Consider the following 55,121-nt stretch of genomic DNA (forward strand, 5'->3'; position numbering starts at 1 on the left):
CCACCGGCCTGCGCGCCTGGCGCCTGAACCGCCCGCGCAAGGCCACCCTCGCCGCCCTGCGCGCCCAGGATCCCGGCCGGCTGACCCCGGTGCAGCGCGCCGCCCCCGGCACGACGCTGCCCGCCCGCGTCGCCGAGATCGGCCAGGCCTTCGTGCTGGCCGACGGCGCCGGCTGCGTGCTGGGCGGCCCCCTGCTGGGCACCGCGACCGAAGGCCCGGCCCCCTCCGCGCTGCACGTCGACGACGCCGATTTCTGCGGCGCGCTGCGCGGCCATTTCGCCGATGCCTGGGCGGCGGCGATCGCCACCGGCAGCCGCAGCCTGGCCGCCCCGGCCGCCGCGCTCGACCTGCCCCGCCGCGCCCAGAGCCGCGCGGACCTGCGGCTGATCCGCACCCTGTCGCGCCCCTCTCGCGGTCTCGCCCCCGCGCCCCAGGTCACCGACCACGAAGCCGCGCTGGCCCGGATGGTCGACGCCGCCACCACCTACATCCTGATCCGGACCGAAGCGCTGCGCCACGACACGCTGGCCGACCGCCTGGCCAGCGCCGCGCGCCGGGCCGAGGCGCTGCAACTGGTGCTGCTGCTGCCGCCGCTGGCCCCGGCGGACCCCTGGGACGACGCCCGCGCCCGGCACCTGCAAGCCAGCGCGCTGGACCGGCTGCGCGCCGCCTTCGGCGACCGCATGGCGCTCTGCGCCGACCCCGCCCCCGGCGGCACGCTCTGCCTGGTGGATGACCGCGACTTCCTGGTCGGCTCGGCCGCGCTGACCCGCCGCGCCTGCCGCTGGAACACCGAAGCCTCGGCCCTGGTCCAGGACCCCTCGCTGGCCCGGCAGCTGATGGACAGTCTCGCCGCGGTGCTGCTGCCGGGACGCGGCCTGACCGCCGAGGCGCTGCGCAGCGCGGCGGTCTGGTCGGCCCGCCTGCCCGCCCCCGAGTCGGTCACCGCCAGCCGCCCCGCCCGGCGCCGCCTGCCCGACGACCTGTTCTGACCTGCGCTCAGCGCCGCCGGATCCGCTCCAGCACCCGCGCCATGCCGCCCGGCGCGCGCAGCAAGGCCACGGCAAAGCCCACGACAAAGCCGGCGATATCCGCCACCCAGTCGTTGCCGCCGCCGAACAGCACGCCAAAGACCAGCTGCACCAGCAACAGCAGCCCGATCAGGGTAAAGGCGCGGATCTGCGGCGCCCCCTCGACCCCCAGCCGCATCCACAGCAGCAGGGTAAAGCCACCGATCAGCCCGTAGACCGGGGGAAAGGCGCCGATCAGCCAGGGATCGTCGGTCAGCAGGCCAAAGGCCAGCGCCCCCACGATGGTGGACAGGAAGAAGATCAGCACAAAGGTCAGCGCGCCCATCGCCTCGGTCACGATCTTGCCCATGGCCAGCAGAATCACCATGGCGAACAGCCCGTGCGAAAAACTGGCGTGCAGGAACGGATAGCTGACGAACCGCACCAGGTGCTCGGTGGGCCACAGCCCGTTGTCCAGCATCCAGTCAAAGGCGACCCCGGAAAACCCGTAGGTCTCGATCGCGCCGGTGCGCCAGCCCACCGCGCCCGGCCCGCCCACCAGGCCCTGCGTGCCCAGCCAGAGCGTCAGTTCGATCCCCGCCAGGACAAGGAACAGCGCCACCACCACCGGCGGCAGCGGGTTCACCGGGGCTTCGTTGTGCGGATGCGTCATGCGGTCCTCTTTCTTGACGGTCACCGGTGGCATGGGTAAGCCAGCCGCGCAGGAATATCCACAGGGGACCCCCATGTCCGACGTTCAGCCGACCCAAGCCTTCACCCCGCGTGTCTTCTCGGGCATCCAGCCTTCGGGCGGGCTGACGCTGGGCAACTACCTCGGCGCGCTCAAGCGCTTTGCCGACAGCCAGGAAAAGGGCATCCAGTCGATCTACTGCATGGTCGACATGCATGCCATCACCAACGTCCTGAACGACCCCGAGGCGCTGCGCCGCAACACGCGCGAACTCTGCGCCGGCTTCATCGCCTCCGGGATCGATCCGGAACGCTCGATCCTGTTCAACCAGAGCCAGGTGCCCGAGCACGCCCAGCTGGCCTGGGTCTTCAACTGCGTGGCGCGCATGGGCTGGATGCAGCGCATGACCCAGTGGAAGGACAAGGCCGGCAAGAACGCGCAGAACGCCTCGCTGGGGCTGTTCGCCTACCCCGCGCTGATGGCCGCCGACATCCTGGTGTATCACGCCACCCACGTTCCCGTGGGCGAGGACCAGAAACAGCACCTCGAACTGACCCGCGACATCGCGATCAAGTTCAACAACGACTTCGGCGTCGACTTCTTCCCGATCACCGAGCCGGTGATCGAAGGCGCGGCCACCCGCGTCATGTCGCTGCGCGACGGGTCGAAAAAGATGTCGAAATCCGATCCCTCGGACATGAGCCGGATCAACCTCACCGACGATGCCGACGCCATCGCGCTGAAGATCCGCAAGGCCAAGACCGACCCCGAACCGCTGCCCGAGACCGTCGAAGGGCTGGAAGGCCGCCCCGAGGCGCGCAACCTGGTCAACATCTACGCCGCCCTGGCCGACCTCACGGTCGAGCAGGTGATCGCCGAACACGCCGGCCAGCCCTTCGGCAGCTTCAAGCCCTCGCTGGCGGACCTCGCGGTGGCCAAGCTGGCGCCGATCTCGACCGAGATGAAGCGCCTGACCCAGGAACCGCACGAGATCGACAGGATCCTCCGCCGCGGCTCCGAACGCGCGCGCGAGATCGCCGCGCCGATCCTGGCCAGGACCTACGAGATCGTCGGCATGGTGCGCTGACGCGGGGCAGGTCCGCGGTCGGACCGGATGCGCCAGGCGCGCTGACCCGAGTCACAACAAAAACGGGCGCCGGATGGCGCCCGCCCATGTCTTCATGTCGCAGATCAGGGGGCCGTGCGTCAGCCGGTCTTGCGACGCCGCGCCGCAAACCCGAGGCCACCAAGGGCCACCAGCAACAGCGGAAGCGCGGCAGGCAGCGGAACCGGTGACATGTAGTCGATCGTCACGGAATAGGCCCCCGAGTTGTCCGAGAAAATGCCGTCATTCTCGCCAAGGAACAGGTAGGCGCTGGCTGCGGTCGGCACGATCAACGTGGCCGATGTGCCGACAAAGAACGAATCGCCAATCGCGGTGATCGACGCCGAAGTCGAACTCCAGACCCCGATCATGGAGTAGACGCGCAGCCCGTTGAACAGGCCTGCAAAGCCATCTGCGTCCGTTGCCCCCGAACCGTTATCGACAACCGACCCTGTCGCGATGCTCATCACCGGGCCGAGGGCCGCGAAATTGATGGCCCCGGAGGAACCCGAGATCGCGGTTACATCATTTCCCCGGCCGGTCACATCGACACTGAGGCCGTTGTTGGACGATCCCCAGTTGGTGTAATAGATGTTGTCCGTGCCCTGCACCAAGGCGGTGACGGTGGCGCTCGAGGCGCTCTGCGCGACCAAGGCCCCACAAAGCGCAAGTGCTGCTGCAAGTAGCTTCATCAATCATCCCCCAATATCCACAGTGATGGAAAGGTCATCCGCCGAAGGCAGTCCCTTCGGGACGCGTGCTTTCCATGAACCCGCTTTTCAGGCATTCCGGATCCCCTCTGCGTGATCGGGACCGCCTAGATACCTCATGAGAAGTATACCCGCACCCTGGCACCCTGTATACGGGAAATTTCGCCACGTTCGGACAGGGCGCCTGGTGGCCTGAGACCGGCCTCGCGCAACCCAGGCGGATGCGACCCGTTTGGGCCGGGTTCCGCTGGTGAACGACGCAGGATTTCCGACACGCCCAAGATGCGGGCAAGGACGTCTTGGGACACGGCCCTCCCGTTTTGTACAAAAAGACATTTTTCGCGTACAAGACGTACAAAACGTACAAGTGCGCCGCCGCGCCAAGGGCTCAGGCCGGGGCCGGTCCGGCGGCGTCGTCGTCGGGGTCGGCACGCCGCACCCAGGCCCGCGCGGCGTCCAGGTCCTGCATCGCGAATGTCCGCATCCGGGTCGAGATCACCGCCCCCGCGGCCTTCACCACCGGGCTCATCCAGCCGATGTCCGACACGACGGCAACATGGCTGATGTGGCGCAGGTTGCGCAGGTCGAACTTCAACCCCGGCAGCAGGATCGACGGATCGAAGGTGGGAACGTTCTGCACCACCTCGATCATCCGCACCGTCCCGTGCCGGTCAATAAAGGCCTGCAATTGCTCCACAATCTGCAAGTAGTCGGCCTGGCTGATGTGCCCGGTGACGTGGAATTCGACCACACTGGCGGCGTCGTCCTCGTGGTATTCGATGCTCATGGTGCGCCCCTCCCGGCGTCCAGACTGGCCGCCAGGAGACCCGCAGGCAAGGCCGGGCTTCCGCCCGGCGGAAACCCGCCACGCCATGATCCGACCCGGGCGCATACGCCCAAACCCCTTGTTTCGTTGACGAATATCCGGCTCAGTGCGTCGCGCGCCCCGCCGCGATCCGCGCCGCAAGGCGCAGCGCATGGGTCGGGTCGGTCGCCGCCACCGGCAGCACCGGGTCATAGGCGGCGCGGATGACATCGGCGATGTCGGGCCGCAGGATCACCGCGCCGCCCGGCGCCTGCGCCAGCGGCGAACGGTCGGCAAAGGCGCGGTCCGACCACAGCAGGATCGACTGCACCACCTGGCTCAGCGCCAGCGTCTCGGCCGAAACCTGGCCCAGATCCGCGTCCATCCGCAGCAGGATGAAACAGGCGCGGATGCCGCCCTGCGGATCAAAGCGGAACACCCGGTACTGGTTTGCCCCCACCTGTTCGAGCCGCGCCACCAGCGGCTCCAGCCCGTCGATCAGCCGCCCCAGGTCGGGCACCGCCAGCAGCTCCTGCCACTCGCGGAAGAAAAAGACCATGACGTTGGCGCCCAGCTCCGGGTCGGTCTCGGCCATCTGGTGCCCCGCCAGCGCACAGACCGCCTCGAACGCCCCCTTGACCACCTTCAGCGTGTCGTCCTCGACCCCGAAGACGATCGGCGCCAACGGCCGCCCCCAGCGCGCGCAGAGGTAGCTGCCGTCCGACCGCGTGAACAGCGGCGCGATCTCTTCGGGGGGCAGGTCCTGCGGCATGGCGTTTCGTCTCTTGTCAGATGTCGTGTATCATCGGGTGGCGATCTGCCCGAAATCCCGCCGAAAGGCAAACAATTCAGACACATCGGCAAGGACGCCGCCCGCCACAGGAGGCCGCAATGCCCGCACCGACACGCCCCTGCATCCTGGCTATCGCGCTGGTCCTGGCACCGGCCTGCGGCTTTGCCGCCTGCGAAGACGACCCGGGCCGCGTCGCGCTCACCTCCGGAGAACGGAGCGAAACCATCGCCCTGGCCACGGCCGCGCCGGGGTTCGGGCGAACCGGGGATGCGGTTCTGGACGTGTCGCTTTGCGAGACCAGCGCCGCGGTCCTTGCCGAGATGACCGGCGCTGCAATTGGTCAGCAGATGTCGCTCGACATCGACGGCGCCCCGGTCTGGAGCGCCGTGGTGGTCGAGCCGATCCTGGGCGGCCGCCTGCAGATTTCCGGCGCGTTCACCGGGGAGGAGGTCGAGGAAAAGGCCCGCCTGCTGCGCGAGGCGGCACGCCTGGACGACTGAGGTCAGCCGTCAAAAAGGTCGGTCTGCCCGGGCAGCCGGGGTGCCGCCATGCCAAGGTGCGTCCAGGCCTTCTGCGCCAGCATCCGGCCGCGCGGTGTGCGCTGGATCAGCCCCTGTTGCAGCAGGAAGGGCTCCACCACCTCTTCCAGCGCGTCGCGGCTTTCCGACAGCGCGGCGGACAGCGTCTCGATCCCCACCGGACCGCCGGCGTAGTTCTCGGCGATCAGCCGCAGATAACGGCGGTCGGCGCCGTCCAGGCCCAGTTCGTCAACCCCCAGCCGGGTCAGCGCGTTGTCGGCCAGCGCGCGGGTGACCACGCCGTTGCCCTCGACCACGGCAAAATCCACCACCCGGCGCAGCAGCCGCCCGGCGATGCGCGGCGTGCCCCGCGCCCGCCGCGCGATCTCCAGCGCGCCGTCGCCCTCGACCCGCACGCCCAGCTTGACCGCGTTGCCGGCGACGATCGTCTCAAGCTCGGGGATGGTGTAGAAATTCAGCCGCGTCGGGATGCCGAAGCGGTCGCGCAGCGGCGTCGTCAGCAGGCCCAGCCGGGTGGTCGCCCCGACCAGCGTGAAGGGCTGCAACTCGATCCGCACGGTGCGCGCTGCCGGTCCTTCGCCGATCACGAGGTCCAGCTCGTAGTCCTCCATCGCCGGGTACAGGACCTCTTCCACCGCCGCGTTCAGGCGGTGGATCTCGTCGATGAACAGCACGTCGTTGCGTTCCAGGTTGGTCAGGATCGCGGCCAGGTCGCCGGCCTTGGCCAGCACCGGGCCCGAGGTCATGCGAAACCCGACCCCCAGCTCGCGCGCCATGATCTGCGCCAGCGTCGTCTTGCCCAGCCCCGGCGGGCCGTGGAACAGCGTGTGGTCCATCGCCTCGCCCCGCTGGCGGGCGCTGTCGATGAAGACCCGCAGGTTGGCGCGCGCCTCGGCCTGGCCGATGAAATCCATCAGCATCTGCGGTCGCAAGGCGCGGTCGCGGTCTTCCGGTTGGGGTTCGGGGCGCAGGGTGGGATCGGACGATGTCATGGGTGCCTCGGCGCCTGCTTTAGGGGGACGTGTCGAGGTCCCGGATGGCCCTGGCCCGCGACAGGCGCGCCGCAAGGCGCCAGCCGGAGGTGGAGCCGTCGAATACCCGGTCGTCATAGACCATCGCGTAGAGACGTTCCAGTTCGGGGCGTCGTGCACCCCCAAGCGGCACATCGAACAGGTCCGATCCGGCATAGGCCGCGCCGATGGCCCGCTTGTAGGCGCCGGGCGGCCAGAACGTGCCCTCGGTCGAGCGCGCGTCGTCCAGCCAGAGCGCGCCGATCAGCGTCGCGACCGCGCCGCTCAGGACACCGGACACCGCCTTGACCGTGTCGGCGTCGATGCCGGTGGCAAGACCCGCAACCCATCCCGGCACGACGCCCGACAGGGCGACGCCGCCATAGACGGCCGTGGCGCTGCTGAGAATAACCAGCGCGTAGCCGCTCAACCCCAGCCAGACCGCAAGGATCGGGCGGGACCGCACCAGGCCCGGCCAGACGCGCGACACGGCGAAAACCGCCACCAGCGGCAGACCCAGCCACCAGAGGGCGGACCACCACGGCAGGAACAGGGCCATCAGCGCCCCGAGCAGGACCGATGCGAAGACAAGGATCGCCTCGAACATCTCACTTCACCCGTTTGCGCCCATGCCATTCGTGGTAGGGGTCATGCCCGCAGCGCGTGACCAGGTCTCCGCCTTCGCCGGCACTGACTTCGAAGATCTGGCTGGGCGGCGCAGCGAGCCGGCAACCCGCCCCCATCGAACGCAAGGCCCGTCCAAGGACAAGAGTGGCAGCCAGATCTGCCGACACGGCGTCCCGCTTTGCAGGCGCCCCGCGATCCAGGGCGTGACGCAGACGCCGCAAATTCTCGTCGTCGGGTTTTGCGAATTCGATACCCTCGAACAGGTCGTTCTCGGCCATGACCTCACCTCGGCTCCGGTTGTCGCATGTTGCAACCATGCCGCCACCCGGCCGTTCTGGGAACCCCCGTCACTGCCGCGGCGCCAGCAGGCGCAACGCGGCGCGGATCAGATCGGCGGTCTCGGCCTCGGGAGCCGCACCCGCCGCCTCGGCCACGGCGCCCGCCGCGTCTGACGGAGCATAGCCCAGGTTGCCCAGCGCCGACAGCGCCTCGGCCTGCGCGTTGGAGCGTGCGGGCGCGGCCGGTTGCGACACCTTCGGCGCCGTGCCCGGCGCTGTCGGCTCGATCACCTCGCCCCCCGAGGGCGCCGTGACGCCCATGGCCATGACCATCGGCGCCTTGTCCTTCAACTCCATCACCACGCGCTGCGCCGTCTTGGGGCCGATCCCGCGCGCCGCCTTGATCGCCGACCAGTCGCCCAGCGCCAGCGCGCGGCTGACGCCGTCCGGCCCCAGCGCGCCCAGGATCGCCAGCGCCGCCTTGGCGCCGACCCCCTGTACCGACATCAGCAGGCGGAACCATTCCTTTTCCACCAGCGTGGGAAAGCCGAAGAGTTGCAGCAGGTCCTCGCGCACCAGCAGGTCGGTGTAGAGCGCCGTCGCCTCGCCCGGTCCGGGCAAGCCGGCGCGCACCCGGTCGCTGCAATGGACGACATAGCCGACGCCGTTGGTGTCGATCAGGACGTGATCCTCGCCATGGTAGACGATCCGCCCGGCGATGCGCCCGATCATGCCTGCACCTTGATCTTCATCCGGCGGCTGCCGATGTGGTGCGCGTGGCAAATCGCCACCGCAAGCGCGTCCGCCGCGTCCGGCCCGGCCGGGTTTGCGCCCGGCAGTTGCAGGCCGACCATGTGTTCGACCTGGTGTTTTTCCGCATGGCCCACGCCGACCACCGTTTTCTTGACGGAGTTTGGGGCGTATTCGCCGATCGGCAGGCCGAACTGCGCCGGCACCAGCAGGGCGATGGCCCGCGCCTGGCCCAGCTTCAGCGTGCCCGCCCCGTCGCGGTTGACGAAGGTATGTTCGACCGCGGCCTCGTCCGGCATCATCCGGTGGAACACCGCCGTCAGCAGGGTATGCAGGTTCAGCAGGCGTTCGGCCAGTTCGGTGCCGCCCGGCTTGCACAGCCCGTTGGCGACATGCCTGAGTCGGCTGCCCTCGACCTCGATCACCCCCCAACCTAGGGTCCGAAGGCCCGGATCGATGCCCAATATCCGCATGATGCCCGCTCTTGTTGTTTTTCAGACACGGCTAGCACGAAAGGCGAACAAAAGCCAAGGTTAATGCGCCGCGGCCGGTTTGCGACACGGCTTTCCCGACAGCGACACGCGCGGTCCGATAACGCCGCCCCGGGTTCCGAAAACGACCCCCGGAAAGGCGGATTTTCGCTGATTTTTCAGTAAGGTTAACGAGATTCGCTGCTATGCAGAAAACGCATGTGACCCTTGCAGAAATTTCGACTTGCCGCACCCCTGCGCCCAACCTATGTGCGGTTTCAGAACGAACGCACCCCCTGACTTCAAGGAGACCAGCGATGGCCGCTTATGACCTTCACCGCCCGCACGCTTCGGGCTCCGCCGCCCGCATCGGTGGCATTTTCACCACCGCTGTCAGCGCCTTTGCCGCGTGGAATGACGCGCGCCTGACCCGCAACAGCCTCGCGTCGCTGACGGACCGCGAACTGGACGATATCGGCCTGCACCGCGGCGACATCGACAACGTCACGTTCCGCTGACACGGCACCGCGACGGCGGACCGGGCACCCCGGCCGCCGACCGGCGGATGTGCGACACACGCAAAAAAACGACCGCGCCTCAGCCGAGACGCGGTCGTTTCATTTTCGGGCTTTCTCCAGGCGGAGTGTCAGCCGGGCGTCGGCGTCAGCAGAGCGGCCAGTTTCCGCGTGACGGGGTCGACCTGCATGACCCAGGCGCCTGCGCGTTCGTAGAGCGCGCCCTGCGACAGGACATCGACATGGGCCTGGTAGCGCGGCTCTCCCAGCCAGACCAGCGTCATCACCTTGATCACCATCAGGATCAGAACGGCGCGCAGCAGCAGGCCCAGCCCGAACCCGCCGATCTTGTTGTCGGGGACCTGCACGATCAGACCGTTGCGGTCCAGTTTCGTCACGTACCCCTGTGACATGCGAACATGCTTGCGGCGCAGCGCTTGCTCGCGCCTGTGAAAGCTCGTCTGAGCCTTGTCCATGGCAGCCTCGAATCAATCCGGCCCCCACCGGAACGGCTCAAGTTTTACGAAAACTTTGAGGCGGAATTAGGGCAATTCGCCTCAATTCTGTCTCGAAAGCGTGGTCAATGCTGCCATTAACCCTTTGTTTACTGGTTTTTCCGAAGCGTTAACGTGACCCAATCGCCGATCACATCGCGGCGCAATTGTGGCACGCCAAGGGCAGTGTAGACCTCGACCACCTCGTCGGCCTGCCGGGTCAGGATGCCGGAGAGGATCGCGTAGCCGCCCGGCGCCAGGTGCGCCTGCATGTCGGGCGCGAGGTCGATCAGCGGCTGTTTCAGGATGTTGGCAAAGATCAGGTCGTAGGGCGCGCGCGCGTGCAGGTCGGGGTGGTCGAACCCGGCTGCGACCACGCAGGCCACCTTGCCCGACAGGTCGTTGGCGCGCACGTTGGCCTCGGCCACCTCGACGGCGACATCGTCGATGTCCGAGGCGATCACCCCCTCCGGCCAGAGCTTGGCCGCGCCCATCGCCAGCACCGCGGTGCCACAGCCGATGTCGGCCACGCTGCGGCCGACAAAACCCTCGTTCGCCAGCCGGTCCAGCGCCTCGAGGCAGCCCTGCGTGGTGCCGTGATGCCCGGTGCCAAAGGCCATGGCGGCCTCGATCAGCAGCGGCACGGCACCTGCGGGGATCTTGTCCTCGTCATGGCTGCCGTAGACAAAGAAGCGCCCCGCCACCACCGGCGTCAGTTCGCGCCGCACCTTGTCGACCCAGTCGGTATCGGGCACCTCGCTGACCACGAAGGGCCGCGCGCCAAAGGCCGCAGCGAGCAGCGCCAGTTCCACCTCGTCCGGCGCTTCGGTGAAATAGCCGCCCACCTCGTAGGTGCCCGAGCCGTCCTCGATCTCGAACACGCCGATGCCGGTGGGCTCCGGCTCCATCTCTTCCATGGCAAGGCCGATGGCGTCGGCCTGGTCCTGCGAGGTGAGCCTGGTGAAGGCGGTAAAGGTGGCCATGGGCGGTCTCCGGGACTGCGGGAAAGGATCGCGTCCCGGTAGGCCCAGCGCCCGCTCAGGTCAAGCGGATCACTCCGCCGGGGCCGGCATCCCCAGGCTGAAGATCGTCTCGTGGCCCGGTTCGGGGTGGCGCGGGATCATCAGTGCCAGCAGCAGGCTGGTCATCGCCATGCCCGCCGCCAGCCCGAACACCGCCCCCGGCGCAACCAGCCAGAGATAGCCCAGCGTCGCCGGCAGGAACACCGCCGCGATGTGGTTGATGGTAAAGGCCACCGCCGCCGTGGGCGCGATGTCGCCCGGGTCGGCGATCTTCTGGAAATAGGTCTTGAGCGCCATCGCCATGGCAAAGAACAGGTGGTCGACGACATAGAGCGTCGCCGCCAGCAGCACACCCCAGCCGAACCAGTAGATGCCGCCGTACATCAGGAAGACCACCGTCAGCCCGGTATATTCCACCATCAGCGTGTTGCGCTCGCCGTAGCGGAACACGATGCGGCCCAGCAACGGGCCAAAGAACATGTTGGCCACCAGGTTGATCAGGAACAGCGCGGTGATCTCGTGCACGTCGAAACCGAACCGCTCGACCATCATGAAACCGGCGAAGACGACAAAGATCTGCCGCCGCGCGCCCGCCATGAACTGCAAGGCGTAGTACAGCCAGTAGCGGCGGCGCAGGACGAATTTCTTGAGCTGCGGATTGGGGCTTTCGAATTGCGGATAGGCCAGCGCGGCAAAGGCGACGATGGCCACCGTCAGCCCGCCCGACACCATGTAGACGAAATTGTAGGACAGGTCCCAGGCCTGCCAGGTCAGCACGATGGCGACATAGGCAACCAGGGTCGCACCCGATCCGGCGGCGATCAGCCAGCCCAGCATCTGCGGCGCGCGGTGTTTGGGCAGCCATTGCAGTTGCAGGCTTTGGTTCACCGTCTCGTAGTAGTGAAAGCCGATGGAACTGAGCAGCGTGATGAACAGCAGCCCGCCCAGGCTGGGAAACAGCGCCGTCATCGCCGTGGCCACGCCCAGCAACGTCAGCGACACCAGCGCCAGCACCTGTTCGCGCATCACCAGCAGCACGAGGATCACGCCGATGGCGAGAAAGCCGGGGATCTCGCGCACCGTGTGCAGCCAGCCGATGTCCTTGCCGTCGAAGTTCGCCGCCTCGATGACGAAGTTGTTCAGCAGCGCCGACCAGGTGGCAAAGGACAGCGGCATGGCGATGGCCATCAGCACCAGCAGCGCCTCGGGGCGGCGCCAGCGCGGCAGCGTATGCGCTTCGTGCAGGGGAACGGGTTTCATACTGCCGCTTTACGCCCGAATCCGGGGCTTGGCGAGAGGCCGGTATCTGCGCCGTTGCACAATCCTCAGGCCGACTGCGCAGCGCTGAAGTGGTATTCAACCTCGGCAAAGCGGTCGCGGGCAAAGACGTAGAGCAGGCGCAGCCCGTCCGGCCCGGCCACCGTGCCGTGTTCGGCGTTCTCCGGCACGAACAGCGCGACACCGGGGCTGAGCTCATGCGCGACGCCGTCGATGGTCACCACGCCCGAACCTTCGAGGCCAAAGTAGATCTCGGACGGCAAATGGCGGTGCGGCAGCAGCGTGCCACCGGGCCCGAACTCGGCAACGCCCATCACCATGCCCGAGGTCGCCGTCTTGTCAGCCGAAAACAGCGTGCGCCAGCGGACCGTGCCAAAGGCCGGATCCTCGCCGCCTTCCAGCGGGGCATGGTTGGCGTTGGCGACGACGGGCAGCGCGGCAAGCGCGGCGGCGGTGAGGTCGAATTGCAGCATGTCGGCCATGGCGGACTCCGGGATCAGAAGCTGTGCAGTCGTGTCCCGAATCGCCCCTGCCGCTCTGTTCCGGAAACGACCCGGCTGTCGTTTTCGCCAAAGCGGCGGGCGATCTTGACTGGCGGGGGTCGAAAAACGTCTTGTCCATGCATTTCAACGACATGACGCCGGACTCCCGGCTTGCACGAAAATCAGGCAGGGATGGCGCGGCCAAGGCTTGACGTTGCGCGCATCGCCTGCGCAATGGGCTTGCGCCCCAGCCCCGAGAGGCCCATGACCCTCAATCCCTACGACACCGCCGGTTTCCACGCGCAGGCCATCGCCGAAGGCCGTCACCGGGCCGTGGTGGGCGGCCGGTGGGAGGAGACCGGGCGCATTCAGATGGAGATCCTGCGCGATGCCGGTCTGCGGCCCGATCACCACCTGCTGGACATCGGCGCGGGCGCGCTGCGGCTGGGGTGCAAGGTCGTGCCCTACCTCGAGCCCGGCCACTACTGGGCCACCGACGCCTCGCGCGCACTGATGCTGACCGGGCGCGCCACCGAGCTGCCCGACCCCCAGCGCCTGCCCGAACGCCATCTGGTCGAGGATGCCGCCTTTGCCTTTCCCGGCGTGCCGCAAGTCATCACCCATGCCATCGCCTTTGCGGTCTTTCCGCATCTGCCGCTGGCCCACCTGCGCCGCGCGCTGACCGCGCTGACCCGGTTCGAGCGGCTGGAGGCGTTTTTCTTCACCGTCTTCCTGGCCCCCGACGCTGCCAGCGCCGCGCAGCCCTTTCGCCAGCCCGACGGTGTCGTGACCCACGACATCCGCCCGCCCTATCACCTGCTGGCCGAGGACGTCGCCCACATCGCCCACACCACCGGCTGGCGGGTCGCGCGCGACCCCCGTATGTTGCCGCGCGGACAGGCCCTGTTCACGGCACAGCCGACCCGCTGAGGCGCAAAACATTCCCGTCTTCTGATCTGTGTCAAGACGCAGAACCGCGAGCCGTGGCATATCCGCGCCAACCCGCGCGAGGAGGCCCCAATGGATATCGTCCCCCTGATCGACCGGATCGGCGAAAACCCGACGTCGGCGCTGTTCGGCCTGCTGACCGGCGTGATCTTTGGCGTGGCGGCGCAACGCTCGCGGTTCTGCCTGCGGGCGGCCACCGTCGAATTCGCCCGCGGCATGATGCAGGACAAGGTGGCGGTCTGGCTGCTGACCTTCTCCACCGCCGTGGTCTGGGTGCAGGGGGCGCAGATGATCGGCCTGATCGACGTCACCGAGGCGCGCATGATGGCGGTGCCGGGCAGCTGGTCCGGGGCGATCATCGGCGGGCTGCTGTTCGGCGCGGGCATGGTGCTGGCGCGCGGCTGCTCGGGTCGGCTCTTGGTGCTGGCGGCGACGGGCAACCTGCGCTCGGTCGTGTCGGGACTGATCTTTGCCGTGGTGGCGCAGATGTCGCTGACCGGCTGGCTGGCGCCCTTGCGCGACAGGCTGGCCGCGCTCTGGATCACCTCCGGCGGGCGCAACATGGACCTTCTGGCCGCGCTGCACCTGCCGCGCGAGGCGGGGCTGGTGATCGGCCTGGCCGTCGCGCTGCTGGCGCTGGAGCTGAGCCGCCGCAACCGCATCGGCTTTTCCCGGCTGGTGTTCGCCTCGGGCGTCGGGTTTGCCGCCGCCGTGGGCTATGCGCTCACCACCGCGCTGTCGCGCGTCGCCTTCGAGCCGGTGCAGATCGAGAGCCTGACCTTTACCGGGCCGTCGGCCAACACGCTGATGTTCTTTCTCGACCGCACCTCGGTGCTGGAATTCGACATCGGGCTGGTGCCCGGCGTGGTGCTGGGGTCCTTCGTCGCGGCCCTGCTGGCCAAGGAGCTGAAGTTCCAGGGCTTCGAAGGCCCGACGCCGATGCGCAACGCGATGATCGGCGCGGTGCTGATGGGCTTTGGCGGGATGCTGGCGGGCGGCTGCGCCATCGGTGCCGGCGTCTCGGGCGGGTCGATCTTTGCCGGCACCGCCTGGCTCGCGCTGTTCTGCATGTGGATCGGCGGGATGAGCATGGACGTGATCCTGGGCGGACGGGGGCAGCCGGCGCACGTGTGAGGATCCAGACGGGCGGAAGAGTTGCCGTTGACCAACGTCGACCGTTGCATGCCCCGCGCCACAACCCCTGGCGCGGGCGTCAGCCCGAGCCGCGCCCGACCCTCCCCCCGGGAGGGCGCACTGGCGATGTCACACTAGACATGGACACCAGTCAGGCTTGCAGGTGCAGCGATCTGAACCAGCCAGGCAAAGCGCCCTCCCAGGATCGGGCGCGGCCCTTTCCGCACCGGTCGACCCGGGCGAAAGGGACCACGGCACTCGACGTCAAGGACGTTCAGCCGACCGTTCCCCCCCCCCTCACGTCCGCAGTCTCCACCCCGTCCGGAATATCCACCAGATCACCGCCATGCAGAGCGCGGTGAACCCGGCGATGGCGAGCAGGCTCAGCCCCACCGGCACGTCCGCCATGCCGAAGAACGACCAGCGGAAACCGGACACCAGGTAGACCACCGGGTTGAACAGCGCGATGGTCTGCCAGCCGGCCGGCAGCATCGAGATCGAGTAGAACGACCCACCCAGGAACACCAGCGGCGTCACAACCAGCAGCGGGATCAGTTGCAGCTGTTCAAAGGTTTTCGCCCAGATGCCGATGATGAAGCCCAAGAGGGAAAAGCTGACGCAGGTCAGCACGAGAAAGGCCATCATCGCCACGGGGTGCTGGATCTGCAAATCGACGAACAGCGCCGAGGTGCCCAGGATCACCACGCCGATGAACAGCGCCTTGGTCGCCGCCGCCCCGGCATAGCCCAGCACGATCTCGATGAAGTTGACCGGGGCCGAGAGCAGCTCGAAGATGGTGCCGATGAACTTGGGGAAATAGATCCCGAAGGAGGCGTTGGAGATCGCCTGCGTCATCACCGACAGCATGATCAGCCCCGGCACGATGAAGGCGCCGTAGCTGACGCCCTCCACCTCGGCGATGCGCGAGCCGATGGCCGCGCCGAAGACCACGAAATAGAGCGAGGTCGAGATCACCGGCGAGACAAAGCTTTGCACCAGCGTGCGGAAAAAGCGCAGCATCTCGTTGCGGTAGATCGACCAGACCGCTTGCGTGTTCATGCCGCCTCTCCCTGATCCTGTTGCGCGACCAGCCCGACAAAGATGTCCTCGAGCGAGTCCTGCGCCGTGTGCACGTCGCGCACGTTGCAGCCCGATTGCGCCAGCAGCCCCATCAGGCGGCCGATCCCGGTGCGATCGGCCTGGGTGTCATAGCTGTAGACCAGCGACTGGCCGTCGTCCGACAGCGTCAGCGCGTAGTCCGAAAGTGCGGCGGGGATGGCGGCGATGGGTTCCATCAGGTCGATGGTCAGCGCCTTGCGGCCCATGCGGGTCATCAGGCTGGCCTTGTCCTCGACCAGCAGGATCTCGCCCTTGTTGATGACGCCCACGCGGTCGGCCATGGCCTCGGCCTCTTCGATGTAGTGGGTGGTCAGGATGATGGTCACGCCGTCGCGTTTCAGCTCGCGCACGGTGTCCCACATGTCGCGGCGCAGCTCCACGTCCACCCCGGCGGTGGGCTCGTCCAGGAACAGCACGCGCGGCTCATGCGCCAGCGCCTTGGCGATCAGCACCCGGCGTTTCATCCCGCCGGACAGTTCCATCACCTTGGCGTCGCGCTTGTCCCACAGCGACAGCCGCCGCAGGATACGTTCGATCAAGGCCTCGTCGCGCGGCTTGCCGAACAGCCCGCGCGAAAAGCGCGCGGCGTCGGCGACCTTCTGAAACGGCTCCAGGCTGATGTCCTGCGGCACGAGGCCTATCAGGCTGCGCGCGGCGCGGTAGTCGGTGACGATGTCGTGGCCGCCGACCGTGATCGACCCTCTGGTGATCCGGGTGATGCCGCAGACCGCCGAGATCAGCGTCGTCTTGCCGGCGCCGTTCGGGCCCAGAAGGGCGAGGATCTCGCCCTCCTCGATGGCCAGCGAGACGCCCTTGAGCGCCTCGAATCCCGTATCGTACCGCTTCCGCACGTCGCGGATGTCCACCATGGGCATGAGAGGCCCTCCTTTCCAATTTCCCCTGAACCTATGCCTGCGCGGGCGATGCGCAATTGGGCAGGAACGCATAAGTCCCATGCATGTCGCGAACAGACTGGCTTCCTGCGCCGGGGCGTCCTATGGCCGGGGCATGACCTCCAGATTGAACCGCCCCGGCCTTGGCATCCTGTTGATCTGCATCGGCACGCTGGTGATTTCCGTCAACGACCTGCTGATCAAGCTGCTGTCGGGCGGCTACCCGCTGCACCAGATGATCTTTTTCCGCTCGGCCATCGCGCTGATGTTCTCGGCGGGGTTTGTCATGGCCGAAGGTGGGCTGTCCATCCTGCGCACCGCGACGCCGGGGATCCACCTGTTTCGCGGGTTGCTGGTGGTCTTTGCCAACATGACCTTTTACGCCGCCGTCGCGGTGCTGCCGCTGGCGCAGGCGACGGCGCTGTTCTTTGTCGCGCCGCTGTTCATCACGCTGCTGTCGATCCCGCTGCTGGGCGAAAAGGTGGGGCCGCTGCGGATCGGCGCGGTGATCGTCGGCTTTGCCGGGGTGGTCCTGATGCAGGAGCCGTGGAAGACGTCGCTGGACGTGCCGCGCACCGTGCTGCTGTTGCCTGTGGCCTCGGCCGCGCTCTATGCGCTGATGCAGGTGCTGACGCGGCGGCTGGGCGTGACGACGCGCGCCTCGGCGATGGCGGTCTATATCCAGGTGACCTTTCTGCTGGTCTCGGCCGGGTTCTTCGTGGTGGCGGGAGACGGGCGCTATGCCGAGGGGGTGACCAACGAAAGCCTCATCTTCCTGCTGCGCGCATGGAGCTGGCCCGCGCCGGACGACTGGCTGGTGTTCATCGGGCTGGGCTGCTGCTCCGGGCTGATAGGCTACTGCCTCAGCGCGGCCTACCGCATGGCCGACGCGGCGACCGTCGCGCCCTTTGAATACATCGGCCTGCCGATGGCGATCCTGTGGGGCTGGGTGTTTTTCGGCGACTGGCCCGTCGCCGCCACCTGGGCCGGCTGCGTGTTGATCATCGGGGCGGGCCTGTTCGTGTTCCTGCGCGAACAGGCCAAGGCGCGGCCGCTGCCGGGCCGCCGCGCGCGCTGGGGCCGCCGCTAGAGACGCAGCTCGCGCCAGGTGCCGGGGGCGAGGCCGTCCAGCGTCCAGTCGCCGACCGACCAGCGCACCAGCCGCAGGCAGGGCAGGCCGACATGGGCGCACATCCGCCGCACCTGTCGGTTGCGCCCCTCGGTCAGCGTCACCCGCAGCCAGGCGTCCGGCACCGTCTTGCGAAAGCGTACCGGCGGGTCGCGCGGCCAGAGGTCCGGCGGGTCGATCTGCTCGGCCCCGGCCGGCCGGGTCGGCCCGTCCTTCAACGTCACCCCCTTGCGCAGCGCCGCCAACTGGTCCGGCAGCGGCTGCCCTTCGACCTGCACGAGGTAGGTCTTGGGCCGCTTGAACCGGGGCGAGGCGATGCGCGCCTGCAAGCGGCCGTCATCGGTCAGCACCAGCAGCCCTTCGCTGTCGCGGTCCAGCCGCCCGGCGGGGTAGACCCCCGGCACGTCGATGAAGCCCGACAGCGTGGCGCGCGGGCTGTCGGCGTTGCCCGTGTCGGTGAACTGCGACAGCACGCCGTAGGGCTTGTTGAACAGGATCACCCGGCTCATCGCCGCGCCTCGAAGAAACTGGTGAGCAAGGCCGAGGCTTCGTTCGCGGCGATGCCGTCATAGACCTCAGGTGCATGGTGACACTGCGGATGTGCGAAGACACGCGCGCCCTGCGCCACGCCGCCCGACTTCGGGTCCGACGCGCCGTAGTAGAGCCGCCGCAGCCGCGCGAAGGAGATCGCCGCGGCGCACATCGGGCAGGGCTCCAGCGTCACGTAGAGGTCATGGCCGGTCAGCCGTTCCGCGCCCAGCGCGGCACAGGCGGCACGGATGGCCAGCATCTCGGCATGGGCGGTCGGGTCGTTCAGCTCCCGGGTCCGGTTGCCCGCGCGGGCAACCACCGCGCCCGACGGCGAAACCACCACCGCCCCCACGGGCACCTCGCCGCGGGCGGCGGCGGCGCGGGCCTCGTCCAGGGCCATCTCCATGTGCGACCGAAAGCTCATGCCGTGTGGTAGCCCGGCCACGGGGCGGGGGAAAGGCGCTTGCAAGCGCCTTGAAGCGGCTTCCAAGCCGCTTGGAAGGGCCTTCGAAGGCCCTTTCGCCCGGCCCGCCCCGCGCGCTAAAGGGAACCATGAACATCGACACCCCCAAGGGCGAGCGAATCGCCAAGGTCATCGCCCGCGCCGGCCGCGCCAGCCGCCGCGAGGCCGAACGCCTGATCGAGGAAGGCCGCGTTGCCGTCAACGGCAAGGTGATCGACCGCGCCGCCTTGAACGTCACGCCCAAGGACAAGATCACCGTCGACGGCACGCCGCTGGACGCGCCCGAGGAAGCGCGGCTGTGGCTCTATCACAAGCCCGCAGGTCTCGTGACCACCACCAGGGACGAACAGGGCCGCCCGACGATCTACGACAAGCTGCCCGAAGACCTGCCCCGCGTGATCAGCGTCGGTCGGCTCGACCTCAACTCCGAGGGGCTCTTGCTGTTGACCAACGACGGCGGCATCAAGCGGCGGCTGGAACTGCCGTCCACGGGCTGGCTGCGCAAGTACCGCGTCCGCGTCAACGGCCGCCCCACCGACGAAACGCTGGCCCCGCTGCGCAACGGACTGGTGATCGACGGCCAGAAATTCCTGCCCATGCAGGTCACGCTGGATCGCCAGCAGGGCGCCAACGCCTGGCTGACCATCGGCCTGCGCGAGGGCAAGAACCGCGAGATCCGCCGCGCGATGATCGACATCGGCCTGACGGTGAACCGGCTGATCCGCGTGTCCTACGGTCCCTTCCAGCTGGGCCAGCTGAAACCCGGCGAGGTGCAGGAAGTCCGCCGCAAGATCCTGCGCGACCAGCTGGGCCTGGACGCCGAGAAACCCACCGAAGGCACCGCCACGAAAAAACGCCAGGTGCAGCGCCGCCGCCGCAACGACCAGGACGGGCCGCAGGGCGGCTGACAGGGGGGTTAACACATCCTTCACCGCCGCCGGCGCCGTTTACACACCGTTAACTTTTCTTTCTTTTTCCCGCCTGCTGCCCCCTTTTCGCCCGGATTCACCGGGATTCTGCCGGCATGGTGACAACTTTCATAGCCCTCGCGATTCTGACCGCCTCAGCGCTCCTGGTGCTGGGGAACCTGCGCATGGTCGTGCATGACACGTACGAGGCCCTCACCGACTACGCGCGCCGCGCCCGCAGGGACGGCCAGATAACACGGCACATCGCCTTTTTCGCGCTGTGGCTGATGATCTTTGTGATGAGCTACAACTGAGGATCCCGGACCATGGCGGACAGACGGCGGCAGAACCGGAAACGGGACGAAAACGAACCGGAGGGGATCGCGCTGGAGCGCGCGCAGCTCGACACCGGGCTGAACTTCATGTTCCTCTCGGCCTTTCCGCTGCTGCTCTGGGTCTTTCAGGATTCCTTTGCCGGCATCGCCACGGCGGTCGCGTTGCTCTGGGTCCTGTCGCTGGCGCTGCGGCTGGTCTCGGTCGGGCAGCAAATCCACTTCGACTATGACCAGGCCGAGATTGCCCGCGCCCCGCGCCTGCCGCGCAAGCTGGTCGGGTCGGTCCTGATCGCGCTCGTGGTCGTGGTGCTGGCCGGTCACAAGTACGACAGCCTCTGGCTGCCGGCGGTGGCGGGCGTCGTCGCGCTCGGGCTGAGTCTGGCGGCGTTCGGCCTGGACCCGCGGCATGACAAGGGCACCGACCGGGCCCAGGAACGCGCCTTCATGGAAACGATCGAAAGCGCGCTGTTCGGACTGGCCGACCGTGTCGCCGCCCTTGACGATGCGGTGCTGACACTGCGGGCAGAAGCCGCGCGCACCCTGATCCTGCGCCCGTTGCGCCAAAGCGCGGGCAACCCGGAACGGCTGGCGCGGCTGGACCGGCCCCTGCGCAAGATCGTGACCCTGCTGGACAGCGAGGTGACGCGCCTCGAGCTCGCCTGGAACGGACAAGGGCATGATTTCGCGCGCCGTCGTTTCCTGGCCAAGCTGGAGGTCCTGACCGAAAGCTACGAGGCCTTTGCCCGCCACAGCGGCATCCGCGGCGCGCGCGATGCCTTTGAACGGCAGGCCGACCTGCTGCTTGACCGCATGCCACGGGAATCCGCCGCCTGACGCCCCGCATGGGGACTTCCCCCTAGCAAGCCCGTGCATTTGCCCTTAGGTTTTGCCCTGAACCGCGCGGGACGCGCCGGGCCATGGGGGTCGAGATGTCGGGAACCGCCTTGCAAAAGGTCAGTTACATCCTTCTGATCGTGCTGCTTTTCGGAGTGGCGACCGGTTGGCTGGGGGGACTGTAGACCCGTGGCGCAACGTTATGGTGGAAAATTCAGCCCCGACGGATCGGCGCGGCCCGCCGACGCCAAGCCCGAGCGCCCGGCCTACAAGGGTGCGCGCGTCGCGCCGGCGGGTGCCCGGTCGAACGTGCTGTTCATTCCCGGCGTCGTGCTGGCCCTGCTGTCGATCAACGACGGCGCGATCGGCCTGGCGGTGGGCCTTGCCGGGGCGGGCGCGCTGATCCTCGGCGCCTGGCTGCTGCGCGAGGGGCTGATCGCCGAAGCGGCCTTTGACGAACGCAAGATCGCCCGCCGCCCCGCCGTCCCGCGCAAGATCTTTGCCGCCGTGTTGTGCGGCGTCGGCGCCGCGCTGGCGGCCTGGCGGGCGGAACCCGGCTTTCTCGCGCCGATCATCTACGGCAGCGCGGCCGGTGTGCTGCACCTTGGCGCCTTTGGCATCGACCCGATGAAGGACAAGGGCATGGAGGGCGTCGACACCTTCATGCAGGACCGCGTCGCCCGCGTGGTGGACGAGGCCGAAAGCTATCTCAGCGCCATGACCGACGCGGTGAAACGCGCCGGAGACCGGCAAGTCGAGGCGCGAGTAGACCGTTTCGTCGTCAAGGTGCGCGAAATGATCCGCACCGTCGAGGAAGACCCGCGCGACCTGACCGGCGCGCGGAAGTTCCTGGGCGTCTACCTGATGGGTGCCCGTGACGCGACGGTAAAGTTTTCCGACATTTACGCCCGGTCCAATGACCGCGACGTGCGCAGCGATTACATGATGCTCTTGACCGATCTCGAGGAAAGCTTTGACAAGAAGATCGCCAAGTTGATGACCGACAACAACGAAGACCTGAACGTTGAGATCGAGGTACTGCGCGATCGCTTGCAGCGTGAAGGCGTCCATCTCGAGTCCAAGTAGAATTTCCAACGGGGGATCCCATGTCCGAAAACATCCGTCAGAAGGCCGAGAAGGCCCTAGCCCTGGTCGACGAAGTCAACGCTGTCATCCTGCCCGAACCCGCCGCAGCCAACGCCGTGGTCCCGCTGAAGGACGCGCCGGCCGGGGTCAGCGACGAGATCCGTTCGCGCATGGATGAGCTGGACATGGGCGACACGAATTCCATCGTGTCCTTCGGCTCGGCCGCGCAGGCCGAATTGCAGGAGATCAGCCAAGCCATGCTGGCGGACGTGCGCAACAAGGACGTGGGCCCGGCCGGCGACTCCTTGCGCAACATCGTCACCACCATCCGCGGCTTTACCGTGTCCGAGATGGACATCCGCCGCGAACGCAGCTGGTGGGAAAAGCTGCTGGGCCGCGCCGCGCCCTTTGCCAAGTTCACCGCCCGTTTCGAGACGGTGCAGGGCCAGATCGACAAGATCACCGATGACCTGCTGAAACACGAGCACGTGCTGCTCAAGGACATCAAGTCGCTCGACCTGCTGTATGAAAAGACGCTCCAGTTCTACGACGAACTGGCGCTCTACATCGCCGCCGGCGAAGCCAAGCTCGAAGAGCTTGACAGCACCGTGATCCCCGCCAAGGAGGCCGAGGTGCAGGCCGCCCCCGAGAACGACCAGGTGATGAAGGCGCAGGAGCTGCGCGACATGCGCGCCGCCCGCGACGACCTGGAACGCCGCGTGCACGACCTCAAGCTGACGCGCCAGGTCACCATGCAGTCGCTGCCGTCGATCCGCCTGGTGCAGGAAAACGACAAGTCGCTGTTGACCAAGATCAACTCGACCCTGGTCAACACCGTGCCGCTCTGGGAAACCCAGCTGGCGCAGGCGCTGACGATCCAGCGCTCCAGGCAGGCTGCCGCCGCCGTGCGCGAGGCCAACGACCTGACCAACGAGTTGCTGACCGCCAACGCCGCCAACCTGCGCGACACCAACAAGGTGATCCGCGAGGAGATGGAGCGCGGCGTGTTCGACATCGAGGCCGTCAAGCAGGCCAATGCCGATCTTGTCGCCACGATCCAGGACAGCCTGCAGATCGCCGACGAAGGCAAGGCCCGCCGCGCCAAGGCCGAGGCAGAACTCAAGAAGATGGAACACGAACTGCGCGACACCCTGGCCGCGGCCAAGTCGCGCCGCGATGCCAGCGGTGCGGTTCCGTCCTGAAGGGAATGACGACGATGCGGGGCGGCCTTGGAACCCTTCTGGCCTTCGCGGCCGCCTTCGCGCTTTCGGGCTGCATCGGGTCGGATCTGGCCCCGCGCAAGACCTCCGTCACCCCCGAGGCGCGTCCTGCCACGCTGGCGCCGGCCGCCGTGGCACCGCGGGAACCCTCGGCCGCGAGCCGGGACCTGGCGCAGTACTACGCCCGCGTGCAGAATGACCTGCTGTCGCGCGGCCTGCTGCGCACCGACGGCGGCGGCCCTGACACGGTCTTTACCGACACCATGCTGGCGCGCAACTTCGCCGCCATCGCGTTGCAGGAAGAGTATGAGCGCGGAGGCGGGCTGCGGCCGTCCTCCGGCACGCCCAGCGCGATCAAGAAATGGACCGCCCCGGTGCGCATGACGGTCGAATTCGGCCCCGGCGTCCCCCCGGACCAGATCGACTCCGATCGGCGCGAGGTGGCGACCTATGCCGCCCGGCTGTCACGGATCACCGGCCACCCGATCACCATCACGGACAAGGACCCCAACTACTACGTCCTCTACATGTCCGAGGACGACGCCGCGCGGATCGCGCCGCGCATCCGCCAGATCGTGCCGGACGTGAACCCCTCGGCTCTGCGCATCTTCGACGCGCTGCCGCGCAGCATCCACTGCGTCGTGGTCGCCTTTTCCAGCTCGCAGGGCGGCTATGACTACGGCACCGCCATCGCGGTGATCCGCTCCGAACACCCGCCGCTCCTGCGCCGCTCCTGCGTGCACGAGGAACTGGCCCAGGGCATGGGGCTGAACAACGACTCGCCTCGGGCGCGGCCGTCGATCTTCAACGACGACGACGAATTCGCCCTGCTGACCACGCACGACGAACTGCTGCTCAAGATCCTGTACGACCCGCGCCTGACACCCGGCATGACGGCGGAACAGGCGATGCCCATCGTGCAGCAGAAGGCAGCGGAACTGATGGGCGGCGGTCCGACCTGAAACGCTCTAACCAAGCGGGAGGGGATGACCGCATGGCCCAAACCTTCCCCGTGAACCCCCCACCCTCTTCTATTAATCTGCGAATGACGTATCCTGCCGCCAGCCATGCGCCCCCGTGCGCTGGACACGGCGCAAGTCAGAGATTGGAGGCCAACCTACATGGGCATCTGGGATTTTCTTTCAGGTCAATTCATCGACGTCATCCACTGGACCGACGACACCCGCGACACCATGGTCTGGCGGTTCGAGCGCGAAGGCCACGAGATCAAGTACGGCGCCAAGCTGACGGTGCGCGAGGGACAGGCGGCGGTCTTTGTCCACGAAGGCCAGCTGGCCGATGTCTTCACCCCCGGTCTCTACATGCTCGAGACCAACAACATGCCGATCATGACGTCGCTGCAGCACTGGGACCACGCCTTCCAGTCGCCGTTCAAGTCCGAGATCTATTTCGTCTCGACCCAGCGCTTCACCGACCTGAAGTGGGGCACCAAGAACCCGATCATGCTGCGCGACCCGGAGTTCGGGCCGCTGCGCATCCGCGCCTTTGGCAGCTACGCGATCAAGGTCGCCGATCCGGCCGTCTTCATGCGCGAAATCGTCGGCACCGATGGCGAATTCACGATGGACGAGATCAGCTTTCAGATCCGCAACATCATCGTGCAGGAGTTCAGCCGCGCCATCGCGGCCTCGGGCATTCCTGCGCTGGACATGGCGGCCAACACCCGCGAGGTCAGCGAGCTGGTGCGCAAGGCGATCGACCCGGTGATCCACCAGTACGGGCTGGAGCTGCCCGAGCTCTACATCGAGAACATCTCGCTGCCCGAGGCGGTGGAAAAGGCGCTGGACGCGCGCACGTCTCGCGGGATCGCCGGCAACCTCGACGAGCACATGAAGTGGAAGGCGGCCGAGGCCATGGGCAAGGGTGGCGCGATGGACCAGTCCATGGGCATGGGTTTCGGCGCGGGCATGGGCATGCAGATGGCCAACCAGATGACCCAGGCCGGCCCCTGGGGCGCCGCGCCCGCCGCCGCGCAACCGCAGCCGCAGGCCGCGCCGATGGCCCCGCCGCCGCCGCCGGTGGAACACGTCTGGCACCTGGCCAAGAACGGCCAGACCACGGGGCCGTTTTCCCGCGCCGACCTGGGCAAGATGGTCGCCACGGGCGAGCTGACCCGCGAAACCCACGTCTGGACGCAGGGACAGGACGGCTGGAAACGCGCGGGCGAGGTTACAGAGTTGGTGCAGCTCTTCACCGTGATGCCGCCGCCCCCGCCGCCGGGCGCCTGACCCGGCCGAAGGATCAAAACGTTGCAGATCGCCCTGACAGACTTCGCGCGCCGGAACTGGCAGCCCGGCGCCAGCGGCACCCGCATCGAGGGTCTCTCGCCGGACGCGCTGGTGACACGCTGCAATGACGCCGTGGCATCGGGGGCGACGCTTGCCGATGGCTACGCCCCCTTCTGCAAGCACCTGTTCCTGCCGAACGACAGCCCGACGCGCTGCGGTTTCGCCCCGATCACCGAACAGAACGCCCCCCTGCTGCGCAGCGGCTACGTCGCGCGGCGCGAAGGGGAAATGGCGGTGCTGGAACGCTGGATCGAAGGCGAGGCGCCGGTCGCCCGCTGGCTGGATGTCATCCTCTACAGCCACGCGCAGCTGGTGCTCGAAGCCGCCGACTACCCCGAGGACCAGGCCGTGCCCGACTGCAACTGGGGCATCGTTTCGATCATCGGTACACTGGAGCCGAGCGAACTGCCGATGCCGCCGATCACCCAGTGGCGCAACGCCCTGGGCCGCGCGGCGGGTGGCTCCGGTCAGCCGATCGACCCGGCGACTTACGCGCAGGCCGTCGCGTTCTGGGACAGGCACGCCGCGGTCAGGCCGGCCGGCTAGGTCCGTTCACCGCAGCAGGCTCAGCAGCGCCGGCCCGGTGCAGGCATCCCCCGGAAAATCATACCGCGCGACGCGCACCGCCGGAAACGCCTGCGTCGGGAGGACCTGGCTGTCCACGACCAGACTGTTGTCCAGGCAGATATCCTGCGCCGCGTTGCCGATGTTGAAACCGAACCCGCCCGCGCCGCAGTCCGTCCCCTCGCCGTTCATGTTCCAGGCCTGGGGCATCCAGATGCCCTCGCCGTCGACGACGAAACTACCGCCCGCCGGGTCGAAATGCAGTCGCCAGCTGGTCTGTTCGTTCAACTGGCCCAGCGCCCAGCGCCCCACCGCAGCGCCGTCTTTGGTGCCCTCGATGACAAAGCAGGTCACGTCCCCTTCCACTACGAAAGGCCCCTCGACCGCCGCGCTGTCATAGCTCAGCGCACCGCGCACGGCGTACCCCCCGCTGCCTTGCCATTCAAAGGCCCAGGTCTCCGGCTCGGCCGCAGCCACCCCGGCGACACCGGCCAGGCAGGCCGCAAGCAAGGTGCGTTCTTGCCACATCCGCAGGTCTCCCGTCTTGTCGCCCGCACGCTATCCTCCGCCGATCCGGGGGCCAAGGTCTTTCGGGCGGGCTTGCACCCGGCATCCAGCCTGCGCCACAGTCACACCCGAGTCGATGACCGGAGGGCATGGCATGGCGCGGCGTGAGGGGTATTCGGCGGTCCAGATCGGGCTGCACTGGCTGACGGCGGTGCTGATCCTGGGCGCCTACCTGCTGTCCGACGGCATGGGCGACGCGCTGCGCGCGCGGGTCCAGAGCGGTGCCACCGGCACCGAGGGCAACACGCTGCACGTCTGGCTGGGCGGGGCAGCCTTCTTGGTGATCCTGATCCGGATCGTCGTGCGGCGCGTGATGGGCGCGCCCGAGGCCCCGGCCGGCACCCCGCCCCTGTGGGAAAAGGCCGCCACCTGGGGCCACCGCCTGCTGTATGCGCTGATGGTGCTGGTGCCCCTGGGCGGCGCGCTGACCTGGTACGGCGGGCTGCCGCTGGGCGATGGACACGAGATCGCCGGCACGGCACTGATGCTGGTCGCGGGTGGCCATGCGGTGGCCGCCATGCTGCACGAGGCGCTGCGCCGCGACGGTACCATGTCGCGCATGTTGCACCCCCGGGACTGACGCGCCCGGCGGGGAAATGCCCTTTCCCTTGCCGCCGATCCGCGCAAGGATGGGTCGACCCCACAGCGTGATGTCCTTGAAACCCCATGAGTGATCTTCCCCCTCCGCCCCCCGCCGATGCCCCGCCGCCTGCCCCGAAAGGGCCCAAGGACGAGCATCGCTTTCCCTGCGACCAGTGCGGCGCCGATTTCCGCTACGACCCGCAGGCCGGCAAGCTGGTGTGCGGGCACTGCGGCAACACCGCCGACGTCGAGGGCGTCAGCGGCCCCTGGGACGGCGGCGTGCGCGAGTTGGACTTCAAGGCCGCCATGGCCAACCTGCTGCCCTTGCAGGAGATGGAGGAAACCCGAGTCTCGACCTGCCCCAACTGCGCCGCGCAGGTCGAATTCGACCCGGACGTGCATGCCGCCGAATGCCCCTTCTGCGCGACGCCCGTGGTCACCGACACCGGCACCCACCGCCACATCAAGCCGCGCGGCCTGCTGCCCTTTGCCCTGGACGAAGGCGCTGCCCGCAAAGCCATGACCGACTGGCTGGGCCGGCTCTGGTTTGCCCCGAACGGATTGCAGGAATACGCCCGCAAGGGCCGCAAGCTGACCGGCATCTACGTGCCCTACTGGACCTTCGACGCCGACACGACCTCGGCCTACCGGGGTGAACGCGGCACGGTCTACTACGAGACCCGCAGCGTCATGCGCAACGGCAAGACGGAAACCCAGCGCGTGCAAAAGGTGCGCTGGACGCCGGTTTCGGGCCGGGTGAAACGGTTTTTCGACGATGTGCTGGTGCTCGCCTCGCACGCCCTGCCCAAGCGTTTTACCGATGCGCTGGAACCCTGGGACCTGACCGCGATGGAACCCTACCGCCCCGAGTTCCTCGCCGGCTTCCGCGCCGAAGGCTACCAGGTGGACCTGGACGAAGGCTTTGTCGAGGCTCGGGACAAGATGAACCGCCAGATCGAGCGTGACGTGAAGTTCGACATCGGCGGCGACCGCCAGCGCGTGCACAGCGTCGACACCGACATGCGCGACATCACCTTCAAGCATGTGCTTCTTCCGGTGTGGTTGGCCGCTTACAAGTACCGCGGCAAGAGCTACCGCTTTGTCGTCAACGGCCGCACCGGCCGCGTGCAGGGCGAACGCCCGTGGTCGGCGTGGAAGATCGCCTTTGCCGTGGTGCTGGGCCTGATCGTCGCGGGCGGCATCGGCTACCTGATCGCGATCAACCAGTAGCGGCGCGGCGGGCCGGTCCCGCCGCACCCGGTTTCCGGCTCAGCGCTTCTTCACGGCGATCTTCTTGCCGCCGCCACTGTCGGGCGCCCGGCGCGGCACCGTGATTTCCAGCACACCGTCCGTCATATGCGCCTCGGCGCGGTCTGCATCCGCATCCCCGGGCAGCCGGAACGAGCGGCGGAAACTGCCGAACTCGCGTTCGGAGAAGTACCAGGTGTCGCCCTTGTCCTCGCGCGTTTCGTTCTTTTCGCCCGAGACGGTCAGCAGTCCCTGCTCGACGGTCAGGTCGATCGCCTCTTCTGCCACACCGGGCAGTTCGAGCCGGATCCTGTAGGCGTCCTCCGTCGCCGACGCGTCCGACGCCGGAGACAGCCAGTCGGCGACACGGTTCTGCAACGAACGGAACGGGGCATAGAGATTGGGCCAGAGGCCCGACTGGTTGGATTCGACCATGGCAAACACATCCTCCTGTTACGAATGGCCAGAACAGGGCGGACTTTGACGCCAGCGCCGACAGATGTCCTTGATCCTGAGCAAATTCCAGCGATGCTGAGGGCTATTCGGCTTTGACCGGCGCGGCGATGCGCTGTAGACGGGCCGCACGTTAGCGCAAACATGACCTTGGGAGACTGGCGATGATCCTCTGCTGTGGAGAAGCCCTGATCGACATGCTGCCCCGCGATACACCCGCGGGCGAGCAGGCTTTCGCGCCCTACGCCGGCGGCGCGGTGTTCAACACGGCCATTGCCCTCGGCCGGCTCGGGGCGCCGTCAGGCTACCTTGGCGGCCTGTCCAAAGACCTGTTCGGCACGCTGCTGGCCGAGGCGCTGTCCGCCTCGCATGTGGACCACAGCCTCTGCCCGCGCTCGGCCCGGCCGACCACGCTGGCCTTTGTCACGCTGACCAACGGACACGCGAAATACGCCTTCTACGACGAGAACACCGCCGGGCGGATGCTGTCGTCCGAGGACCTGCCCGCGCTGGACGACAGCATCACGGCGCTGTTCTTCGGCGGCATCAGCCTGGTGTCCGAACCGCAGGCCGACAGCTACGCCCTGTTGTGCGACCGGGCCGGTGACCTGCCGGTGATGATCGATCCCAACATCCGCCCCGGCTTCATCACCGACGAGGCGCGCTACCGTGCCCGGCTGGAGCGGATGCTGGCCCGCGCCGACATCGTCAAGCTGTCGGACGAGGACATGGATTGGCTGGGCACCAGCGCCGATACCCTGCTGCGCGACGGCACCTCCGTGGTCCTGGTCACCCGCGGCGCCGACGGGGTGGACATCGTCAGCCGCGATGGCACCCGCAAGGTCGCGGCGCGCAGGGTCGAGGTGGTCGATACGGTCGGCGCCGGCGATACATTCAACGCCGGGTTCCTCGCCGGTCTCTACCGCGCGGGCCTGCTGACGCGCGCCAGGCTCGCCGCCGCCGTGTCCGACGACCTCGCCGAAGCGGCGGACCTGGGCGTCCGGGCCGCGGCGGTGACGGTCAGCCGCGCCGGGGCCAACTCGCCCTGGGAACACGAACTGTGAGGGCATTGGTCCAGCGCGTGGCCTCCGCCCGGGTCGATGTCGGCGGCGCGACCGTGGGCGAGATCGGTGCCGGACTGCTGATCCTGATCTGTGCGATGCAGGGCGACGGCGAGGTTGAGGCCGACAAGCTGGCCGCCAAGATCGCCAAGCTGCGCATCTTCAAGGACGACGAAGGACGGATGAACCGTTCGGTCCTGGACACCGGCGGCGCGGCCCTGGTGGTGAGCCAGTTCACCCTGGCCGCCGACACCTCGCGCGGCAACCGCCCGGGGTTCTCGACCGCCGCCGCACCGGCCGACGGCGAACGCCTGTATGAATATTTCGCCGCCGCGATCCAGCGCCATGGCATTCCCGTCGCGACTGGGCGATTCGGGGCCGACATGGCGGTGAGCCTCGTCAATGACGGCCCGGTGACCATCTGGATGGACACGGTCGGCTGAGTCCGGAGTAGCCGGGGGCCAGCCCCCCGCACCCCCCGGGGTATTTCCACAGAAAAGAAACATCGAACAGCGCTCCAGGCTTCTTCTCTGTCGAAATACTCCCGCCCGAGTTCTTTGCCGAAGGCAAAAAGGCGAGACGACCAGTGCCGCCGCAGGCGGCGCACTCTGGCAGCCTCAGGGTTCGCGGAACGCCTCACGCGACTTGTAGAGCGGTTTCAGCAGGTACTGGAGCACGGTTTTTTCGCCGGTGTGCAACTCGGCCTGTGCCTGCATCCCGGGGCGGATCTCCATCGCCACCTGCCGGTCCGTCAGCGACGACATGTCGACCCGCACCGTCACCTTGTAATGCGGTTCGCTGTCCGGGCGGCGTTCGTCCTTGAAGGTGTCGGCCGAGATCACGTCGACCCGGCCCTTGAGCGTGCCGTAGATCGTGTAGTCGTAGGCGGTCAGCTTGATCTTCGCCTCCTGCCCGGGCCGGATGTTGGCGATGTCCTGCGGACGGACGTGCGCCTCGACGAAAAGGTCCTCGTCCATCGGGATGATCTGCATGATCTCCTCGCCCGGCCGCACGACGCCACCGATCGTGGTGATCGACAGCTTGTTGACCACGCCGTGCATGGGCGACACCAGCACCGTCCGGTTGAGCTGATCCAGCGAGGCCTTGAGGTTCTGTTGCAGCGTCGCCAGTTCCTTCAGCGTTTCCGAGTATTCCTCGGCCCGCGCCAGCTCGGTCTGGGTGATGATCTCGTCATGCGCCTTCTGCGCGTCGGCATGCGCCTTGCGGGCACGGGTGACCTCGATCAGGGCGACCACCTTCTTGTCGAGAAGGTCCTCCATCAGCTTCATCTCGGCCGCGGCCTCGTCCAGCACGCGTTTCGCCCCCTCGCGGCGCTTGAAGTAGTCGGACTGCCGCGCGGCCAGCAGCGCCTGTTCCGAGGCGACCATCGCGGGCGATCGTTTCGCCAGGTCCTCCGGCACCTCGACCACCGAGGCGCCCTGCAACTCCGCCTCCAGCCGCAGGCGGCGGATCTCCAGCGCGGTGATCTGCTCTTGCAGGTCGTCCACCGAGGACCGGAACTGCACGCCCTGCAACCGCGCCAGCACGTCGCCGCGCATGACGACATCGCCTTCGCGGACCAGCAACTCGGACAGGATGCCGCCTTCGAGGTTCTGGATGATCTGCGGGCGCGAGGACGAGATGATCTCGCCGTCGCCGCGCACGATCTCGTCCAGCCAGGCATAGCCGGCCCAGATGATGAAGGCCCAGAGCGCGAGAGCACAGAGCCAGATGATGCGGGACGGGCCGCGCAGGCCACGTGACAGTTGCGTCGTGAGGGTCGTGCTGCTGCTGACCATCTACGCCGCCCCGGTCTGGACGGTGCGCAGGTGGTTCAGCACCTCGTCGCGCGGACCGTCGATCACCATGCGGCCATTGGCCAGGATCAGCGTGCGCGAGGCCAGCGCCAGGATCGGCACCCGGTGCGTGGCGATCACCGCCGTGCGGCCCGACAGCCAGCCTTCCAGCCGCGAGATCAGCGTCTTTTCCAGTGTCTGGTCCAGCGCCGCGGTGGGTTCGTCCAGGAGGCAGACCTCAGGGTCCTGCAACCAGAGCCGCGCCCAGCCGATTGACTGCCGCTGCCCGACAGACAGCCCCTCGCCGCCGTCGCGGATGTCGAGGTCCAGCCCCTTGGCATGCGCCTTGACGAAGGGGCCGAGGCCGGCAAAGTCGAGCGCCTCGTAAAGCCTGTCGTCGTCGCGCTCCAGCAGACTGAGGTTGAGATTGTCGCGCAGGGTGCCGTGGAACAGGCGCACTTCCTGCCCCAGGTAGCCGATGCCGCGGCGCAGGTCGCGCGGGTCGATCTGCGCCATCTCGGTGCCGTCGATCAGCACCTTGCCCGAAGCGGGCGCGTAGAGGCCCGACAGCAGCTTGAGCAGCGTCGACTTGCCCGAACCGTTGGTGCCCAGCACCGCCACGCATTGCCCTTTCTGGATGACCAGCTGCGACAGGTCCAGCGCCGCCGCGCCATCGGGATCGTAACGGAAGGTCACGTCGCGCAGCTCGTACTGGCCGGCCAGCCGCTCGCGGCGCAGGTACTTGCGGCCCGCCGCGCGGTCCTGCGGGGCGGTCGCCACGGCGTCCAGCCCTTCGAGCGCGGCCTTGACGTTGCTCCAGCGCGCGAGGATCCCCGACAGCTGCGTCAGCGGTCCCAGCGTGCGCGAGGTCAGGATGCCGGTGGCGATGATCGACCCCACGGTGAACTGCCCGGCAAACACCAGGTACGTGCCGGTGATCACGGCGGCAAGGTAGGTGCCCTGCTGCACCGCCTGGCTCCAGAAGGTCAGCGCGGCGGCCAGCCTGCGCTGCTCGGAGCTCTTGACCGATTGCACCGCACTCAGTTCCTCCCAGAGGCGGGCAAAGCGGTCTTCGGCGCGCTGTGTCTTGATGGTGTCCAGTTCGGCGACCGTCTCGTGCAGCAGGCGCGATTGCCGGGCCGAGGCGCCCTGCATCTCCTGCGTGAGGCGGACCATGCGCCGTTGCAGCAGGAAGCCGGGGACCACCATCAGGATGCCGCCCAGCACCAGCACCCAGACGACGCTGCCCGCGATGGACCAGACCAGCAGGAGGAAGATGAAGATGAACGGGATGTCGGCCAGCGCGCCCACGGTGGAGGCGGTGAAGAACTCGCGCACCGAGCCGAATTCGCGCATCGCCGAGAACAGCTGTGACGGGGACCGCCCCGCAAGGTCCGAGCGCATCCCCAGCAGGCGGTTCATCAGCAGGCCCTGCACGCCCATCTCGATCTGCCGCCCGGTGCCGTCCAGCAGGTGCGAACGCGCGGATTTCAGCATGGCCTCCAGCAACAGCGCGATCACGGCGCCGGCGGCCAGCACCCAAAGCGTCGCCTCGGACTGGTGCGGGATCACCCGGTCGTAGACCTGGAGCGAGAACAGCGCAACCGACACGGCCAGGATGTTGGCCACAAAGGACCCAAGTGCGACCTCGCCGAAATGGCGCGAGAAGTGCCGGAACTGGCCCCAGAACCAATGCGCCTGCCTGTCGAGCGACGCATGGGTGTCGGACAGCGCCTGGACCGGCGCCTCGGCGCGGATGACCTGCCCGGCAAAGACGGGGCTGAAGTCGGACAGGGGCACGTCGGAGCGGCGCGTCGCGGCGGTCTCGTCGTAGATGGTGAGGCTGTCGCCGTCCTGCGCCAGCACCAGCACGGTCTTGCCGCCCGACATCAGGGCCAAAGCGGGCCAAAGGCCGGGCTCAAAGCGGTCGGGCTGCTGGACCTGCGCCAGCAGGCCAGCGGCCCGCAGCGCGGCGCAGAGCGCCGCGGGGCCGTAGCTGTCATTCGGCCCGGCATTCTGCGACAGCGCCTCCAGCACGTCGGGCAGGCGTGCCTCGATCCCCAGGCGGCCGGACAGGACGCGGACCAGGTTGGCACGGGCGCGGGCGCGTTCGCTGTGGCGCGGGGCGCGGCGGGCGGCGTTTGCGGCGCTGGCGGGCCCTGCGGGAACCGCGCGCAGCACCGCCTGTCCCGCCTTTTCGGCCAGCTGGAACATGCCTTTCTGGCTCATAGGCGCGCGCCTTCGGCCAGCGCGCCGCGCAGGCGGGCCAGCTCCAGTTCCGCGCGGGCGGCCTTGTATTTCAGCGAAATGGCGGTCTCCAGCCCGGCGGCATAGGTCTCGTAGACGCCGACCACGTCCATCACCTGGCGCTGGCCGCCATCGTACTGGCGCTGGAAGATGTCGAGGTTCTGCTTGGCCTGGCGGGTGAGCAGCTCGGCCTCCTGCGCCTGTCGCGTGTAGGCGGCGAACTGGCTGGCCTGGCTGTCGATCTTGCGGCGGGAGGTCTCGGCGGCCTCGGTCACGCGGCGGGTGGCGGCGTCCTTGCCCGCCTCGATGGCCCGCAAGTCCGACACCGTGCCCAGCGAAAAGAAGCTGTCGGTGCCGATGTTCAGGCCGCCCAGGCTGCCGCTGTCGCCGACCGAGCCGCTGGCGGTCAGGCCCGGCAAATGGCTGGCGCGGGCGATGCGCGCCTCGGCCAGCGCGATCTCGCGTTCGGCCTGGGCGCGCAGCACCTCCAGCGGTTCGCCTTCCTGCACCGGGGACAGGGAACCCGCGCCGCGCAGGTCGGCAAGGTCGCTGGCCGACATCGCGTGCAGTTCCGCCAGCGCGGTGCGCGCCGTTTCCAGCGCCTCGTCACGGCGGGCGCGGATCGCGGCCAGCTTTTGCCGCAGCACGTTGAGGTCGGACATGTCGGACACGCCACCCTTGACCCGTTCGTTCATGATCCATTCGAAATGGGTCATGTCGGCGTGGGCCAGGTCGAGGTGCGCCGCCAGTTCGCGGGCTTCCTCGGCCCGGACAAACAGGGTCAGGGCGTCGTGCACCCGGCGGTTGCTGTCTTCGACCAGCTTGACCGCGGCCAGTTCCACCTGCGCCTTGGCGAGGTCGCGTTCCGCCTGCTTGCGGCCGTTGTCGAACAGCACCTGGTTGATCAGCAGATCGGCCACGAAGTCGCCCAGCGAGTTCAGCGAGACGCGCGGCGCAATGCCCGGCAGCCAGTTGTATTTCGCCGCCTCGGCGCGCAGCTGGGCCACGCGCAGCTCGGCCTCGGCAACGCGCGAGTCGGAGGCGATCACCGCCTCGGACACCTGCGCATAGGGTGTGCCCGGTTGGATGGCCGAGGGCCGCAGCGTCAGCGCGTGGATGATCGGCGCGGCGGTGGCCAGGTCGGGGCGGTCGGCATAGCTTTGGGTCGCGGGCGCGGTCTGCGCCGCGCTCCCGGAAAACCGGGACACCACACCCATGTCCTTTGTGCAGCCCGAGACCAGGACCGCCAGCGCGACCAGGCCCAGGCTCCGCCTGCCAATGCTCATTCGGGCCCCCGTTTCGGCGCGATTATGATTATGTCGGGATCCGGGGCCCGGGTCTGTCGCCGGGCCGCCGGACGGTACGTGTGACATCAGGTGACGCCATGCACCTGCGTGATGTCGTCCTGGATCAGCAGCGTCGCGTCCCCCAGCGAGAAGACGTTGTAGCCCTCGCCATCGACGGTCTGGCTGCCCTGCGCCTGCGCGCCGGTGATCGTGACGTGGTCATCGGCACCGCCGCGGATGAACAGGCTGTCGGTATGGCTCGACAGCGCCTTGATCTGCGCCTCGGTGATGGTCAGGCTGCTGTCCTCGGCAAAGTGCAGGTCGATGGTGTCGATCTGGAACTCGGACAGCGCCTGCGCGATGTTGTCCGACATCAGCACCGTGTTGGTGGCCGGGTCGTCCGTCACCAGGTAGGCGCCCGAGGTGTTGCCCGCCGCATCGGTCGAAGCCAGCACCAGGTGCGTGCCGTCGGGAACCGAGCCGGTGAGGTCGATAAAGCTCTGCCCCAGCTCGGGGATGTCGGTCGTCGTGTCGATCGGCACCGCGGCCACATCCGGCGTTCCGTGCGGATCGCTCAGCCGCCCCAGAAAGACGCTGTCGTCGGTGATCTCGGTCCGGATCAGGTCCACACCCGCGCCGTTGCGCCCATAGCCGATCCAGCTCAGCGTGTCGGGAACGTCGGTGTCGATGCTGAGGGTTTCGGTGATCGCGCGGGTGTTGCCCGCCGGGTCCACCGCCTCGATCAGCACCGGGGCCGACAGGGTGCCGGACGGAATGGCCGAGGGTGGGATGTCGACCGACCAGTCACCTGCGGCACCCACCGTCGCCACATGCGCCACGCCGCCCACGGTGACCGTGACGGTCGAGCCCTGTTCGACGGTGCCGGTCAGCGTCACGCCCTGCCGCGCCTCTGCGGCGTTGATGACATTGTCCGGCGTGACCGGGTCATCGGACATGGTCAGCGTGTTCACCGCCGTGTCGATGGCGAAGGAGACCGAGGTCGACGCGGTGTTGCCCGCCGCGTCGGTGGTGTGGATCTGCGCACCGCTGGCCTTTTCACCGCCCGGGATCGTTCCGGCGGCAAAGTCCACGGACCAGTTGCCCGAGGCATCGACCGTCGCGGCGCGGGTGACGCCCTCGAAGGTGACGTTGACGGTGCCGCCCGGTTCGGTCGTGCCGGTCAGGGTGAAGCCGTCCGACGCCTCGGCCGCGTTGATCACGTTGTCGCCCTCGACCGGGGTGCCGGAGGCGGCGAAGTTCAGCACCTCGGTGTCGACCTTCACGCTGTCGGTGCGGGTCAGGGTGTTACCGGCGCTGTCGGTGATCGTGGCCGAGATGGCGGCGGTGTAGGTGCCGGGCGCGATCTCGCCGGGCGCGTAGTCGACCGACCAGTTGCCGGAGGCATCGGTCAGCACCGAATGCGTCACGCCGTTCATCGTCACGTCGACCATCTGGCCGGGGGTGGAGGTGCCCTTGAGCGTCACACCGTCCGAAGCTTCGACCAGGTTGACCACGTCGTCGCCCTCGACCGGGTCGGGGCTGATGGTCAAAAGGCCGGCATCGGTGTCGATCCGCACCGCCTGGGTCAGGGTCTGGGTGTTGCCGGCGGGGTCGCGGGAGACGGCGGTCAAGGTGACGGTCCGTTCGCCGCCGGGCAGCTGCGCGGCGGTAAAGTCGGCCGACCAGTTGCCCGAGGCGTCCACAGTCGCCTGCACGGTATGCCCGTTCAGCGACAGCTGCACGGTGCCGCCGGGTTCGGTGGTGCCGGTGACGGTCAGCCCCTGCGTGGCCTCGGCGGCGTTGATCACACCGTCCGCGCCGCCCGGGGTCGAGCTGATGGCGAAGTTGCGCACCAGCGTGTCGACATTCACCGTTCCGGTGGCCGTCGCGATGTTGCCGGCCGGATCGGTGCCGACGGCGGTGACATTGAGCACCCGCTCGCCGGCCGGGATCTCGGCGGCGGCGTATGTCGCGGTCCAGCTGCCATCGGCGGCGACCGTGGCGGCCCGGGTGACCGTGCCGAAGGTGACCATGACGCTGCTGCCGGGTTCGGCGGTGCCGGTCAGGGTGACACCATCGGCGCGCTCGGCGGCGTTGACCACGCCTTCGCCTTCGACACCGGCGGTCATCACCGTGACATTGGTCACGGTGTCGACGGCGATGGTGCCTGCGGTGGTCGCCACGTTGCCCGCCCCGTCGATCGAGGTGGCCATCACGTCCAGCGTGGTCTGACCCTGCGGGATCTCGGCGGCGGGGATCAGCACCGACCAGCTGCCGTCAAAGGCGATGCTGGCGGCGTAATCGTTGCCGTTGACCGTGACGGTCACCGACGACCCTGCGTCGGTCGCCTCGGTGTAGCCGGTGATCACGGCGCCGTCGGCACGTTCGGCGGCGTTCACGATGCCATCGGTCTCGACGCTGGAGAGGTACATCTCGACATGGTTGGTCACGTCGATCTGGAAACCGCCCGAGGCCAGCGCCATGTTGCCGGCCGCATCGGTCGATGTGACAGAGGCCATGACCGCGATCGGGCCGGCCTGCCCGGCATTGGTCGGCAGGACGTTTGCCGGGAAGGGCATCGACCAGCTTCCGTTCGCGCCGACGGTGGCCGAGGCGGTCGTGCCGTAGAGTTCCAGCGTCACGGTCGCGCCCGGCTCACCGGTGCCGGTAAAGGTGATCATGCCGGCGTGTTCGGTGCTGTTGACGATGCCGTCGACCGCCAGGGTCGAGGTGTCGATGGTCAGCGCGATCTCGGTGTCGATGTTGACGCTGCCGGTTGCGGTGACAGTGTTTCCGGCGGCATCGGTGGAGGTGGCCAGGATGTCCATCACCAGAGTGCCGCGCGGCAGACTGACCGAGGGGATATCGACCGACCAGCCGCCCGACGCGCTGGCCGTCGTGGTGTAGCTGGACCCGTTGGTCGAGATCACCACAGTGGCGCCGCCTTCGGCGGTGCCGGTCAGGGTCACGCCCTGGTCGGCCTCGGCGCGGTTGATGAAACCGTCGACAGCCACCGCAGGCACGTCGATGGTCAGCGCGGTTTCGGTGTCGACGGCAAAGCTGTGGCTCAGCGTCGCGACGTTGCCGGCCGCATCGGTCGACACGACCTGCGCGGTGGCCTGGTAGGTGCCTTCGGCCAGGTCGCCGGAGGCAAAGGTCACGCTCCAGGCGCCGGACTGATCGGCGGTGGCTGTGTGGGTCACCCCTGCGATGGTCACGGCCACGGTGGCGCCCGCGTCGGTCGTCCCGACCAGAGTGACACCCGCGCCATGCTCGGCGGCGGCGATCAGGTCGTCCCCGGTCAGCGGCAGGTTGTCCAGCGTGACAGTGTTCTCGGTGTCGACGGCCACCACGTCGTGGAACGTGGTGCTGTTGCCGAAATGATCCGTGGTGACCAGGACGATGTCCTTGGTGTAGGTGCCCGGCGGAAAGACCGTGGAGTCGAAGGTGAAGGACCAGGCACCATCGGCGCCGACCTCGGTCACCTGGGTGACGCCGTCGACGGTGATCGTCACGGTGGCGCCCGGCTCGCTTTCGCCGGTCACGGTGACGCCGTCGCTGTGGTCTTCGGCGTTGACCAGGTCATCGGTCGAAACGGTGCCGTCCGTCACCTCGATGGGCGGCGGCGTGGTGTCGATCACGAAGGTCGGACCGTCCAGTACCGTGACCGTGCCGTTGGGATCGACAACGGTGACGGGAATGTCGGTATAGGTGCCGTCCGTCGGAAAATCCTCGCCCTCGAACACGGCTTCCCAGGTGCGGTCGTCGCCGGCGATCACGGTGACGGTCTCGTCACCGATGGTGACGGTCACTTCGGACCCCGGGTTGGCGGTGCCGGTGATGATGATCCGGGGCGTGTCGCCGCCGTCGAATTCGTAGCTGGCGTCGGGGTCGTTCACCGTCGGCGGGATCCAGGGGGTCCCGTTGCCGTTGCCGCCGCCGCCGCCGTTGCCGCCATTGCCACCGCCGCTTGCGGCACCGCCGCCCAGCAGCGCCAGGCCACCCAGCGCCGCAGCGCCCGCCCCGGCAACGCCAAGCCCGCCCAGGCCCAGAAGCCCGGTGGCAAGCATGCTGACCCCTTCGCCGTCATCGGTCACAGGGGTCTGCGCCTCGGCGACGACGGTCGGCTGATCCAGGAACATCAGCTGGTCCAGCGGGCTCCACTTGCCCCAGGTCTCGGTCGGTCCGTACTGGGCGAACAGCGCCCCACCCTCGGCCGCGACGAAACCCACCTCGTTGATGGCGCCATCGGAACTTAGGTACAGGCTGCCTGCCCGCCCCGCGCTGTCGTCGAAGTAGCCTTCGAGAACGATCACCCGCCCGTCGGCCAGGGTGATCTGAAGATCGTCGCCGGCACGGTCGTAGCCGCGGATATCGATCCGGCTGATGTTCAGGGAGATTTCCCGCCCACCGGCGGCATCAATCGAATAGTCTCGGCCATTGCCGCCCGCCACGCCGTGCTGGACGTCGCCCGCACGGGTACGGCTTACGAACTTAATCGCGCTCATAGTAACACCGCTCTACCTCTGTGCCCGCCTGTTTTTTTGTCTGCTGGCGCGCTTGTTCTGCTGGTCACCCGTTACCGCATTTAAGGCGGTCTCGCCACAATGTATTTCCGCAAAGCGCCGGAAAGAGGGGGGGATTCCGGGGTCTTGCAGCAATAAAACCCGCGCCTGTGGCAAAAATGCGGCGACTCTCCCGGCACTGCCAACGTCATGCCTGTGCCTTTTTTTCGTGCGATCAGGACCTGTGGACCGCGTGACCCGGCACGGCCTTGGCAATGCGCCCGCGGCGTCTATGTCTCATGGTGCAGCAGGGCGCACCGACAGGATGGGTGCCGGGGACCGCGCCCCGGCGGCCCGGGCACCAGCCCCTTGGCAACCGTGCGAGAGGCCGTAGCATGACGAAGATGACCCAGAGTTTCGACCCCGCGCAGGCCGACAGCCGCGCCTTTCGCGATGCCTTGGGCCGCTTTGCGACCGGCGTCACGGTGATCACCTGCGCGACGACGACCGGACCGCTGGGCATCACGGCCAACAGTTTTTCCAGCGTTTCGCTGCACCCGCCGCTGGTGCTGTGGTCTCCGGCCAAATCCTCGTCGCGCTACCCGTTCTTCATGGCTGCCGACCACTTTGCCATCCATGTGCTGGGCACGGAACAGGCGGCGATCTGCGAGGCCTTCGCCCGCAGCGGCGACGCCTTCGGTGCAACCGACTGGACCGTCAGCGAGACGGGCGTGCCGCTGATCGAGGGCTGCCTGTCGCGCTTCGAATGCCGGCAGGTGGCCGCGCACGACGGCGGCGACCATTCGATCCTGGTGGCTCACGTGGACCGGGTGAGCACCCGAGAGGGCGCGCCGCTGATGTTCCACGCCGGGCGCTACGGCGCGTTCACCGCCCGCTGATTCACGCCTGACCGGCCGGCCACGGGCGTTTTGCGCCCGGGAAAGCCGCGACCCGGCACACGGGAACATTTCCCGATACGGAAAGCCCTTGTTTCGCCAAGGGAAACAAATATGGAAAAACTGCATTCTTTTCCAAGGCTTGCCAAGCGGGCCCAAGTTTCTCACACTTTCGTTATCACCTGCCGCACTTTTTTTTCATCCAAGGTTTCGCATGCTCACACGATTTCCCCTCCTGCGCACCGTCCTGCGGCTGGCCGCGTTGACGCTGACCGCACTGCCTGCCGCCGCCCAGCAAGAAAGCCTCAGCCCCCAGGGTTTCCTGAACTTCGACAAGCGGCAGGCGCAGCTTGGCCAGTTGCTGTTCTATGACAAGATCCTGTCAGGCAACCGGAACATCAGCTGCGGCACCTGCCACCATCACAGCCTGAGCGGCGCCGACGCGCTCAGCCTCGGGATCGGCGAGGGTGGTCAGGGTCTTGGCCTGGACCGCACCCCCGGCGAGGGCGCAACACGGATCGCCGCGCGCATTCCGCGCAACGCCCCGGCGCTGTGGAACCTGGGCCATGGCGACGTGCGCGTGCTGTTCCATGACGGGAGGGTGGAAAAGACCGATGCCAAGGGCATGGCCTTTGAAACCCCTGCCAAGGGCAAGACCCCCGCCGGCCTGAATTCGGTTCTCGCCGCGCAGGCGCTGTTCCCGGTCAGTTCCCCGGCGGAAATGGCGGGCGCGCCGGATGAGAACCCGGTCAGCGCCGCCTTTGCCGAAAGCATCGACCTGGGCTGGGCCATGCTGGCCGACCGCGTGCGCGCCATCCCCGAGTACGAGCGCCTGTTCGTCCGCGCCTTTCCCAACGTGCGCAGCGGGGCGGACATCACCATCGTCGAGATCGCCAACGCCATCGCCGCCTTCGAAGCCTCTGAATGGCAAAGCCACGACAGCCCCTATGACACGTGGCTGAGCCGGGGCACGCCGCTGTCGCCCGAGGCCGAGCGGGGCCGCCAGCTGTTCTTTGGCGCGGCGGGCTGCGCCGGCTGCCACAGCGGCCCGCTGTTCACCGACCAGGAGTTTCACGCCGTGGGCATCCCGCAGTTCGGACCCGGCCGGCCGTTTGACGGCGACACGCTGCCGCGCGACCTGGGCCGGATGGAAACCACCCGCAACCCTTCGGATGCCTACAAGTTCCGCACGCCGTCGCTGCGCAACGTCGCACTCACCGCGCCCTACGGGCACAACGGCGCCTACCCCGACCTGCGCAGCATGATCCGCCACATGTGTGACCCGATCACCGCCCGTGCGGAATGGACGCCGGGCATGGCGCGGCTGCCGGACGTGGCCTGGCTGAAGGACACGGATTTCCGCCTGATGTCCTACAGCGACGCCGCACAAGCGGAACTGGACCACCTCGACATCACCCCGGTCGAGATGGTGGACGGCGACATCGACGCGCTGGAAGCCTTTCTGAACGCGCTGACCGGGGAGACCGCGCTTACCCGACCGTTGGGCCATCCGGACCGCGTGCCCAGCGGGCTGCCCGTCGATTGACGGCGCCGCACCCGGGGCATCCGGGCACGCGCGTCAGCTGTGACGCTTCATCAGGGTCTGCACCGCCGGTTCCTTGAACGGGTCGCGGTGCAGGCGCAGCAGCATCTCGGCCAGTTCCGCCTCGTCGACCCGCTTCGCAGCCGCCTTGGGCGAGAACCACTTGCGCTTGCGCTGGCCGCGTTCCTTCCAGTTGCGCAAAAGTTCATCCACGAACATCGGGTAGACGTCGACAACGCAGGGGATCACCCGGCCATCGGCCAGGATCTTGGGGTAGCGGTAGGTGCCGATCTTCTCGTTGCCGATGCGGCCGACGGCGCCCGCCTCTTCCAGCGCCTCGATTGCCGCCGCGGCCCAGGGCTTCTTGCCGTCCATGTGCCAGCCCTTGGGCATGACCCAGCGCCCGGTGTCCCGGGATGTCACCATCAGGATCTTGACTTCGCCCTTGTCACCCCGACGCATCGGCAAGGCGGCAATCTGTTCGCCGATGTCAGGCACGGAACTCCTCGCAGACAATCGCGCATGGCATGCACCACGCGCAGCGCCGCCCCTGCCTGTGCAGGGGTCTTGGCTGGGATCGCTGTTTGGCAGAAAACGGCGGGCCGCACCAGAAGGAAACGTGAGGGCAGGACCCATCTTCTGCCCGGCACGCCCGCGCAGAAAGGGGTGCGGCCGCCTCGCCGGCCCCGGAAGGGCCGGTGTCACACCTCGCGAAAGCCCTCGCAGAGCAGGACCGAACGGTCGAGTTGCGCGAGGTCTGTCAGGCCCAGCATGCCCAGGTCCGCCATTAGCTGCCGGCGCAGCAGGTCGATGGCATGGGCAACACCCGCCTCACCGGCGATGCTGGCAGCGTAGTTGAATGGCCGTCCGACAAAGACGAAACGCGCGCCCAGGGCCAGTGCCTTGAGGATGTCGGTGCCGCGCAACACGCCACCGTCCAGCATCATCGGCAGGTCCGGCGCACATCGCCGCGCCGCCGTAAGCACGCGCAGCGGCGACACGGCCCCGTCCAGCTGCCGCCCGCCGTGGTTCGACAGGATGACACCTTCGGCGCCCAGATGCGCGGCCCGGGTCACGTCGTCGGGGTGCAGGATCCCCTTCAGCACCAGGTGCCCCTTCCACATCCGCCGGACCTCGGCCAAAAGGTCCCAGCTGAGGAACTCGCGGCCGGAAAAGTCCCGCACCGCCCGCCGCGACAACAGCGGCGCGCCGCGCGTGGCGGTGGCGTTCTCGAAATGCGGGGTGCCGTGCCGCAGGAAGGTGCGCAGGAAGGTGCCCAGCGCCCAGCGGGGATGGGTGATGCCCTGCCAGAACAGCGCGAGATCCGGCCGCAACGGCGTGCGATACCCGGTGCGCAGGTTGTTCTCGCGGCTGGGCACCACGGCGCTGTCGAGCGTGACGACAAGCGTCTCGACCCCGGCGCGGGCGACGCGCGCCAGCAGCGCCTCGATCTCGGCCAGGTGCTGCGGCAGGTAGGCCTGATACCAGACCTCGGGATTTGCGGCGGTGATCTCTTCCAGCGGGATCAGCGAGGCGGCGCTGACGATCATCGGGATGCGCGCCTGCCCCGCGGCGCGCGCCAGCACCAGGTCGCCGCGATAGGCGGTCAGCGCCGAGACCCCCATGGGCGCAATGCCAAAAGGCAGGTCGAACGCCTGCCCCATGACGTCACAGGCAAGGCTGCGGCCCGAGACATCGACACCGACCCGAGGCACAAAGCCGATCTCGGCAAAGGCCCGGCGGTTGTCGTCGTACGAGGCGTTGGTCTCAGCCGCGCCGGCGACGTAGCCAAAGATCGGCGCGGGCAGGTGGCGGCGCGCCGCGGGTTCGAAATCCTCCAGCGCGTAGATGCGGCGCAGACGCCGGTGGGCGGGCATCAAGGCATGGTCCAGTCGTTCGACAGGGGTGTCTTGTCCAGCGGGACCAGCGCGCCCTTGCCGCCAATCACCTGCGCGGTCACCGCTGCCGCACGTTCGATCCGTTTGGCCATGGGCAGAGGACTGCCCCAGTCCACCAGAACGCCGGCGTTGAAACTGTCGCCGGCCGAGGTGGTATCGACCACGCGCGGCACCGGGGCGACGACCACCTCTTGATGCCGCCCGTCATGCAGGACGTGCACGGGATCGGGGCCGTTCTTGACCACGACCGACCGCGCCCCGGCAGCGGCATAGCGGTCCGCCGTGGCGCGGGGATCGGCATCGCCGAAATACGCGGCTTCGTCCTCGAACGACGGCAGGACCACGTCGCTGACCGTCGCGCCCTGCATGATGGCCGCGCACATCTCGGCGCTGCCCCGCCAGAGGCGGGGGCGCAGGTTGGGATCAAAGGCGATGGTCGCCCCCTGCCCGCGCGCGGCCCGCAGCGCGTGCAGGAGCCTGTCGCGCGCCGCCTCCGAAAGGATGGCCAGGGTGATGCCGGAGAAATAGACCAGGTCCGCGCCAGACATGGCGCGATCCAGTGCTGCGGGATCCTCGGCCAGCAGCCGCGCGGCGGAGGTGTCGCGCCAGTAGGAAAAGCTGCGCTCCCCCGCGCTGAGCGAGATCATGTACATCCCGACACTGCGGCCGGGCACCCGTGCCACATGCGCCGTGCCGATCCCGGCATCGGCCATGAACCGTGCCATCCGGTCGGAAATGGCGTCGCCACCGATGGCGCTGAGGTAGTCGACCTCCAGGCCCGGGCGCAACTGACGCAGGTACCACGCCGTGTTGAAACTGTCGCCGGCAAAGCCCAGGCGATAGTCGCCCGGGGCGTCCAGCGGCGCCAGTTCGGCCATGCATTCGCCGATGCACAGGATGCGCCTGGGCGGCGCGGTCACAGGAAATCGTCCCGTCGCGGCGTGAAGCTGTCGATGATCGCGCCCGGTTCGACGCAAACGCAGCCGTGTTGCAGCCTCGAAGGGATGACGAGGCTGTCACCGGGCCCCATCTCGCATTCCGAGTCGCCCAGGCGATAGCGGAACCGCCCGCTCTGGACATAGCTCACCTTGACGTGGGGATGGTGGTGCACATCACCCCCCAGCCCGGCCCTGTCAAAGCGGAAGGCCACGATCATGAGGTCCGGGTGGTCCGCGATGACCTGACGGGTGATGCCGTCTTCCGTCGCGACGATGGGGTATTCGCTCATCGGTCAGTCTCCCCTCAGCTGAACAGCACGCCGCCGTTGATGTCGACATTTGCGCCGGTGATGAAGCCCGCGGCATCGCTGGCCAGGAAGAACACCAGTTCGGCCACGTCCTCCGACGTGCCCTGGCGCCGGACGGGCGCCGACGCCTCGAGCGCGCGGCGCGCCTCGTCCTTGGTGTGGATGTTGTGGAAATCGGTGTCGATCATGCCGGGGCACAGCGCGTTGACGCGGATGTTCGGGCCCAGTTCCTTGGCCAGCCCGCGGGTCATGGTCATGATCGCGCCCTTGGACGCGCCATAGGCCACCGCGCCGGCACCGCCGCCGTCACGCCCTGCCTGACTGGCAAGGTTGACGATGGCACCGGTCTTCATGTGCGGCAGGCAGGCCTTGACCATCAGAAAGGTGCTGGTCAGGTTCAGGTCCATCACCGCCTGCCAGTGCTCCAGCGACATCTCGGAGATCGTCTTGCGCGCGATCAGCCCGCCGGCGTTGTTCACCAGGATGTCGACCGCGCCAAACTCCTGCACGGTCCTGTCTACCAGCGCATCCACGTCGGCCTGGCGGGTGAGGTCCCCCCTGAGGGCAAAGGCCTTGCCCCCCTGGGCGGTGATCTCCTCGACCACGCGTTTCGCACCGGCATCGCTGGCGAAATAGTTGATCGCGACGTTGGCGCCTTCGCTGGCCAGACGCCTGGCGCAGGCGCCGCCGATGTCCCGGCCACCGCCGGTCACGATTGCGGTCTTTCCCTTCAGTTTCATCTTCTGTCCTGTCCGTTCCTGTTGCGTGCCCAAGGTGACGTGCCGGGCGTTCTGCCCTGTCGTCACGCCTATTTTTCGAGCGTCAGGAAATAGTCGAAGATCTCCGGCACGTTGCCGTCCCCCATGCCGGCCGCAACAGCGGCCTGGAGGTTGTGCGAGGTGCCTTCGGCGATCTCGGCCCGGGTGCCCAGGTCCTCGGCCATCTTCAGGAAATAGCCCAGGTCCTTGTTGGCGTTGTTGATCGAAAAGCCCAGGTCGCTCACGCCGTCCACCGCGTAATGCTTGCAGAACTTCATGAAGGGCGAATTCGACGGGCCGGTCGACATGATGTCGTACAGCTGCTGGCGATCGACACCGGCACGGTCGGCCACGGCAAAGGCCTGGCTCATGGTGCAGACGGTGGTCATGCCCATGAAGTTGTTGATCAGCTTGGTGGTGTGTCCCGCGCCCAGCGCGCCCAGGTAAAAGACGTTTTCACCCTGTTCGTCCAGCACCGGCTTGACCTTGTCAAAGGTCGCCTTGTCACCGGCGGCCATGATGTTCAGCAGCCCGTCCTTGGCGTGCGCCGGGGTGCGGCCCAGCGGGGCGTCGATCATGCCCGCGCCCTTGGCCGCCAGGTCGGCGCCGATCTTGCGGGTGGAGGCCGGGATGGAGGTGCCGTAGTCGATCAGCACGGCGCCTTCCTTGATGCCGGCCAGGATGCCGTTGTCGCCATAGACGACCTTTTCGACAACTTCGGAGGTGGTCAGGCACAGCATCACGATATCGCTGGCCTCGGCCAGTTCCTTCGGCGAGGCCGCCTCGCGCGCGTTGCCGCGGGCCAGCACCGCTGCCACGGCATCCTTGTTGAGGTCCATGACAACCAGCTCAAAGCCCCTTTTCTGGAGGTTCTCCACCATGTTGCCGCCCATGAGGCCGAGACCGATGAAACCGATGACAGGTTTGGTCATGCCGTGTTCTCCCTTAGGTTTTTCTTGATGTTGGTTGAATCAGAGGAAGTCTTCGCGGTGGGGCGTGAAGATATCCAGAAGCGTGCCCGCCTCGAGGCAGGTCGCGCCGTGCACGATGTCGGGCTGCTTGTAGAGCGAGTCCCCGGCGGACACGACATAGGTCTTGTCCCCGACGGCGAACTCGAACTTGCCCGAGATGACGTAGGTGATCTGTTCGTGCGGATGGCTGTGCAATGCCGCCACGGTGCCCTTTTCGAAGTGGACCTCGACGCACATCACGTTGTCGTTGTAGGCGGCGACCTTGCGGGTCAACCCGCCGCCGGCGTCGAACAGCGTGTTTTCGTTTCCGGGAAAGTAGTTCTTTACGGTCATGTCACATCTCCGGGACGTGGGGTGCGCGGGGGTGACGGCCGGTTCGGACCGCACCCCCGCGTTGCGACGGGTCAGGTGTTGGCCAGCTTCTTCATCACCACGCGAAAGGTGTTTTCCTCGGCGTCGGTGAAATAGAGGTCGGCGTCATAGCCCTGGTCGTCCATGAAATGGAAAATCCGTTTCGGCGCGGCCAGACGGTAGGGCACCAGCAGCGTGGCGATCCGGTGGCGCGTGGCGGCCGGGTAGCGCGCGGTCAGGCAGGTGCTGACCGGCAGGCCTTCGTAGTCCGCCGGGTCGACGCCGGGAAAGCCGGTTTCCTGGGTCAGCTCCGGCTTGCCTGCCTCGGACCAGACGACCTGGCCGTAGAACCCGGCGCGCTCACCGGTGTTGCGGAACGAGGTCTTGCCCAGCTCATAGGGCAAATTGGCGTGCAGCAGCCAGTCCAGCGTGACCGGCGTCTCGGCGTCGACCTTGTCGACGATCACGAAATAGCTGTTGCGGACAAAGTAGACCTCGCGTTCGGCCAGGGTGACCTCGGGCGACAGGCTGCGATAGGCCTCAGTGGCGTCGCCTTGGATGTAGATGTGATCGCCACGATCCTCGGCCGCCAAGATGCGGCCCGTCGCCTTCATCGCCTGGGCCTTGTCCTTTTCGGCGTACTGACCCTTGCCGTTGATCAGGATCGCGTTCTTGGACCGGGTCTGGCGGCGCCAGCTGCGGTGCATACTGGAGTTGAAGGCGACGTAATGGCCGGACTGGATCGCCAGGTCCTCGCCGTAGGCGGCCAGGCAAAAGGCGTTCTGGTCGCCGTGGCTGTGGCTGATCGAGCCGAAGGGCGAGGATTTGAACACGAACTGGATGTGGTTGTCCGGGTCCGCCATGGCGTGCTGCACGCCGACCCAGCCGATGCCGCGGAAGTGGCGCAGCCCGTCTTCGGGCGGGGTTGCCTCGACCACCGGGAAATCGGTGCGGAAGGTCAGCTCGTCAAAGTTGGTGTCCCACCAGCCCCAGTTGTAAAAGGCCATCTCGGTGCCCGGGTTCAGGCGCAGGTTTTCGTCACAGTACCATTGGTAGGCACCCTTGCCGGTGACTCCGGCGAACTGGCGCATGTTGAGGCCGGTCTTGATGCAGGGCAGATCGCCCATCGTGCTGTCATCGCCAAAGGTGGCGCGGCGGGTGTTCGGTGCCTTGCAGTACAGCGGGAAATCCCCGGTGTTCTGAAAGAACGGCCGCTTGTACAGGTCCAGCCCGGTGAAGGATTTCAGCCGGTTGGCGGCGTCGATCAGATAGGCCATGCCCATCATCCAGTAGTTGGTGCCCTCGGCCCAGCCGCCGTCGCTGTCACCCCAGGGCGAATAGACGGTGAACAGGAATTCGACGCAGTAGTTCAGCCAGTCGCGCGCCTCGTCCTCCGGGTCGTCGCCAAGCAGGGCGATGCAGGCCGGGATCAGCGTCAGCGAGACCGAGCGCACGGCGTGGCTGTCGTAGGGAAACAGGTGGATCCGGGCATTGACGATCGCATGATCCGCGATGTCGCGGGTCCGCTCCAGCAGGGCGGCGCGGACCTTGGCGCGCTCGTCCTCGGAAAGGTCGTCGTGCAGCCAGTCATAGCCCCAGGCAATCGCGTTGCAGACGCGGTAGGCCCATTCGTCGGTGTAGGCGCGCGAGGTGACGCCCATCGGGTCCCAGGATGCCAGCTCCAGCAGCCACTCCTTGGCGCGGGCGGTCATCGCCGCGTCGCCGGTGACCTTGCCGCCGATGGCAAGGTGGCGGATCGCGTACCAGGCCTCTTGCAGGTCGATGTAGGTCTGCCGCCAGACCGGGGCGACGCGCTGGTGGTTGGGGTAGCCCGCGGGTTCCTTCATCACCGGGCGGTCCATCCAGGGCAGGACCGATTTGCGGTAGAAGGTTTCCCAGGTGCAATGGGTCGGGTCGGCCTCGACCGCGGCTTTGAACTCGGCCAGACGCTCGGGGTTCATCCACAGGCGGGGGTGCGCGCGGTTGGTCCCGGCCAGGCGCGCCTTGCGCGCGGGCAGCGGGGTTTCCGCCAGCCCTTCGGTCAGGGTGAAGCTGCGGACCGTGCTCCAGGTCGTAGCGGGCTTGCCCGTCGCCGGGTCGCAGACCGCGTAGGACCAGTGCCAGGTGCCGGGCGACAGCACGGTGTCCGGCGTGAAGAAGTTCAGCGGGAGCCGGGTGTAATAATGCGTGGCGCCGCTGGGAAAGGCGGGATCGGTCGAGATCCGCAGCACGTACTGCGCCTCGTCCTCGATCACCGGCAGCCAGGTAAAGCGCGGCGGGTTCTCGACAATCTCGGTGCCGACATCGGGTGCGTAGTCGATGGTCAGCCGGCCGGCCTTGGGTTCGTCGAGCAGGGGAGCGGGTGCGCCGGGCATCTCTGAGGTCTTTCTGTTGCTGTCACGGTGGGGGATGTACGGCCGGAGACCGGCCGCACAGGTGTCATGGAAAGGAAAGGCTCAGCCGTACTGCCGCGTGTAGGCGGAGTTCATGACTTCGATGACCTTCGAGTAGCCCATCTTTTCGAGCGTCGCGATGTAGTCGTCCCAGTCTGCCTTGATATCGCCCGAGCCGAGGATCCAGGCCTGCTGGCGCTCCAGCATGTAGGTCTGGATGGACGGCCAGTACTTGTCATAGACTTCCTGCTCGTCCCTGTTGAAGGCGACGCCCAGGAACTGGTCGACCAGCAGGTCTTCCGAGTCATACAGATCGATGCCCTTGCGCGCCTCTTCTGCCGTCCACTGCCACTCGTAGCGGTAGTCCTGCGGGTAGCCGCGGTAGATCTGCGCGCCTTCCAGGTACATCTGGCTGTTCACCGGGGTGCCGGATTCAAGCACTTCCTTCTTGTAGACCGGCTGGCCGTCGATCATGTCCCAGGTCTTGCCCTCGACACCGAAGTTCGCCAGCAGCGCCCCTTCTTCCGAGAAGAAGTAGTCAAAGTACTTGATGGTCTCGACCGGGTGCTCGTTGGAATAGCTGATCGCCCAGCCATCCGGCTTGATCGGGATGCGGCGGTGCTCTTCCATCCGCACGCCACCGGCCGATTTCGGCGGCAGGAACGGGATGAAGTTGAAGCCGGGCACCTTGTCGGCCAGCGCGGCGTTGTACCCCGAGGTCGAGGCAAACCAGTCATGCGTCAGCCCGCCCAGGTTCTCGCCCAGCAGGTAGTCGCGCGAGGACGAACCGCGGGTAAAGATCTCGGCGTCGATCAGACCCTCGGCGTACCACTTGGCCACGTTGGCCATCGCATCGCGATAGGCCTCCTGCGCGTAGGGGTGCGCGACCTTGCCTTCGGGAGTGACATAGAAGTCGTGGTAGGTGTCCGAACCGGAGGTGCGGGCATCCCACAGCGTCATCAGGCGCAGCACTTCTTCCCAGTCGCGGGCAAAGTAGGGGACTTCGTCCTTCCTGCCGTTGCCGTTCGGGTCCTGATCGCGGAAGGCCACCAGCACCTCGTAAAGCTCGTCGACGTTGTCGGGCTGCTTCAGCCCCAGCTTGTCCAGCCAGTCCTGACGGATGAACCACGCCCGGCCGTATTTGCCGTCCGGCAGGTAGGGGATGTAATAGTAGTTGCCGTCGTAGGCCGAGATCGCCGCCTTGAGGCCCGGGTGGTCTTCCCAGAACTTCTTGATGTTCGGCGCGTGCTCGTCCACCAGGTCGTTCAGCGGCACGAATGCGCCTTCGGGACCGTACTGGTTGACCGGCTGCTGGATGCGGTTGCCGCCGACGATGTCGGGCAGGTTTCCGGTGGCGAGCAGCAGGTTCATCGCCTCGTTGTTGTCCTTGGTGTTGCGACCCGAGGTCTTGTCGACCAGGTAGATGTTGGTCCGCTCCCGCGTGACTTCCTCGACCGGGTACAGCGTGTTGGTGTCGCCACCCGGACCGTACCCCTGGGCGCGCGGCCAGTGCATGTGGATCGTCAGTTCCAGCGGCTTGTCGACGATCGGCAGATGGCTTTCGGCAAAGGCCGGGGCCGTCATGGCCGTGGTGCCCAGTATGGCAAGTGTGATTGACAGATTTCGCATGGTGTCCTCCCGTAAAGCGAAGTTACAGTTCATTCCTTGACCCCACCCAGCAGGATGCCCTTCGAGAAGTATTTCTGAAGGAAGGGGTAGATCAGCAGGATCGGTATGATCGAGCAGACGATGATGGCGGCGGTCACGGTCTCGACGGAATAGGCAGCGGTCAGAAGCGATGTGGCGAATTCCTCGTCGTCGGAAAGCTCCGAGATGACCTTGCGCAGATAGACCTGAAGCGGGATCTTCTCTTCGTCCTGCAACAGCACCATGGCCCAGAAGAAGCCGTTCCAGCGCGACACGATGCAGAACAGTGCAACCGTGGCAATCGCGGGCTTGGACAGCGGCATGTAGACCTTCCAGAGCACCTGGAACTCGTTGGCGCCGTCCATCCGGGCCGCCTCTTCGAAGGACTGCGGAATGCCCTCGAAGAAGTTGCGCAGCAGGATGATGTTGAAGCCGTTGACCGCAAAGCCGATGATGATGCCAAAGTAGCTGTCCAGCAGACCCAGGTCCCGCATGTTCAGGAAGAACGGGATCAGGCCGGCGTTGAACCACATGGTGAAGGCCACCACCAGGTTCCAGAACCGCCGCCCGTAAAGCTGGGGCTTGGACAGGGCATAGGCGCCGGGGATGATGAACAGCAGGCTCATGATCGTGCCGCCGATCGTGTAGATGAAGGTGTTCAGGTACGACGACCAGAACAGCGGCTCGCTCAGGACCTGCTTGTAGGCCTCCAGCGTGAACCCGACCGGGGTCAGGATCACATTGCCGGCGCGGGCCTCGAAGCCGGTGCTCATCGACAGCGAAGCGATGTAGATGAACGGGTACAGCGTCGAAAGGGTAAACAGCCCGATGAGTACCATGTTCAGGATGACGAACATCTTGTCGCCGCGGGAATAGAGATTCATGTTGGTCATGGGGTTCCCTCCTTACCAGAGCGACGTGCGCGAGTAGCGCTTCGAGATTGCGTTTGCCGTCATCACCAGCACGAAGGCCACCACCGCGTTGAACAGGCCCGCTGCCGCGGCTAGGTCGTACTGGCCGCCCTGGATGCCCTGGCGATAGATGAAGGTGTTGACGACGTCGGCGGTCTCATACGTGGCCGGCTGATAGAGCAGGATGATCATCTCGAAGCTGACTTCGAGCATGTTCCCGATCCGGATGATCAGCATGATGATGATGGTCGGAAGGATCGACGGAAGCGTGATCTTCCACATCATCTGCCAGCGGCTGGCACCATCGACGACGGCGGATTCGTAGAGCGTCGGAGAGACCCCCGCGATGGCCGCGAGATAGACGATCGACTGGAACCCCGCCTCCTGCCAGATGCCGGTGCCGACAAAGATCGGTCGGAACCATTCCGGCTTGGTCAGGAAGTAGATCGGCTCGACCCCGAACCACCCCAGGAAGGTGTTCACGATACCCGCGCTTGGGCTGAAGGCCGTGATGACGATACCCGCGATGATCACGGATGAGACGAAGTGCGGCAGGTAGACGATGGTCTGGGCGGTCTTCTTGAACCACTGTTTCAGGATCTCGTTGAACATCAGCGCCAGAAGGATCGGCATGGGAAATCCGAAGATCAGCCCGTAGAAACTGATGATGATCGTGTTTTTCAGCGCGCGCAGGAACTGGTCGTTGCCGAACAGGGTCTGGAAATGCTCCAGCCCGATCCAGGGGCTGTTCGCGACACCGCGGAAGATCGAGTAGTCCTTGAAGGCGATCTGCAAGCCGTACATCGGCTTGTACAGAAAGATGGCGAGCCACAGGATCGTCGGGAGCAGCATGACATAGAGCTGCCATTCCCGCTTCAGGTGGTCGCCGACGCGCGTGATGCGGCTGGGTCTGCGGACGCGCTGTGCTTCGCGCGCCTCCAGCACAAGCTCTTCCGTCTGCCCGACGGTGGGATCGAGTTCGGTGGTCATTGCTCTACCACCTGCCCGGGCAGCGCCTCACCGGTTTTGGCGTCGAACACCTTGACGAGCTTGGGTTCGATGGTGAAGCCCCGGATCCCGTCCAGGATGTGCATCTGCCCGACGGTATCGGTGCGGATGACAAAGGGCGCCCCCTGAAGGCTGGCGTGAATCAGCGCCTCGGAGCCCAGCGTCTCCACCAGATCGACGTCGAGGTTGATCAGGTTCGGATCATCCTGGTTCGTGACCGAGACGAATTCCGGACGGATGCCCAGGATCACGTCACGGCCGACAGCGTTGGTCAGCGACGGGATCTGCTGAAGCTGGACGCGCTGGCCATCGAATTCGGCCACCGGGCCCTTATCGCCCGCGACGATCCTGGCGTTTACCATGTTCATCGGAGGCGACCCGAGGAAGCCTGCGACAAAGGTGTTGGCCGGGTTCAGGAACAGGTCCATCGGGCTGCCGATCTGCTCGATCCGCCCGTCGTGCATGACGACGATCCGGTCGGCCAGGGTCATCGCCTCGACCTGGTCATGGGTGACGTAGATGCTGGTCACGCCCAGCCGCTTGTGCAGGCGCTTGATCTCGGCGCGCATCTGGGTGCGCAGCTTGGCGTCGAGGTTCGACAGCGGCTCGTCGAAGAGGAACACCTTGGGGCGGCGCACGATGGCGCGGCCCATGGCGACGCGCTGGCGCTGCCCGCCCGACAGGTCGGCGGGACGACGCTCTAGGTAGGGCGTCAGGCCCAGGATACCGGCGACCTCGTCGACCGAAGAGGCGATCGCTTCCTTGCTTTCCTTGCGGATGCGCAGGCCAAAGGCGATGTTGTCCGCGACGTTCAGGTGCGGATACAGCGCGTAGTTCTGAAACACCATCGCGACATCGCGGTCCTTGGGCGCGACTCGGTTCACATGGCGCCCGTCGATCGTCAGATCGCCGTCGCTGATCTCTTCCAGCCCGGCGATCATGCGCAGCGTGGTGGACTTGCCGCAGCCGGACGGACCGACCAGGACGACGAATTCCTTTTCCTGCACCTCAAGGTCGATGCCGTGCACAACCCGCACAGCGCCGTAGACCTTGACGATGCCTTCCAGACGTACCCCTGACATGAACCCTCCTCCAAATTTCCGTGCATGCGGCACGGGCCGATCCCTGATCCGTTCCGGCCTGTGACCGGTTTCGGGCGGAACGATTCGCCCGAAATTTTATCTGGTATACTAGTCTAAAATCTGGAATACTAGTATGAAATCGAGTCTCTGGTCCGAAAGCGCCCAAGCCGCCGGACAGAAAGGAAGACATGAAGATCACCCGGATCACCATCACGCCCATCGCGATCCCCGATGTTCCGCTGGCCAATACCAAGGGCGTGCACCCTTCGGTTTTCCTGCGTTCGATCATCGAGCTGTGGACCGACACCGGCCTTGTCGGGCTGGGCGAAACCTACGGCGCGAAACGCACGCTCGAGGGGCTGCGCACCGTCGCGCCGCGGCTGGAGGGGCTCGACCCCTGGGACCGGCACGACCTGCGCCGCCGGATCGAGGCCGCACTGCCCGATGCAGGCGGCGTGAACGCCCCCACCGCGCTGGCCGATCACAAGCTGGTGGACGTGGTCTACAGCGCCTTCGAGATCGCCTGCCTGGACCTGGTCGGCAAGGCCACCGGCCGGCCGCTGCACGATCTGCTCGGCGGGGCGGTGCGCCGGACGATCCCGTTTTGCGGCTACCTGTTC

Annotated in this window: 57 protein-coding genes (2 of these 57 only partly in view); 22 read left to right on the forward strand and 35 right to left on the reverse strand. The window is 67.2% G+C overall.

Annotation, left to right across the window (positions count from 1 at the left end; translation table 11 throughout):
- Positions 1-992: the 3' portion of a phospholipase D-like domain-containing protein gene (locus MAA8898_RS08920; protein WP_141194818.1), read on the forward strand. The gene continues 334 nt to the left of window position 1, outside the view; only the last 992 of its 1,326 coding nucleotides appear in the window; the start codon falls outside the window, past its left edge; it ends in the stop codon at positions 990-992.
- Between the two features lie 7 nt (positions 993-999).
- Here the strand turns inward: MAA8898_RS08920 and MAA8898_RS08925 are convergent, their stop codons facing one another.
- Complete coding sequence (locus tag MAA8898_RS08925; protein WP_306456402.1) at positions 1,000-1,707, reverse strand: rhomboid family intramembrane serine protease; 708 nt, start codon at positions 1,705-1,707, stop codon at positions 1,000-1,002.
- Positions 1,708-1,756: 49 nt separating this feature from the next.
- On the opposite strand from MAA8898_RS08925, the gene trpS reads away from it, so the two are divergent.
- Positions 1,757-2,788 (forward strand): tryptophan--tRNA ligase, encoded by a 1,032-nt coding sequence (gene trpS, locus MAA8898_RS08930; protein ID WP_094020647.1) that lies wholly within the window; start codon positions 1,757-1,759, stop codon positions 2,786-2,788.
- A 119-nt stretch (positions 2,789-2,907) separates the two neighbouring features.
- Here the strand turns inward: trpS and MAA8898_RS08935 are convergent, their stop codons facing one another.
- The 3 genes from MAA8898_RS08935 to MAA8898_RS08945 form a co-directional block, all read right to left on the reverse strand.
- Positions 2,908-3,459, reverse strand: coding sequence for a VPLPA-CTERM sorting domain-containing protein (locus MAA8898_RS08935; RefSeq protein ID WP_245853316.1), 552 nt, complete (start codon positions 3,457-3,459; stop codon positions 2,908-2,910).
- 445 nt (positions 3,460-3,904) lie between these two features.
- Positions 3,905-4,303, reverse strand: coding sequence for a SpoIIAA family protein (locus MAA8898_RS26220; RefSeq protein WP_176445110.1), 399 nt, complete (start codon positions 4,301-4,303; stop codon positions 3,905-3,907).
- A 142-nt stretch (positions 4,304-4,445) separates the two neighbouring features.
- Positions 4,446-5,093 carry a hypothetical protein gene (locus MAA8898_RS08945; protein WP_245853317.1) on the reverse strand — a complete coding sequence of 216 codons (648 nt, stop codon included), beginning with the start codon at positions 5,091-5,093 and terminating at the stop codon, positions 4,446-4,448.
- A 119-nt stretch (positions 5,094-5,212) separates the two neighbouring features.
- Between MAA8898_RS08945 and MAA8898_RS08950 the strand changes: the two genes are divergently transcribed.
- Entirely contained in the window at positions 5,213-5,614 is a 402-nt protein-coding gene (locus MAA8898_RS08950; RefSeq protein ID WP_094020650.1) for a SecDF P1 head subdomain-containing protein, read from the forward strand.
- 2 nt (positions 5,615-5,616) lie between these two features.
- Here the strand turns inward: MAA8898_RS08950 and ruvB are convergent, their stop codons facing one another.
- The 5 genes from ruvB to ruvC all read right to left on the reverse strand — a co-directional run bounded on the left by ruvB (position 5,617) and on the right by ruvC (position 8,791).
- On the reverse strand, positions 5,617-6,645 hold the full coding sequence (gene ruvB, locus MAA8898_RS08955) for a Holliday junction branch migration DNA helicase RuvB (protein ID WP_094020651.1): 1,029 nt from the start codon (positions 6,643-6,645) through the stop codon (positions 5,617-5,619).
- Positions 6,646-6,664: 19 nt separating this feature from the next.
- Complete coding sequence (locus tag MAA8898_RS08960; protein ID WP_094020652.1) at positions 6,665-7,270, reverse strand: hypothetical protein; 606 nt, start codon at positions 7,268-7,270, stop codon at positions 6,665-6,667.
- Position 7,271: 1 nt separating this feature from the next.
- On the reverse strand, positions 7,272-7,568 hold the full coding sequence (locus tag MAA8898_RS08965; protein WP_094020653.1) for a hypothetical protein: 297 nt from the start codon (positions 7,566-7,568) through the stop codon (positions 7,272-7,274).
- 69 nt (positions 7,569-7,637) lie between these two features.
- Positions 7,638-8,300, reverse strand: a complete 663-nt coding sequence (gene ruvA, locus MAA8898_RS08970) for a Holliday junction branch migration protein RuvA (protein ID WP_094020654.1) — start codon at positions 8,298-8,300, stop codon at positions 7,638-7,640.
- A complete protein-coding gene (gene ruvC / locus MAA8898_RS08975) occupies positions 8,297-8,791 on the reverse strand; it encodes a crossover junction endodeoxyribonuclease RuvC (protein WP_094020655.1) in 495 nt (164 codons plus the stop codon). Before ruvC ends, ruvA begins: the two co-directional genes overlap by 4 nt.
- A 314-nt stretch (positions 8,792-9,105) precedes the next feature.
- Here ruvC and MAA8898_RS08980 point away from each other — a divergent pair, with 314 nt between their 5' ends.
- Positions 9,106-9,306: a DUF1127 domain-containing protein gene (locus MAA8898_RS08980; protein ID WP_094020656.1), complete on the forward strand. Its 201-nt coding sequence runs from the start codon at positions 9,106-9,108 to the stop codon at positions 9,304-9,306.
- Between the two features lie 128 nt (positions 9,307-9,434).
- Here MAA8898_RS08980 and MAA8898_RS08985 read toward each other — a convergent pair whose 3' ends face one another.
- The 4 genes from MAA8898_RS08985 to MAA8898_RS09000 form a co-directional block, all read right to left on the reverse strand.
- Complete coding sequence (locus tag MAA8898_RS08985) at positions 9,435-9,779, reverse strand: hypothetical protein (RefSeq protein WP_094020657.1); 345 nt, start codon at positions 9,777-9,779, stop codon at positions 9,435-9,437.
- A 128-nt stretch (positions 9,780-9,907) separates the two neighbouring features.
- Positions 9,908-10,780, reverse strand: coding sequence for a 50S ribosomal protein L11 methyltransferase (locus MAA8898_RS08990; RefSeq protein ID WP_094020658.1), 873 nt, complete (start codon positions 10,778-10,780; stop codon positions 9,908-9,910).
- A 69-nt stretch (positions 10,781-10,849) separates the two neighbouring features.
- A complete protein-coding gene (locus tag MAA8898_RS08995; RefSeq protein WP_094020659.1) occupies positions 10,850-12,079 on the reverse strand; it encodes an MFS transporter in 1,230 nt (409 codons plus the stop codon).
- A 65-nt stretch (positions 12,080-12,144) separates the two neighbouring features.
- On the reverse strand, positions 12,145-12,579 hold the full coding sequence (locus tag MAA8898_RS09000) for a cupin domain-containing protein (RefSeq protein ID WP_094020660.1): 435 nt from the start codon (positions 12,577-12,579) through the stop codon (positions 12,145-12,147).
- A 264-nt stretch (positions 12,580-12,843) separates the two neighbouring features.
- Between MAA8898_RS09000 and MAA8898_RS09005 the strand changes: the two genes are divergently transcribed.
- Both MAA8898_RS09005 and MAA8898_RS09010 read left to right on the forward strand, forming a co-directional pair.
- Positions 12,844-13,509: a class I SAM-dependent methyltransferase gene (locus tag MAA8898_RS09005; RefSeq protein ID WP_094020661.1), complete on the forward strand. Its 666-nt coding sequence runs from the start codon at positions 12,844-12,846 to the stop codon at positions 13,507-13,509.
- Positions 13,510-13,599: 90 nt separating this feature from the next.
- A complete protein-coding gene (locus MAA8898_RS09010; RefSeq protein ID WP_094020662.1) occupies positions 13,600-14,661 on the forward strand; it encodes a YeeE/YedE family protein in 1,062 nt (353 codons plus the stop codon).
- A gap of 297 nt (positions 14,662-14,958) precedes the next feature.
- Here MAA8898_RS09010 and MAA8898_RS09015 read toward each other — a convergent pair whose 3' ends face one another.
- Positions 14,959-15,720, reverse strand: a complete 762-nt coding sequence (locus tag MAA8898_RS09015) for an ABC transporter permease (RefSeq protein WP_094020663.1) — start codon at positions 15,718-15,720, stop codon at positions 14,959-14,961.
- The gene (locus MAA8898_RS09020) at positions 15,717-16,655 is read right to left on the reverse strand and encodes an ABC transporter ATP-binding protein (RefSeq protein WP_094020664.1); all 939 of its coding nucleotides are present in this window, start codon (positions 16,653-16,655) and stop codon (positions 15,717-15,719) included. Before MAA8898_RS09020 ends, MAA8898_RS09015 begins: the two co-directional genes overlap by 4 nt.
- A 133-nt stretch (positions 16,656-16,788) precedes the next feature.
- Between MAA8898_RS09020 and MAA8898_RS09025 the strand changes: the two genes are divergently transcribed.
- A complete protein-coding gene (locus tag MAA8898_RS09025) occupies positions 16,789-17,763 on the forward strand; it encodes a DMT family transporter (protein WP_094020879.1) in 975 nt (324 codons plus the stop codon).
- Here MAA8898_RS09025 and MAA8898_RS09030 read toward each other — a convergent pair.
- Positions 17,760-18,311: a pseudouridine synthase gene (locus MAA8898_RS09030; protein ID WP_094020665.1), complete on the reverse strand. Its 552-nt coding sequence runs from the start codon at positions 18,309-18,311 to the stop codon at positions 17,760-17,762. The genes MAA8898_RS09025 and MAA8898_RS09030 overlap by 4 nt on opposite strands.
- Positions 18,308-18,757, reverse strand: a complete 450-nt coding sequence (locus MAA8898_RS09035) for a nucleoside deaminase (RefSeq protein WP_094020666.1) — start codon at positions 18,755-18,757, stop codon at positions 18,308-18,310. Before MAA8898_RS09035 ends, MAA8898_RS09030 begins: the two co-directional genes overlap by 4 nt.
- Positions 18,758-18,885: 128 nt before the next feature.
- On the opposite strand from MAA8898_RS09035, the gene MAA8898_RS09040 reads away from it, so the two are divergent.
- From MAA8898_RS09040 to MAA8898_RS09075, 8 genes are all read left to right on the forward strand, one after another.
- On the forward strand, positions 18,886-19,704 hold the full coding sequence (locus MAA8898_RS09040) for a pseudouridine synthase (protein WP_094020667.1): 819 nt from the start codon (positions 18,886-18,888) through the stop codon (positions 19,702-19,704).
- A gap of 116 nt (positions 19,705-19,820) precedes the next feature.
- Positions 19,821-20,018: a hypothetical protein gene (locus MAA8898_RS09045; RefSeq protein ID WP_094020668.1), complete on the forward strand. Its 198-nt coding sequence runs from the start codon at positions 19,821-19,823 to the stop codon at positions 20,016-20,018.
- Positions 20,019-20,030: 12 nt separating this feature from the next.
- Positions 20,031-20,873, forward strand: a complete 843-nt coding sequence (locus MAA8898_RS09050; RefSeq protein WP_094020669.1) for a hypothetical protein — start codon at positions 20,031-20,033, stop codon at positions 20,871-20,873.
- 189 nt (positions 20,874-21,062) lie between these two features.
- Positions 21,063-21,959 carry a 5-bromo-4-chloroindolyl phosphate hydrolysis family protein gene (locus tag MAA8898_RS09055; RefSeq protein ID WP_094020670.1) on the forward strand — a complete coding sequence of 299 codons (897 nt, stop codon included), beginning with the start codon at positions 21,063-21,065 and terminating at the stop codon, positions 21,957-21,959.
- A gap of 20 nt (positions 21,960-21,979) precedes the next feature.
- Positions 21,980-23,161 (forward strand): toxic anion resistance protein, encoded by a 1,182-nt coding sequence (locus MAA8898_RS09060; protein WP_094020671.1) that lies wholly within the window; start codon positions 21,980-21,982, stop codon positions 23,159-23,161.
- A gap of 14 nt (positions 23,162-23,175) precedes the next feature.
- On the forward strand, positions 23,176-24,141 hold the full coding sequence (locus MAA8898_RS09065; RefSeq protein ID WP_094020672.1) for a DUF2927 domain-containing protein: 966 nt from the start codon (positions 23,176-23,178) through the stop codon (positions 24,139-24,141).
- A gap of 159 nt (positions 24,142-24,300) precedes the next feature.
- Entirely contained in the window at positions 24,301-25,428 is a 1,128-nt protein-coding gene (locus MAA8898_RS09070; protein WP_094020673.1) for an SPFH domain-containing protein, read from the forward strand.
- Positions 25,429-25,449: 21 nt separating this feature from the next.
- Positions 25,450-26,034, forward strand: a complete 585-nt coding sequence (locus MAA8898_RS09075) for a DUF3228 family protein (protein WP_176445111.1) — start codon at positions 25,450-25,452, stop codon at positions 26,032-26,034.
- A 6-nt stretch (positions 26,035-26,040) separates the two neighbouring features.
- Here MAA8898_RS09075 and MAA8898_RS09080 read toward each other — a convergent pair whose 3' ends face one another.
- Complete coding sequence (locus MAA8898_RS09080; protein ID WP_094020675.1) at positions 26,041-26,580, reverse strand: hypothetical protein; 540 nt, start codon at positions 26,578-26,580, stop codon at positions 26,041-26,043.
- Between the two features lie 133 nt (positions 26,581-26,713).
- On the opposite strand from MAA8898_RS09080, the gene MAA8898_RS09085 reads away from it, so the two are divergent.
- Positions 26,714-27,199 (forward strand): cytochrome b, encoded by a 486-nt coding sequence (locus MAA8898_RS09085; RefSeq protein ID WP_094020676.1) that lies wholly within the window; start codon positions 26,714-26,716, stop codon positions 27,197-27,199.
- Positions 27,200-27,285: 86 nt separating this feature from the next.
- A complete protein-coding gene (locus MAA8898_RS09090; protein ID WP_094020677.1) occupies positions 27,286-28,431 on the forward strand; it encodes a TFIIB-type zinc finger domain-containing protein in 1,146 nt (381 codons plus the stop codon).
- A 39-nt stretch (positions 28,432-28,470) separates the two neighbouring features.
- On the opposite strand, the gene MAA8898_RS09095 is transcribed toward MAA8898_RS09090, so the two are convergent.
- Positions 28,471-28,884 (reverse strand): Hsp20/alpha crystallin family protein, encoded by a 414-nt coding sequence (locus MAA8898_RS09095; RefSeq protein ID WP_094020880.1) that lies wholly within the window; start codon positions 28,882-28,884, stop codon positions 28,471-28,473.
- Between the two features lie 182 nt (positions 28,885-29,066).
- Between MAA8898_RS09095 and MAA8898_RS09100 the strand changes: the two genes are divergently transcribed.
- Together MAA8898_RS09100 and dtd are read left to right on the forward strand one after the other, a co-directional pair.
- A complete protein-coding gene (locus MAA8898_RS09100; protein ID WP_094020678.1) occupies positions 29,067-29,966 on the forward strand; it encodes a carbohydrate kinase family protein in 900 nt (299 codons plus the stop codon).
- A complete protein-coding gene (dtd, locus tag MAA8898_RS09105; RefSeq protein WP_094020679.1) occupies positions 29,963-30,406 on the forward strand; it encodes a D-aminoacyl-tRNA deacylase in 444 nt (147 codons plus the stop codon). The genes MAA8898_RS09100 and dtd overlap by 4 nt, the downstream gene beginning before the upstream one ends.
- A gap of 174 nt (positions 30,407-30,580) precedes the next feature.
- On the opposite strand, the gene MAA8898_RS09110 is transcribed toward dtd, so the two are convergent.
- The 4 genes from MAA8898_RS09110 to MAA8898_RS09125 all read right to left on the reverse strand — a co-directional run bounded on the left by MAA8898_RS09110 (position 30,581) and on the right by MAA8898_RS09125 (position 39,800).
- On the reverse strand, positions 30,581-31,762 hold the full coding sequence (locus MAA8898_RS09110) for an HlyD family type I secretion periplasmic adaptor subunit (RefSeq protein ID WP_094020680.1): 1,182 nt from the start codon (positions 31,760-31,762) through the stop codon (positions 30,581-30,583).
- Positions 31,763-33,988, reverse strand: a complete 2,226-nt coding sequence (locus MAA8898_RS09115) for an ATP-binding cassette domain-containing protein (protein WP_245853319.1) — start codon at positions 33,986-33,988, stop codon at positions 31,763-31,765.
- Positions 33,985-35,292 (reverse strand): TolC family protein, encoded by a 1,308-nt coding sequence (locus tag MAA8898_RS09120; protein ID WP_094020681.1) that lies wholly within the window; start codon positions 35,290-35,292, stop codon positions 33,985-33,987. The genes MAA8898_RS09115 and MAA8898_RS09120 overlap by 4 nt, the downstream gene beginning before the upstream one ends.
- Positions 35,293-35,378: 86 nt before the next feature.
- A complete protein-coding gene (locus tag MAA8898_RS09125; RefSeq protein WP_094020682.1) occupies positions 35,379-39,800 on the reverse strand; it encodes an Ig-like domain-containing protein in 4,422 nt (1,473 codons plus the stop codon).
- Positions 39,801-40,192: 392 nt separating this feature from the next.
- Here MAA8898_RS09125 and MAA8898_RS09130 point away from each other — a divergent pair, with 392 nt between their 5' ends.
- Positions 40,193-40,696 (forward strand): flavin reductase family protein, encoded by a 504-nt coding sequence (locus tag MAA8898_RS09130; RefSeq protein WP_094020683.1) that lies wholly within the window; start codon positions 40,193-40,195, stop codon positions 40,694-40,696.
- 211 nt (positions 40,697-40,907) lie between these two features.
- Entirely contained in the window at positions 40,908-42,239 is a 1,332-nt protein-coding gene (locus tag MAA8898_RS09135) for a cytochrome-c peroxidase (RefSeq protein WP_094020684.1), read from the forward strand.
- A 33-nt stretch (positions 42,240-42,272) separates the two neighbouring features.
- On the opposite strand, the gene MAA8898_RS09140 is transcribed toward MAA8898_RS09135, so the two are convergent.
- The 12 genes from MAA8898_RS09140 to MAA8898_RS09195 form a co-directional block, all read right to left on the reverse strand.
- Positions 42,273-42,734, reverse strand: a complete 462-nt coding sequence (locus MAA8898_RS09140) for an NUDIX hydrolase (RefSeq protein WP_094020685.1) — start codon at positions 42,732-42,734, stop codon at positions 42,273-42,275.
- Positions 42,735-42,937: 203 nt separating this feature from the next.
- A complete protein-coding gene (locus tag MAA8898_RS09145; RefSeq protein WP_094020686.1) occupies positions 42,938-44,113 on the reverse strand; it encodes an alpha-hydroxy acid oxidase in 1,176 nt (391 codons plus the stop codon).
- Positions 44,113-45,054 carry a sugar kinase gene (locus MAA8898_RS09150; RefSeq protein WP_281252858.1) on the reverse strand — a complete coding sequence of 314 codons (942 nt, stop codon included), beginning with the start codon at positions 45,052-45,054 and terminating at the stop codon, positions 44,113-44,115. Before MAA8898_RS09150 ends, MAA8898_RS09145 begins: the two co-directional genes overlap by 1 nt.
- The gene (locus MAA8898_RS09155) at positions 45,051-45,362 is read right to left on the reverse strand and encodes a cupin domain-containing protein (RefSeq protein WP_094020687.1); all 312 of its coding nucleotides are present in this window, start codon (positions 45,360-45,362) and stop codon (positions 45,051-45,053) included. Before MAA8898_RS09155 ends, MAA8898_RS09150 begins: the two co-directional genes overlap by 4 nt.
- A gap of 14 nt (positions 45,363-45,376) precedes the next feature.
- Positions 45,377-46,120, reverse strand: a complete 744-nt coding sequence (locus MAA8898_RS09160) for an SDR family NAD(P)-dependent oxidoreductase (RefSeq protein ID WP_094020688.1) — start codon at positions 46,118-46,120, stop codon at positions 45,377-45,379.
- A gap of 68 nt (positions 46,121-46,188) precedes the next feature.
- Positions 46,189-47,070: an NAD(P)-dependent oxidoreductase gene (locus tag MAA8898_RS09165; protein ID WP_094020689.1), complete on the reverse strand. Its 882-nt coding sequence runs from the start codon at positions 47,068-47,070 to the stop codon at positions 46,189-46,191.
- A gap of 39 nt (positions 47,071-47,109) precedes the next feature.
- A complete protein-coding gene (locus MAA8898_RS09170; RefSeq protein WP_094020690.1) occupies positions 47,110-47,442 on the reverse strand; it encodes a cupin domain-containing protein in 333 nt (110 codons plus the stop codon).
- Between the two features lie 71 nt (positions 47,443-47,513).
- A complete protein-coding gene (locus tag MAA8898_RS09175) occupies positions 47,514-49,835 on the reverse strand; it encodes a heparinase II/III domain-containing protein (protein WP_094020691.1) in 2,322 nt (773 codons plus the stop codon).
- 81 nt (positions 49,836-49,916) lie between these two features.
- Entirely contained in the window at positions 49,917-51,482 is a 1,566-nt protein-coding gene (locus MAA8898_RS09180) for an extracellular solute-binding protein (protein ID WP_176445112.1), read from the reverse strand.
- A gap of 29 nt (positions 51,483-51,511) precedes the next feature.
- A complete protein-coding gene (locus MAA8898_RS09185) occupies positions 51,512-52,393 on the reverse strand; it encodes a carbohydrate ABC transporter permease (RefSeq protein WP_094020692.1) in 882 nt (293 codons plus the stop codon).
- A gap of 12 nt (positions 52,394-52,405) precedes the next feature.
- Positions 52,406-53,401, reverse strand: a complete 996-nt coding sequence (locus tag MAA8898_RS09190; protein ID WP_094020693.1) for an ABC transporter permease — start codon at positions 53,399-53,401, stop codon at positions 52,406-52,408.
- A complete protein-coding gene (locus tag MAA8898_RS09195; protein WP_094020694.1) occupies positions 53,398-54,501 on the reverse strand; it encodes an ABC transporter ATP-binding protein in 1,104 nt (367 codons plus the stop codon). The genes MAA8898_RS09190 and MAA8898_RS09195 overlap by 4 nt, the downstream gene beginning before the upstream one ends.
- A gap of 188 nt (positions 54,502-54,689) precedes the next feature.
- Here MAA8898_RS09195 and MAA8898_RS09200 point away from each other — a divergent pair, with 188 nt between their 5' ends.
- On the forward strand, positions 54,690-55,121 hold the start of the coding sequence (locus tag MAA8898_RS09200; protein ID WP_094020695.1) for an enolase C-terminal domain-like protein. The gene runs 831 nt beyond the window's last position; only the first 432 of its 1,263 coding nucleotides appear in the window; the start codon lies at positions 54,690-54,692; its stop codon lies beyond the right edge, outside the window.

Origin of the sequence: Antarctobacter aquimaris, from assembly GCF_900184945.1 — a bacterium.
In the GTDB taxonomy this organism is placed as follows: Bacteria; Pseudomonadota; Alphaproteobacteria; order Rhodobacterales; family Rhodobacteraceae; genus Maliponia; species Maliponia aquimaris.

What these genes read in the sequence shown, in the direction of transcription:
- MAA8898_RS09190 (WP_094020693.1), bottom strand. Translation starts at nt 53,401, where the DNA reads ATGACCACCGAACTCGATCCCACCGTCGGGCAGACGGAAGAGCTTGTG.
- MAA8898_RS09010 (WP_094020662.1), top strand. Translation starts at nt 13,600, where the DNA reads ATGGATATCGTCCCCCTGATCGACCGGATCGGCGAAAACCCGACGTCG.
- MAA8898_RS09050 (WP_094020669.1), top strand. Translation starts at nt 20,031, where the DNA reads ATGGCGGACAGACGGCGGCAGAACCGGAAACGGGACGAAAACGAACCG.
- MAA8898_RS09080 (WP_094020675.1), bottom strand. Translation starts at nt 26,580, where the DNA reads ATGTGGCAAGAACGCACCTTGCTTGCGGCCTGCCTGGCCGGTGTCGCC.
- ruvB (WP_094020651.1), bottom strand. Translation starts at nt 6,645, where the DNA reads ATGACATCGTCCGATCCCACCCTGCGCCCCGAACCCCAACCGGAAGAC.
- MAA8898_RS08985 (WP_094020657.1), bottom strand. Translation starts at nt 9,779, where the DNA reads ATGGACAAGGCTCAGACGAGCTTTCACAGGCGCGAGCAAGCGCTGCGC.
- trpS (WP_094020647.1), top strand. Translation starts at nt 1,757, where the DNA reads ATGTCCGACGTTCAGCCGACCCAAGCCTTCACCCCGCGTGTCTTCTCG.
- MAA8898_RS09005 (WP_094020661.1), top strand. Translation starts at nt 12,844, where the DNA reads ATGACCCTCAATCCCTACGACACCGCCGGTTTCCACGCGCAGGCCATC.
- MAA8898_RS09110 (WP_094020680.1), bottom strand. Translation starts at nt 31,762, where the DNA reads ATGGTCAGCAGCAGCACGACCCTCACGACGCAACTGTCACGTGGCCTG.
- MAA8898_RS09185 (WP_094020692.1), bottom strand. Translation starts at nt 52,393, where the DNA reads ATGACCAACATGAATCTCTATTCCCGCGGCGACAAGATGTTCGTCATC.
- MAA8898_RS09085 (WP_094020676.1), top strand. Translation starts at nt 26,714, where the DNA reads ATGGCGCGGCGTGAGGGGTATTCGGCGGTCCAGATCGGGCTGCACTGG.
- MAA8898_RS09000 (WP_094020660.1), bottom strand. Translation starts at nt 12,579, where the DNA reads ATGGCCGACATGCTGCAATTCGACCTCACCGCCGCCGCGCTTGCCGCG.
- MAA8898_RS09115 (WP_245853319.1), bottom strand. Translation starts at nt 33,988, where the DNA reads ATGAGCCAGAAAGGCATGTTCCAGCTGGCCGAAAAGGCGGGACAGGCG.
- MAA8898_RS09065 (WP_094020672.1), top strand. Translation starts at nt 23,176, where the DNA reads ATGCGGGGCGGCCTTGGAACCCTTCTGGCCTTCGCGGCCGCCTTCGCG.
- ruvA (WP_094020654.1), bottom strand. Translation starts at nt 8,300, where the DNA reads ATGATCGGGCGCATCGCCGGGCGGATCGTCTACCATGGCGAGGATCAC.
- MAA8898_RS09095 (WP_094020880.1), bottom strand. Translation starts at nt 28,884, where the DNA reads ATGGTCGAATCCAACCAGTCGGGCCTCTGGCCCAATCTCTATGCCCCG.
- MAA8898_RS09130 (WP_094020683.1), top strand. Translation starts at nt 40,193, where the DNA reads ATGACGAAGATGACCCAGAGTTTCGACCCCGCGCAGGCCGACAGCCGC.
- MAA8898_RS26220 (WP_176445110.1), bottom strand. Translation starts at nt 4,303, where the DNA reads ATGAGCATCGAATACCACGAGGACGACGCCGCCAGTGTGGTCGAATTC.
- MAA8898_RS08950 (WP_094020650.1), top strand. Translation starts at nt 5,213, where the DNA reads ATGCCCGCACCGACACGCCCCTGCATCCTGGCTATCGCGCTGGTCCTG.
- MAA8898_RS09090 (WP_094020677.1), top strand. Translation starts at nt 27,286, where the DNA reads ATGAGTGATCTTCCCCCTCCGCCCCCCGCCGATGCCCCGCCGCCTGCC.
- ruvC (WP_094020655.1), bottom strand. Translation starts at nt 8,791, where the DNA reads ATGCGGATATTGGGCATCGATCCGGGCCTTCGGACCCTAGGTTGGGGG.
- MAA8898_RS09100 (WP_094020678.1), top strand. Translation starts at nt 29,067, where the DNA reads ATGATCCTCTGCTGTGGAGAAGCCCTGATCGACATGCTGCCCCGCGAT.
- MAA8898_RS09020 (WP_094020664.1), bottom strand. Translation starts at nt 16,655, where the DNA reads ATGCCCATGGTGGACATCCGCGACGTGCGGAAGCGGTACGATACGGGA.
- MAA8898_RS09035 (WP_094020666.1), bottom strand. Translation starts at nt 18,757, where the DNA reads ATGAGCTTTCGGTCGCACATGGAGATGGCCCTGGACGAGGCCCGCGCC.
- MAA8898_RS08965 (WP_094020653.1), bottom strand. Translation starts at nt 7,568, where the DNA reads ATGGCCGAGAACGACCTGTTCGAGGGTATCGAATTCGCAAAACCCGAC.
- MAA8898_RS09160 (WP_094020688.1), bottom strand. Translation starts at nt 46,120, where the DNA reads ATGAAACTGAAGGGAAAGACCGCAATCGTGACCGGCGGTGGCCGGGAC.
- MAA8898_RS09060 (WP_094020671.1), top strand. Translation starts at nt 21,980, where the DNA reads ATGTCCGAAAACATCCGTCAGAAGGCCGAGAAGGCCCTAGCCCTGGTC.
- MAA8898_RS09195 (WP_094020694.1), bottom strand. Translation starts at nt 54,501, where the DNA reads ATGTCAGGGGTACGTCTGGAAGGCATCGTCAAGGTCTACGGCGCTGTG.
- MAA8898_RS09030 (WP_094020665.1), bottom strand. Translation starts at nt 18,311, where the DNA reads ATGAGCCGGGTGATCCTGTTCAACAAGCCCTACGGCGTGCTGTCGCAG.
- MAA8898_RS09125 (WP_094020682.1), bottom strand. Translation starts at nt 39,800, where the DNA reads ATGAGCGCGATTAAGTTCGTAAGCCGTACCCGTGCGGGCGACGTCCAG.
- MAA8898_RS09180 (WP_176445112.1), bottom strand. Translation starts at nt 51,482, where the DNA reads ATGCGAAATCTGTCAATCACACTTGCCATACTGGGCACCACGGCCATG.
- MAA8898_RS08990 (WP_094020658.1), bottom strand. Translation starts at nt 10,780, where the DNA reads ATGGCCACCTTTACCGCCTTCACCAGGCTCACCTCGCAGGACCAGGCC.
- MAA8898_RS08980 (WP_094020656.1), top strand. Translation starts at nt 9,106, where the DNA reads ATGGCCGCTTATGACCTTCACCGCCCGCACGCTTCGGGCTCCGCCGCC.
- MAA8898_RS09015 (WP_094020663.1), bottom strand. Translation starts at nt 15,720, where the DNA reads ATGAACACGCAAGCGGTCTGGTCGATCTACCGCAACGAGATGCTGCGC.
- MAA8898_RS09175 (WP_094020691.1), bottom strand. Translation starts at nt 49,835, where the DNA reads ATGCCCGGCGCACCCGCTCCCCTGCTCGACGAACCCAAGGCCGGCCGG.
- MAA8898_RS09135 (WP_094020684.1), top strand. Translation starts at nt 40,908, where the DNA reads ATGCTCACACGATTTCCCCTCCTGCGCACCGTCCTGCGGCTGGCCGCG.
- MAA8898_RS09145 (WP_094020686.1), bottom strand. Translation starts at nt 44,113, where the DNA reads ATGCCCGCCCACCGGCGTCTGCGCCGCATCTACGCGCTGGAGGATTTC.
- MAA8898_RS09120 (WP_094020681.1), bottom strand. Translation starts at nt 35,292, where the DNA reads ATGAGCATTGGCAGGCGGAGCCTGGGCCTGGTCGCGCTGGCGGTCCTG.
- MAA8898_RS08960 (WP_094020652.1), bottom strand. Translation starts at nt 7,270, where the DNA reads ATGTTCGAGGCGATCCTTGTCTTCGCATCGGTCCTGCTCGGGGCGCTG.
- MAA8898_RS09170 (WP_094020690.1), bottom strand. Translation starts at nt 47,442, where the DNA reads ATGACCGTAAAGAACTACTTTCCCGGAAACGAAAACACGCTGTTCGAC.
- MAA8898_RS09040 (WP_094020667.1), top strand. Translation starts at nt 18,886, where the DNA reads ATGAACATCGACACCCCCAAGGGCGAGCGAATCGCCAAGGTCATCGCC.
- MAA8898_RS09155 (WP_094020687.1), bottom strand. Translation starts at nt 45,362, where the DNA reads ATGAGCGAATACCCCATCGTCGCGACGGAAGACGGCATCACCCGTCAG.
- MAA8898_RS09025 (WP_094020879.1), top strand. Translation starts at nt 16,789, where the DNA reads ATGACCTCCAGATTGAACCGCCCCGGCCTTGGCATCCTGTTGATCTGC.
- MAA8898_RS08945 (WP_245853317.1), bottom strand. Translation starts at nt 5,093, where the DNA reads ATGCCGCAGGACCTGCCCCCCGAAGAGATCGCGCCGCTGTTCACGCGG.
- MAA8898_RS09070 (WP_094020673.1), top strand. Translation starts at nt 24,301, where the DNA reads ATGGGCATCTGGGATTTTCTTTCAGGTCAATTCATCGACGTCATCCAC.
- MAA8898_RS08995 (WP_094020659.1), bottom strand. Translation starts at nt 12,079, where the DNA reads ATGAAACCCGTTCCCCTGCACGAAGCGCATACGCTGCCGCGCTGGCGC.
- MAA8898_RS09045 (WP_094020668.1), top strand. Translation starts at nt 19,821, where the DNA reads ATGGTGACAACTTTCATAGCCCTCGCGATTCTGACCGCCTCAGCGCTC.
- MAA8898_RS09165 (WP_094020689.1), bottom strand. Translation starts at nt 47,070, where the DNA reads ATGACCAAACCTGTCATCGGTTTCATCGGTCTCGGCCTCATGGGCGGC.